The sequence below is a fragment of the Curtobacterium uvaldense genome, from assembly GCF_028307415.1.
In the GTDB taxonomy this organism is placed as follows: Bacteria; Actinomycetota; Actinomycetes; order Actinomycetales; family Microbacteriaceae; genus Curtobacterium.
Genome location: NZ_JAQMHU010000004.1, coordinates 1 through 55,335 on the forward strand (window position 1 = coordinate 1; position 55,335 = coordinate 55,335).

At 71.5% G+C, this 55,335-nt stretch carries 60 protein-coding genes (1 of these 60 only partly in view); 26 read left to right on the forward strand and 34 right to left on the reverse strand.

The features are described 5' to 3' along the window. Positions 1-20: 20 nt before the first annotated feature. Both PIJ49_RS03460 and PIJ49_RS03465 read right to left on the reverse strand, forming a co-directional pair. Positions 21-1,457, reverse strand: a complete 1,437-nt coding sequence (locus PIJ49_RS03460) for a nucleobase:cation symporter-2 family protein (protein ID WP_271825823.1) — start codon at positions 1,455-1,457, stop codon at positions 21-23. A 197-nt stretch (positions 1,458-1,654) separates the two neighbouring features. Beyond that, positions 1,655-2,641 carry an aldo/keto reductase gene (locus PIJ49_RS03465; protein ID WP_209684829.1) on the reverse strand — a complete coding sequence of 329 codons (987 nt, stop codon included), beginning with the start codon at positions 2,639-2,641 and terminating at the stop codon, positions 1,655-1,657. A 95-nt stretch (positions 2,642-2,736) separates the two neighbouring features. Here PIJ49_RS03465 and PIJ49_RS03470 point away from each other — a divergent pair, with 95 nt between their 5' ends. From PIJ49_RS03470 to PIJ49_RS03505, 8 genes are all read left to right on the forward strand, one after another. Beyond that, positions 2,737-2,970 carry a hypothetical protein gene (locus tag PIJ49_RS03470; protein WP_066657355.1) on the forward strand — a complete coding sequence of 78 codons (234 nt, stop codon included), beginning with the start codon at positions 2,737-2,739 and terminating at the stop codon, positions 2,968-2,970. Positions 2,971-3,089: 119 nt separating this feature from the next. After that, a complete protein-coding gene (locus PIJ49_RS03475) occupies positions 3,090-3,638 on the forward strand; it encodes an acyl-CoA thioesterase (RefSeq protein ID WP_271825827.1) in 549 nt (182 codons plus the stop codon). 42 nt (positions 3,639-3,680) lie between these two features. Next, positions 3,681-4,265, forward strand: a complete 585-nt coding sequence (locus tag PIJ49_RS03480) for a YdeI/OmpD-associated family protein (RefSeq protein ID WP_271825829.1) — start codon at positions 3,681-3,683, stop codon at positions 4,263-4,265. Positions 4,266-4,348: 83 nt separating this feature from the next. Then, the gene (locus PIJ49_RS03485) at positions 4,349-5,230 is read left to right on the forward strand and encodes an aldo/keto reductase (protein WP_251155606.1); all 882 of its coding nucleotides are present in this window, start codon (positions 4,349-4,351) and stop codon (positions 5,228-5,230) included. A 155-nt stretch (positions 5,231-5,385) separates the two neighbouring features. Continuing rightward, entirely contained in the window at positions 5,386-5,967 is a 582-nt protein-coding gene (locus PIJ49_RS03490; protein ID WP_271825831.1) for a PadR family transcriptional regulator, read from the forward strand. After that, positions 5,964-6,698 carry an ABC transporter ATP-binding protein gene (locus PIJ49_RS03495; RefSeq protein ID WP_251155608.1) on the forward strand — a complete coding sequence of 245 codons (735 nt, stop codon included), beginning with the start codon at positions 5,964-5,966 and terminating at the stop codon, positions 6,696-6,698. The genes PIJ49_RS03490 and PIJ49_RS03495 overlap by 4 nt, the downstream gene beginning before the upstream one ends. Continuing rightward, positions 6,695-9,475 carry an FtsX-like permease family protein gene (locus PIJ49_RS03500; RefSeq protein WP_271825833.1) on the forward strand — a complete coding sequence of 927 codons (2,781 nt, stop codon included), beginning with the start codon at positions 6,695-6,697 and terminating at the stop codon, positions 9,473-9,475. The genes PIJ49_RS03495 and PIJ49_RS03500 overlap by 4 nt, the downstream gene beginning before the upstream one ends. A gap of 100 nt (positions 9,476-9,575) precedes the next feature. Further along, positions 9,576-10,340, forward strand: a complete 765-nt coding sequence (locus PIJ49_RS03505) for an SGNH/GDSL hydrolase family protein (protein WP_271825835.1) — start codon at positions 9,576-9,578, stop codon at positions 10,338-10,340. A gap of 149 nt (positions 10,341-10,489) precedes the next feature. Here PIJ49_RS03505 and PIJ49_RS03510 read toward each other — a convergent pair whose 3' ends face one another. Beyond that, positions 10,490-11,155 carry an SDR family NAD(P)-dependent oxidoreductase gene (locus PIJ49_RS03510; protein ID WP_271825838.1) on the reverse strand — a complete coding sequence of 222 codons (666 nt, stop codon included), beginning with the start codon at positions 11,153-11,155 and terminating at the stop codon, positions 10,490-10,492. A 131-nt stretch (positions 11,156-11,286) separates the two neighbouring features. Here PIJ49_RS03510 and PIJ49_RS03515 point away from each other — a divergent pair, with 131 nt between their 5' ends. Then, a complete protein-coding gene (locus PIJ49_RS03515) occupies positions 11,287-12,438 on the forward strand; it encodes a PQQ-dependent sugar dehydrogenase (RefSeq protein ID WP_271825839.1) in 1,152 nt (383 codons plus the stop codon). A 38-nt stretch (positions 12,439-12,476) separates the two neighbouring features. Here the strand turns inward: PIJ49_RS03515 and PIJ49_RS03520 are convergent, their stop codons facing one another. Both PIJ49_RS03520 and PIJ49_RS03525 read right to left on the reverse strand, forming a co-directional pair. Beyond that, on the reverse strand, positions 12,477-13,448 hold the full coding sequence (locus PIJ49_RS03520; protein ID WP_271825840.1) for an NAD-dependent epimerase/dehydratase family protein: 972 nt from the start codon (positions 13,446-13,448) through the stop codon (positions 12,477-12,479). Positions 13,449-13,592: 144 nt separating this feature from the next. Then, on the reverse strand, positions 13,593-14,078 hold the full coding sequence (locus tag PIJ49_RS03525) for a DUF4126 family protein (protein WP_251161075.1): 486 nt from the start codon (positions 14,076-14,078) through the stop codon (positions 13,593-13,595). A gap of 97 nt (positions 14,079-14,175) precedes the next feature. Between PIJ49_RS03525 and PIJ49_RS03530 the strand changes: the two genes are divergently transcribed. The 3 genes from PIJ49_RS03530 (at position 14,176) to PIJ49_RS03540 (ending at position 18,097) form a co-directional block, all read left to right on the forward strand. Beyond that, positions 14,176-14,817: an NAD(P)H-binding protein gene (locus PIJ49_RS03530; RefSeq protein WP_271825841.1), complete on the forward strand. Its 642-nt coding sequence runs from the start codon at positions 14,176-14,178 to the stop codon at positions 14,815-14,817. Between the two features lie 154 nt (positions 14,818-14,971). Then, complete coding sequence (locus PIJ49_RS03535; protein WP_066657415.1) at positions 14,972-16,216, forward strand: DUF2254 domain-containing protein; 1,245 nt, start codon at positions 14,972-14,974, stop codon at positions 16,214-16,216. Between the two features lie 33 nt (positions 16,217-16,249). Further along, on the forward strand, positions 16,250-18,097 hold the full coding sequence (locus tag PIJ49_RS03540) for a BCCT family transporter (RefSeq protein ID WP_271825843.1): 1,848 nt from the start codon (positions 16,250-16,252) through the stop codon (positions 18,095-18,097). A gap of 65 nt (positions 18,098-18,162) precedes the next feature. On the opposite strand, the gene PIJ49_RS03545 is transcribed toward PIJ49_RS03540, so the two are convergent. Further along, positions 18,163-18,864 carry an SDR family oxidoreductase gene (locus PIJ49_RS03545; protein WP_271825844.1) on the reverse strand — a complete coding sequence of 234 codons (702 nt, stop codon included), beginning with the start codon at positions 18,862-18,864 and terminating at the stop codon, positions 18,163-18,165. Between the two features lie 93 nt (positions 18,865-18,957). Here PIJ49_RS03545 and PIJ49_RS03550 point away from each other — a divergent pair, with 93 nt between their 5' ends. Beyond that, entirely contained in the window at positions 18,958-19,344 is a 387-nt protein-coding gene (locus PIJ49_RS03550) for a MerR family transcriptional regulator (RefSeq protein ID WP_271825846.1), read from the forward strand. A 41-nt stretch (positions 19,345-19,385) separates the two neighbouring features. After that, entirely contained in the window at positions 19,386-20,210 is an 825-nt protein-coding gene (locus PIJ49_RS03555; protein WP_271825847.1) for a DNA-formamidopyrimidine glycosylase family protein, read from the forward strand. On the opposite strand, the gene PIJ49_RS03560 is transcribed toward PIJ49_RS03555, so the two are convergent. Beyond that, a complete protein-coding gene (locus tag PIJ49_RS03560; RefSeq protein ID WP_271825848.1) occupies positions 20,168-20,719 on the reverse strand; it encodes an ATP-binding protein in 552 nt (183 codons plus the stop codon). The genes PIJ49_RS03555 and PIJ49_RS03560 overlap by 43 nt on opposite strands. A gap of 177 nt (positions 20,720-20,896) precedes the next feature. Between PIJ49_RS03560 and PIJ49_RS03565 the strand changes: the two genes are divergently transcribed. Beyond that, positions 20,897-21,298: an arsenate reductase ArsC gene (locus PIJ49_RS03565; protein ID WP_271825849.1), complete on the forward strand. Its 402-nt coding sequence runs from the start codon at positions 20,897-20,899 to the stop codon at positions 21,296-21,298. Between the two features lie 21 nt (positions 21,299-21,319). Here the strand turns inward: PIJ49_RS03565 and PIJ49_RS03570 are convergent, their stop codons facing one another. The 8 genes from PIJ49_RS03570 to PIJ49_RS03605 all read right to left on the reverse strand — a co-directional run bounded on the left by PIJ49_RS03570 (position 21,320) and on the right by PIJ49_RS03605 (position 26,839). Then, a complete protein-coding gene (locus tag PIJ49_RS03570) occupies positions 21,320-21,706 on the reverse strand; it encodes a DUF1304 domain-containing protein (protein WP_066657431.1) in 387 nt (128 codons plus the stop codon). A gap of 22 nt (positions 21,707-21,728) precedes the next feature. Then, entirely contained in the window at positions 21,729-21,986 is a 258-nt protein-coding gene (locus tag PIJ49_RS03575; protein ID WP_066657433.1) for a VanZ family protein, read from the reverse strand. Positions 21,987-22,013: 27 nt separating this feature from the next. Continuing rightward, positions 22,014-22,730 carry an NUDIX hydrolase gene (locus PIJ49_RS03580; RefSeq protein ID WP_442874595.1) on the reverse strand — a complete coding sequence of 239 codons (717 nt, stop codon included), beginning with the start codon at positions 22,728-22,730 and terminating at the stop codon, positions 22,014-22,016. After that, positions 22,727-23,467, reverse strand: coding sequence for a copper resistance CopC family protein (locus PIJ49_RS03585; protein WP_271825852.1), 741 nt, complete (start codon positions 23,465-23,467; stop codon positions 22,727-22,729). Before PIJ49_RS03585 ends, PIJ49_RS03580 begins: the two co-directional genes overlap by 4 nt. A gap of 79 nt (positions 23,468-23,546) precedes the next feature. Next, a complete protein-coding gene (locus PIJ49_RS03590; protein ID WP_271825854.1) occupies positions 23,547-23,984 on the reverse strand; it encodes an ester cyclase in 438 nt (145 codons plus the stop codon). 176 nt (positions 23,985-24,160) lie between these two features. Beyond that, positions 24,161-25,012, reverse strand: a complete 852-nt coding sequence (locus PIJ49_RS03595; protein WP_271825855.1) for a LamG domain-containing protein — start codon at positions 25,010-25,012, stop codon at positions 24,161-24,163. Further along, positions 25,009-25,890, reverse strand: coding sequence for a S26 family signal peptidase (locus PIJ49_RS03600; protein WP_066657460.1), 882 nt, complete (start codon positions 25,888-25,890; stop codon positions 25,009-25,011). The genes PIJ49_RS03595 and PIJ49_RS03600 overlap by 4 nt, the downstream gene beginning before the upstream one ends. Before the next feature lie 295 nt (positions 25,891-26,185). Then, positions 26,186-26,839 (reverse strand): COG1361 family protein, encoded by a 654-nt coding sequence (locus PIJ49_RS03605; protein WP_209684798.1) that lies wholly within the window; start codon positions 26,837-26,839, stop codon positions 26,186-26,188. Between the two features lie 164 nt (positions 26,840-27,003). Here PIJ49_RS03605 and PIJ49_RS03610 point away from each other — a divergent pair, with 164 nt between their 5' ends. Then, positions 27,004-27,456, forward strand: a complete 453-nt coding sequence (locus PIJ49_RS03610) for a MarR family winged helix-turn-helix transcriptional regulator (protein WP_271825857.1) — start codon at positions 27,004-27,006, stop codon at positions 27,454-27,456. Positions 27,457-27,531: 75 nt separating this feature from the next. Next, on the forward strand, positions 27,532-28,515 hold the full coding sequence (locus PIJ49_RS03615) for a TerC family protein (protein ID WP_058749078.1): 984 nt from the start codon (positions 27,532-27,534) through the stop codon (positions 28,513-28,515). A 45-nt stretch (positions 28,516-28,560) separates the two neighbouring features. Here the strand turns inward: PIJ49_RS03615 and PIJ49_RS03620 are convergent, their stop codons facing one another. From PIJ49_RS03620 to PIJ49_RS03635, 4 genes are read right to left on the reverse strand one after another with little or no spacing between them, the layout of a single operon-like run. Then, positions 28,561-29,661 carry an AI-2E family transporter gene (locus PIJ49_RS03620; protein WP_271825860.1) on the reverse strand — a complete coding sequence of 367 codons (1,101 nt, stop codon included), beginning with the start codon at positions 29,659-29,661 and terminating at the stop codon, positions 28,561-28,563. Beyond that, positions 29,658-30,782: a Brp/Blh family beta-carotene 15,15'-dioxygenase gene (locus tag PIJ49_RS03625; RefSeq protein ID WP_271825861.1), complete on the reverse strand. Its 1,125-nt coding sequence runs from the start codon at positions 30,780-30,782 to the stop codon at positions 29,658-29,660. Before PIJ49_RS03625 ends, PIJ49_RS03620 begins: the two co-directional genes overlap by 4 nt. Further along, a complete protein-coding gene (locus PIJ49_RS03630; protein ID WP_271825863.1) occupies positions 30,779-32,239 on the reverse strand; it encodes a lycopene cyclase family protein in 1,461 nt (486 codons plus the stop codon). Before PIJ49_RS03630 ends, PIJ49_RS03625 begins: the two co-directional genes overlap by 4 nt. Further along, a complete protein-coding gene (locus PIJ49_RS03635) occupies positions 32,226-33,143 on the reverse strand; it encodes a bacteriorhodopsin (RefSeq protein ID WP_271825864.1) in 918 nt (305 codons plus the stop codon). The genes PIJ49_RS03630 and PIJ49_RS03635 overlap by 14 nt, the downstream gene beginning before the upstream one ends. A 191-nt stretch (positions 33,144-33,334) precedes the next feature. Here PIJ49_RS03635 and PIJ49_RS03640 point away from each other — a divergent pair, with 191 nt between their 5' ends. The 3 genes from PIJ49_RS03640 to PIJ49_RS03650 are packed head-to-tail and all read left to right on the forward strand — an operon-like array spanning position 33,335 to position 35,055. Further along, a complete protein-coding gene (locus PIJ49_RS03640; RefSeq protein ID WP_271825866.1) occupies positions 33,335-33,988 on the forward strand; it encodes a response regulator transcription factor in 654 nt (217 codons plus the stop codon). Between the two features lie 9 nt (positions 33,989-33,997). After that, a complete protein-coding gene (locus PIJ49_RS03645; protein ID WP_271825868.1) occupies positions 33,998-34,477 on the forward strand; it encodes a MarR family transcriptional regulator in 480 nt (159 codons plus the stop codon). Positions 34,478-34,500: 23 nt separating this feature from the next. Continuing rightward, entirely contained in the window at positions 34,501-35,055 is a 555-nt protein-coding gene (locus PIJ49_RS03650) for a GNAT family N-acetyltransferase (protein ID WP_251160769.1), read from the forward strand. Between the two features lie 55 nt (positions 35,056-35,110). Here PIJ49_RS03650 and PIJ49_RS03655 read toward each other — a convergent pair whose 3' ends face one another. Next, positions 35,111-35,467 carry a hypothetical protein gene (locus PIJ49_RS03655; protein ID WP_066657492.1) on the reverse strand — a complete coding sequence of 119 codons (357 nt, stop codon included), beginning with the start codon at positions 35,465-35,467 and terminating at the stop codon, positions 35,111-35,113. A gap of 245 nt (positions 35,468-35,712) precedes the next feature. On the opposite strand from PIJ49_RS03655, the gene PIJ49_RS03660 reads away from it, so the two are divergent. Further along, entirely contained in the window at positions 35,713-37,374 is a 1,662-nt protein-coding gene (locus tag PIJ49_RS03660) for a putative Ig domain-containing protein (RefSeq protein WP_271825871.1), read from the forward strand. A gap of 105 nt (positions 37,375-37,479) precedes the next feature. Here the strand turns inward: PIJ49_RS03660 and PIJ49_RS03665 are convergent, their stop codons facing one another. From PIJ49_RS03665 to PIJ49_RS03675, 3 genes are all read right to left on the reverse strand, one after another. Beyond that, positions 37,480-37,863, reverse strand: a complete 384-nt coding sequence (locus PIJ49_RS03665; protein ID WP_271825873.1) for a VOC family protein — start codon at positions 37,861-37,863, stop codon at positions 37,480-37,482. Between the two features lie 131 nt (positions 37,864-37,994). Further along, positions 37,995-38,687, reverse strand: coding sequence for a helix-turn-helix transcriptional regulator (locus PIJ49_RS03670; protein ID WP_271825874.1), 693 nt, complete (start codon positions 38,685-38,687; stop codon positions 37,995-37,997). A 79-nt stretch (positions 38,688-38,766) separates the two neighbouring features. Next, positions 38,767-39,483 (reverse strand): helix-turn-helix transcriptional regulator, encoded by a 717-nt coding sequence (locus PIJ49_RS03675; RefSeq protein WP_271825876.1) that lies wholly within the window; start codon positions 39,481-39,483, stop codon positions 38,767-38,769. Positions 39,484-39,553: 70 nt separating this feature from the next. Here PIJ49_RS03675 and PIJ49_RS03680 point away from each other — a divergent pair, with 70 nt between their 5' ends. Further along, the gene (locus PIJ49_RS03680; protein ID WP_271825878.1) at positions 39,554-40,291 is read left to right on the forward strand and encodes an alpha/beta fold hydrolase; all 738 of its coding nucleotides are present in this window, start codon (positions 39,554-39,556) and stop codon (positions 40,289-40,291) included. 180 nt (positions 40,292-40,471) lie between these two features. Here the strand turns inward: PIJ49_RS03680 and PIJ49_RS03685 are convergent, their stop codons facing one another. Beyond that, positions 40,472-40,645 carry a hypothetical protein gene (locus PIJ49_RS03685; protein ID WP_271825879.1) on the reverse strand — a complete coding sequence of 58 codons (174 nt, stop codon included), beginning with the start codon at positions 40,643-40,645 and terminating at the stop codon, positions 40,472-40,474. A gap of 338 nt (positions 40,646-40,983) precedes the next feature. Beyond that, positions 40,984-41,508, reverse strand: a complete 525-nt coding sequence (locus tag PIJ49_RS03690; protein WP_271825881.1) for an AAA family ATPase — start codon at positions 41,506-41,508, stop codon at positions 40,984-40,986. 134 nt (positions 41,509-41,642) lie between these two features. Here PIJ49_RS03690 and PIJ49_RS03695 point away from each other — a divergent pair, with 134 nt between their 5' ends. Next, positions 41,643-42,227 (forward strand): TlpA family protein disulfide reductase, encoded by a 585-nt coding sequence (locus PIJ49_RS03695; protein ID WP_271825882.1) that lies wholly within the window; start codon positions 41,643-41,645, stop codon positions 42,225-42,227. Positions 42,228-42,317: 90 nt separating this feature from the next. Then, a complete protein-coding gene (locus PIJ49_RS03700; RefSeq protein WP_271825883.1) occupies positions 42,318-42,743 on the forward strand; it encodes a hypothetical protein in 426 nt (141 codons plus the stop codon). A 38-nt stretch (positions 42,744-42,781) separates the two neighbouring features. Here PIJ49_RS03700 and PIJ49_RS03705 read toward each other — a convergent pair whose 3' ends face one another. From PIJ49_RS03705 to PIJ49_RS03745, 9 genes are all read right to left on the reverse strand, one after another. Beyond that, complete coding sequence (locus tag PIJ49_RS03705; RefSeq protein WP_271825884.1) at positions 42,782-43,222, reverse strand: effector binding domain-containing protein; 441 nt, start codon at positions 43,220-43,222, stop codon at positions 42,782-42,784. 562 nt (positions 43,223-43,784) lie between these two features. Continuing rightward, a complete protein-coding gene (locus PIJ49_RS03710; RefSeq protein WP_271825885.1) occupies positions 43,785-44,057 on the reverse strand; it encodes a hypothetical protein in 273 nt (90 codons plus the stop codon). 354 nt (positions 44,058-44,411) lie between these two features. Then, complete coding sequence (locus PIJ49_RS03715) at positions 44,412-45,044, reverse strand: TIGR02391 family protein (RefSeq protein WP_271825886.1); 633 nt, start codon at positions 45,042-45,044, stop codon at positions 44,412-44,414. Between the two features lie 451 nt (positions 45,045-45,495). Then, positions 45,496-46,860 (reverse strand): replicative DNA helicase, encoded by a 1,365-nt coding sequence (dnaB, locus tag PIJ49_RS03720; RefSeq protein ID WP_066657525.1) that lies wholly within the window; start codon positions 46,858-46,860, stop codon positions 45,496-45,498. Between the two features lie 525 nt (positions 46,861-47,385). Beyond that, the gene (gene rplI / locus PIJ49_RS03725) at positions 47,386-47,838 is read right to left on the reverse strand and encodes a 50S ribosomal protein L9 (protein ID WP_058728351.1); all 453 of its coding nucleotides are present in this window, start codon (positions 47,836-47,838) and stop codon (positions 47,386-47,388) included. A gap of 14 nt (positions 47,839-47,852) precedes the next feature. Then, on the reverse strand, positions 47,853-48,110 hold the full coding sequence (gene rpsR / locus PIJ49_RS03730) for a 30S ribosomal protein S18 (RefSeq protein ID WP_017887834.1): 258 nt from the start codon (positions 48,108-48,110) through the stop codon (positions 47,853-47,855). A 50-nt stretch (positions 48,111-48,160) separates the two neighbouring features. After that, complete coding sequence (locus PIJ49_RS03735; RefSeq protein ID WP_066657526.1) at positions 48,161-48,751, reverse strand: single-stranded DNA-binding protein; 591 nt, start codon at positions 48,749-48,751, stop codon at positions 48,161-48,163. Positions 48,752-48,754: 3 nt separating this feature from the next. Next, positions 48,755-49,126 (reverse strand): 30S ribosomal protein S6, encoded by a 372-nt coding sequence (gene rpsF / locus PIJ49_RS03740; protein ID WP_058728349.1) that lies wholly within the window; start codon positions 49,124-49,126, stop codon positions 48,755-48,757. 173 nt (positions 49,127-49,299) lie between these two features. After that, positions 49,300-50,736: a CCA tRNA nucleotidyltransferase gene (locus PIJ49_RS03745; protein WP_271825891.1), complete on the reverse strand. Its 1,437-nt coding sequence runs from the start codon at positions 50,734-50,736 to the stop codon at positions 49,300-49,302. 123 nt (positions 50,737-50,859) lie between these two features. Here PIJ49_RS03745 and PIJ49_RS03750 point away from each other — a divergent pair, with 123 nt between their 5' ends. Both PIJ49_RS03750 and trxB read left to right on the forward strand, forming a co-directional pair. Then, positions 50,860-55,035: a DUF6049 family protein gene (locus PIJ49_RS03750; RefSeq protein ID WP_271825892.1), complete on the forward strand. Its 4,176-nt coding sequence runs from the start codon at positions 50,860-50,862 to the stop codon at positions 55,033-55,035. 149 nt (positions 55,036-55,184) lie between these two features. Beyond that, on the forward strand, positions 55,185-55,335 hold the beginning of the coding sequence (gene trxB, locus PIJ49_RS03755; protein WP_271825893.1) for a thioredoxin-disulfide reductase. The gene runs 848 nt beyond the window's last position; the window shows 151 of its 999 coding nt (coding positions 1-151); the start codon lies at positions 55,185-55,187; the stop codon falls past the right edge of the window.

Consider the following 55,335-nt stretch of genomic DNA (forward strand, 5'->3'; position numbering starts at 1 on the left):
TGTGGGTCTCGGTGATGTGATTAAGTTTCCGCCGGCGATGGGCGGGGGGCGGTTCTGGACCGGCCGTCGCCGACCGTCGCGACCGGCGCCGTCGAGCGCACCGCGTCGTACGACCCCACGGCGGGGTCGGCGCCGTAGCGCTCCCGCAGCCCGCGCGACCCGAGCAGCAGGTTGAGCAGGATCGCGGCGATCGCTCCGGCCGAGATGCCCGAGTCGAACACGAGCGTGAACCACGTCGGGAACGCCCCGTAGATCTCCGGCGCGACGGTCGGCAGCAGCGCGATCGCGAGCGGCAGCGCCACGACGAGCACGTTCCGGTTGTCGAACCGCACCTTGGAGAGCGTCCGGATGCCGCTCGCCGCGACCATGCCGAACAGGGCGACCCCGGCACCGCCGAGCACCGCGTGCGGCACCGCCTCGACGACCGCTGCGACCTTCGGCACGAGCCCGAGCACGACGAGCATGCCGCCGGCGGCCGTCGCCACGTACCGCGAGCGCACCCCGGTCAGGGCCACCAGCCCGACGTTCTGCGCGAACGCCGTGTACGGGAACGTGTTGAAGACGCCGCCGAGCACGGTACCGAGGCCGTCGGCCCGCAGTCCGTCGGCCAGCGTGCGGCGCGACACCGGACGGTCGACGACCTCGCCGACGGCCACCATGTCGCCCGTGGTCTCGGTCATGATGACGAGCCCGACGACGAGCATCGACACGATCGACGCGAGGTCGAACGCCGGCAGCCCGAAGTGGAACGGCGTGACGACGGCGAACCAGGCGGCGTCGCCGATCCCCGACCCGTCGACCATGCCGGGGACGAACAGCGCCGCGACGGTGCCGAGGACGAGCCCGAACAGCACCGAGACCCGAGCCAGCCCGCGCGGCGCGAAGCGCTCGACGAGCACGACGGCCAGCAGCACGCCGGCCGCGAAGGCCACGTCGAGCGGATCGGCAGCGCCGTCCTCCCCACCGTCGGTGATCCACCCGGCGGCGACGCTCGTGAGCGAGACGCCGATGATCAGGATCACGGTGCCGGTGACGATCGGCGGGAACAGCCGCACGAGCTGCGAGAACCACGGCGCCACGAGCACCATGAACACCCCGCAGGCGATCGTCGCCCCGTAGACCGCGGTGATGCCGTGCGCACTGCCGATCGCGATCATCGGACCGACGGCGGCGAAGGTCACGCCCTGCACGAGCGGCAGGCGGACCCCGAAGCGCCAGAAGCCGACGGACTGCACGATCGTCGCCAGCCCGGCGACGAACAGGTCGGCGCTGATCAGGAAGGCCAGGTCGGCCCGGTCGAACCCGAGCGCCCCACCGACGATGAGCGGGACGGCGACCGCCCCGGCGTACATCGCCAGGACGTGCTGCAGGCCCAGCGGCAGGAGCCGACCGAGCGGCGGGACCGTGTCCACCCCGTCCGGTCCGGTGGTCGTGCGTGGTGGTGTCGTGCTGGTCATGGTGCCCCCGTCGCGGTGCCGGTCACGTGTCACCTCGACGCTAGGGAGCCCCTGTTTCCGCCCCGTGACGAGCTCGGGTCGCGCGCGTCACGCACCGCGGCCCCGGAACGCGCGTTCCGGAGTGACCGCCGACACCGTGACGGACGGGAGGCGCGGTGTCGGCCGACACCGCGCCTCCCGTCCGTCTCCTGGTCGCGTCAGCGACCGATGGACGACATGTCGGGGTACCGGTCCCCGGTCGGTACGGGCAGCGCCGACAGGCGCGCGAGCTGGTCGGCGGAGAGCGTCACGTCGGCGGCGCCCACGTTCTCCTCGAGCCGTGAGACCCGCTTGGTGCCGGGGATCGGCACGACGTCGTCGCCCTGCGCGAGCAGCCAGGCGAGCGCCACCTGACCGGGCTTCGCGCCGACCTCGTCGGCGATCGCCGTGACGGCGTCGACGATCCGCATGTTCTCGGCGAACGCCTGCTCTGCGAAGCGGGGGTTCTGGCGGCGGAAGTCGTCCTCGTCCAGGTCGGACGGCTTCGTGATCGCGCCGGTCAGGAAGCCGCGGCCGAGGGGCGAGTACGGCACCAGGCCGATGCCGAGCTCGCGGAGGGTGTCGAGCACGTCGCCCTCCGGGTCGCGCGTCCACAGCGAGTACTCGCTCTGGAGCGCGGTGATCGGGTGCACGGCGTGCGCCCTGCGGATCGTGGCGGCGCTCGCCTCGGAGAGCCCGATGTGGCGGATCTTGCCCTCCTGCACGAAGCCGGCGAGCTGTCCGACCACGTCCTCGATCGGGACGGCCGGGTCGACGCGGTGCTGGTAGTAGAGGTCGATGTGGTCGGTGCCGAGGCGGCGGAGCGAGCCCTCGAGCGCCTCGCGGACGGACTCGGGTGCGCTGGAGATGCCGCGCTGCTGCGTGGGGGTCTGCTCGCCGGCCTCGTGCCGGTAGAGGCCGAACTTGGTGGCGATCACGACCTGGTCGCGGCGGTCGCCGAGGGCACGACGGAGGAGCTCCTCGTTCGTGTACGGGCCGTAGGCCTCGGCGGTGTCGAAGAGCGTGACGCCGAGGTCGATCGCGCGGTGGATCGTGCGGATCGACTCGTCGTCGTCGGTGCCGGCGCCCGTGTAGAAGGCGCTCATGCCCATGGTGCCGAGGCCGACGGAGCCGACCTCGAGGTCTGCGAGCTTGCGTGTCTGCATGGGTGCAGGTCTACTCCTGCCGGCACCTCGTCAGGGAGGTACCGGCACGGCTACGCTGAGGGCACGGACAGTGTCCGCGACGGAAGGGGAACGTCATGACCGTGGTCTGGATCGTCATCGGCCTCGTGGTGGTCGTCGCCGCCCTGCTCGTCGTGCTCGAGGTGCAGAACGCCCGGCGTCGGAAGGCCCTGGCGCACCTGGAGCCCGTCGACCCGCGCGTCGGGGAGCGCGCGATGTCCGAGGCATCGGGGGAGCACGCGATCATCGAAGGCGTGGCGAAGTCGGCGCACCCGGGGATCAGCGGCGCCGGGGGCGGCCCGCTCGGCTGAACCGCCCCGACCAGGCGGTTGCAGGTTCCGCTGCACGGTGTTGCACTCGACACCGGACGCGCTCGTGCGGTTCCTCCAACGGGATCGGACGCACAGCCCGGCACTGGTGTGATCGACCCGTGAACCTGTACCTCCGGCTCTTCCTCCTCGGCCTGCGCCTCCGGCTGGCCGCCCTGCGACCGGGGCGGCGCCCCTCGCTGTGGGACGAGGCCCGCACGCCCTTCCGCGTGCTGCCGACGGACCTGGACACGCTGCGGCACGTGAACAACGGCCGGTACCTGACGCTGATGGACCTCGGCCGCTACGACCTGCTGTACGGGTCCGGCTTCTGGCAGGAGTCCGCCCGCCGCGGCTGGTACGCCGTCGTCGCTGCGCAGACGATCACGTACAAGCGCTCCCTGACGCTCGGGGAACGGTTCACCCTGCACACCCGGGTGCTCGGCGTCGACGAGCGCGCCGTGTACATGGAGCAGACCTTCGTCCGGCAGGGCGCGGTCGTCGCTCGGGCGGTCGTCCAGGCACGGTTCCTGCGGCGCGAGGGCGGCCAGGTGACGCCCGAGGACGTGGTGGCCGCGGCGGGCGGCGCGGCGCGGGACCTCACGCTGCCCGGCTGGGTGCACGAGTGGGCCGACGCCGTGCGGATCAGCAGCGGCGGCGGCGTTCGCTGACCGGTCCGCCCGCGGCCGCGGTGCCCGTCCTACGATGACGGCGTGGACGACGACGACCTGGTGCTCCCCGACGCAGCCGCCTGGCGTGCCTGGCTCGACGAGCACGAGGACGATCCCGACGGCGTCTGGCTGGTGCTCGCCAAGAAGGGCACGACGGAGCCGACGTCGCTGACGTACGACCAGGCGCTCGACGAGGCCCTGTGCTCGGGGTGGATCGACGGGCAGAAGCGCGGCCGGGACACGGCGACCTTCCGGCAGCGCTTCACCCCGCGCCGCCGGGCGTCGCTCTGGTCCCAGCGCAACATCGGGCTCGTCGCGGCACTCGAGGAGGCCGGCCGCATGCGCCCACGCGGTCGCGCCGAGGTCGACCGCGCGAAGGGCGACGGACGGTGGGACCGCGCCTACGCCGGAGCGGCGACCGCCACCGTGCCCGACGACCTGCGGGCCGCGCTCGACGCCGCACCCGCTGCGGCCGCGCTGTTCGCCGAGCTCGACGCGACGAACCGGTACGCCGTGCTGCACCGGGTCGTCACGGCACCGAGCGTCTCCGCACGAGCGAACCGGATCGCGAAGCTCGTCGCCGGGCTCGCGACCGGCGAGACGCCGTACCCACGCCCGGGTCGCTGACCAGGGCGCCCGCGCTGCCCGTCGCACGCGCCAGGCGGACACCGATCCAGCAACGGGTCACTCCACGGGCGTAGACCGGGATCATGACCACTGGTACCGACACCACGAACCGTCCTGCCGCCGCCTCGGGCACGTTCCGCATCGGCGGTGACCTCGAGGTCCACCGCCTGGGCTACGGCACCATGCAGCTCACCGGCCCGGGCGTCTGGGGGCCGCCGAAGGACCACGACGAGGCCGTCCGTGTCCTCAAGCGCGCGGTCGACCTCGGCGTCGACTTCTTCGACACGGCCGACTCCTACGGCCCGTACGTCGCCGAGGAGCTGCTCCGTGAAGCCCTGCACCCCTACGGCGACGACATCGTCATCGCGACCAAGGCCGGCCTGACCCGCACCGGCCCGAACGAGTGGCCGCCGGTCGGCCGCCCGGAGTACCTCCGCCAGGAGGCCGAGATGAGCCTCCGCCGCCTCGGCCTCGAGCGCATCGACCTGTTCCAGCTGCACCGCATCGACCCGAAGGTCCCGCTCGAGGACCAGATCGGCGAGCTGAAGAAGCTGCAGGACGAGGGCAAGATCCGCCACATCGGCCTGTCCGAGGTCTCCGTCGACGACGTGAAGGCCGCGCAGGAGCACGCCGAGATCGTCACCGTCCAGAACCTCTACAACCTGCAGAAGCGCGACGCCGAGGAGCTCCTCGACTGGTCCGAGGAGCAGGGCATCGGCTTCATCCCGTGGTTCCCGCTCGCGACCGGTGGACTGACCGGCGAGGACTCGCCGCTCACCGAGATCGCGCAGCGCAAGGGCGCCACGCCGGCACAGCTCGCGCTCGCGTGGCTGCTGAAGCGCTCGCCCGTGATGCTGCCGATCCCGGGCACCTCGAGCGTCGACCACCTCGAGGACAACATGCAGGGCGCGACGATCGAGCTCACGGACGAGGAGTTCGCGGAGCTGTCGAAGCTGGGGGAGTGACCCCACCAGGCACCGGACGGGAGGCCCGTGGCGACACCGCCACGGGCCTCCCGTCACGTCTCGTGACCACTTCGTGACCCGCCCGGGCTTGTCGGGGGCTACCCGGTATGTGCATACTCGGTATGTCCGAGACGGACCGAGACGGGGGAGTCACGATGAGCGTCAAGATGGGCGTACTCGCGCTGCTGGTGGGAGGACCCGGGTACGGGTACCAGCTCCGGGGGGAGTTCGAGCACCGCACCGGGGGGAGCTGGCCGCTCAACATCGGCCAGGTCTACACGACGCTCGACCGTCTCGAACGGGACGGACTCGTGGCCCGCGGCGACGCCGACGACGACGGACACGTCGTCTACACGGCGACCGACGCGGGCCGCGAGGAGGTCGCACGCTGGTTCAGCGAGCCGGTACCCGCGAAGCGCGGTCGCGACGAGCTCGCGATCAAGTTCGCGCTCGCCGTCACGGTCCCCGGCATCGACGTCCCTCGACTTGTGCAGGTGCAGCGCGCCTCGGCGATGCGTGCACTGCAGGACCTGACGCGGCTGAAGCGCTCCGCCGACCCGGCGGAGGACCTGGCGTGGTCCCTCGTCCTCGAGTCGATGGTCTTCCAGGCCGAGGCCGAGGTCCGGTGGCTCGACCACGTGGAGAGTTCCGTCGCGCGGTACATGCCGTCGGCGGCACATCTACCGAAGGCACCGGTCGAGTCCATCGCCGACACGGCACACGAGGGCGTCCGATGAGCGCCGCCGACACCGAGGCGCTCCTCGCCCTGGATGCCGTCAGCGTCCAGTACGGCTCCGGTGAAAGGTCCGTAACCGCACTGGCGGGTGTCGACCTGACGATCCGACGAGGAGAGATGGTCGCCGTGATGGGGACCTCCGGGTCCGGCAAGTCGACCCTCCTCGCCTGTGCCGGAACGCTGCTGCCGCCCACCAGCGGCGAGGTGCGCATCGGCGGCGAGTGGGTCTCCGACCGCCCGGCGCGGGAGCTCGCGGCGCTGCGTCGACGCCTCGTGGGATTCGTGTTCCAGGACTTCAACCTCATCCCGTCCCTCACGGCGGTCGAGAACGTCGCCCTCCCGCTCGAGCTCGACGGGTGGAAGGCGAGCAAGGCCCGCCGCGCGGCCGAACTCGCGCTCGAGAACGTCGAGCTCGGTGACCGCGCCGACGCCTTCCCCGACGACCTGTCCGGCGGGCAGCAGCAACGCGTCGCCATCGCCCGTGGCGTCGTCGGTGACCGGCGACTGGTGCTGGCGGACGAGCCGACCGGTGCGCTCGACTCGCAGACCGGCGAGGTGGTGCTCCGGATGCTCCGCCGGCACGTCGACAACGGAGCGGGTGCCCTGCTCGTGACGCACGACGCACGGCACGCCGCCTGGGCGGACCGGGTCGTCTTCCTGCGCGACGGTCGGGTCGTCGACGAGACGGTCTACGCCGGCGTCGAGTCGCTCGTCGGCCGAGCAGCCTCGTGAGGCTCTGGCCGGCGCTCCGACTCGGTCGCCGCCTGGCCTTCGCGAAGATCGGCCGCGCGGTGCTGATCGTGTCGCTCATCGGCATCCCCACCGCGGGGTTCGCGGCGGCGGCCGTGGTCATCCAGTCCACACTGCCCACCGTGCAGGAGCAACTCCGGTACGACCTCGGCCACGCAGCCGCCCAGATGCGCCTGTCCGGCCCGGACCTGCCCGGGATGCGGCAGGACCCCCTGCAGTGGCAGCTGACCGACTCGGCGCGGGACAGCCCGGTGACGAGGGCGGACGAGGACTCCCCCTGGGCCGACCTGCTCGACCACGTGCCGGCGGGAGCCGAGGCGATCCCGGTCCGGACCACGCAGGTCGTCGTCGCCGGCCCGGGGGTCCCCGTCGCCGTCGCCGCGGACGAGGGAGCGACGTGGTCGCCCGCCCTCGACGGGCACTGGCACGTGCTGTCCGGCCGTGCACCGACCTCCCCCGACCAGGCGATGCTGACCCCCGCGACGCTCGAGCGCCTCCACCTGTCCGTCGGCGACACCCTGACGGTGACCGATCCGGTCCGCGAGCGGTTCACCGTCACGGGCACCATGGGAGACGCCGCCTCAGGCCCGGGTGCCCAGGGGGTGTTCCTGCCGCCCGGGTCCCTGCCGGCCGAGCTCCCGTACTCCGTGCAGCGGGGTGGGTCGGACACGACCGTGTACCTGCCCGAGGTCGCCCCGACGTGGTCGGAGATCCGCGCGCTCAACGCGCACGGGATCGTCGTCGAGTCCCGTCCGGTCGTGCTCGACCCGCCGGCGGACCGACTCGAGGGCGTCCCGACCGAGATGACCGTGAACGCGTACCTCGGTGCCCTGGCGCTGGTCGGGGTGTTCGCCGCCTTCGAGGTCGCACTGCTCGCCGGTGCCGCGTTCCTGGTCGGCACCCGGGCGGACACCCGCACGTACGCGATCGTCACGAGCCTCGGCGGTGAGCGCGGCTTCGTGCGGGCGGTCGTCGCCGGCTCCGGGCTGGTGCTCGGTCTCGTCGGCGCCGTGCTCGGGACGGCCCTGGGCACCGGGATCGGTGTGCTGGCGTTCCACCTGCTCGACGACGGCAACGTCGGGACCTGGCCGGGGCTGCACGTGCCGGCACTCGCCCTCGTCACGATCGCGGCGGTCGCCGTCGTCGCCGGGCTCGTGGCGGCCCTGGTCGCGGCACGTGCAGCGACCAGGATCGACGTCCTCGCGGCCCTCCGCGGGTCCCTGCGCCCCGCTGCACCCCGTCCCCGGGCGGAACGGCGGCGGCGGACCTGGGTCCCCGTGCTGGTCGTCAGCGGGACGGCGATGACACTGGCGTGCGGCGTCGGCGTGCTCCTGCTCAACGACCGACCCGTGCAGCAGGACCGGTGGGCCGTGCTCGCCGGCGTCGGGGTCGCGCTCGGGCCGTGCCTGGTGCAGCTCGGTGTGGCCCTCGCGTCGCCGTGGGTCCTGGCCGGCGTCGCACGGCTCTCGGCGCGCCTCGGTCTGTCCGCCCGGATCGCCGCGCGGGACGCTCGACGCAACCCGGTCCGCACGGTCCCGGTGCTCGCGAGCGTGATGAGCGTCGTGTTCGTCGCCTCGGTCGTGATCACGTGGAGCGCCTCGGAGCACGCCCGCTTCGTCCGGGGGTACGAGTACACGACCGCCGTCGGGGTCGCGACCGCGAACGTCTCGCTGACCGACCGCGACGGGTACAGCGACGGGTACGACGCCGCGGTCACCGACCGGGCCGCGCACGTGCTCTCCGGAGCGTTGGACGGCGTCCGGCTGCACGTGCTCGCCGTGAACCGCGAGGATCCGGGGAAGGAGCCGACCACGATCACCACGCCGCACGACTTCGTGCAGCGGGACTGCCAGACGTACGACACGACCGGTTGCGCGGGCTTCCTGCAGAGCGTCGGGAGCGGCGAGCCGCACATCGCGGCGGGGACGGTCGACGACTACGCCCTGCTCACCGGGCACCGTCCGTCCGCCGAGGTCCGACGGGCGCTCGAGGACGGCGAGGCCGTGTCGCTCTGGCCCGAGTACGTCCGCGACGGAGCGGTCCGCATCGACACCTTCCGGAACCGCACGATCGACGACACCGCGCAGCTCGAGGACACCCGCCCCGATGCCTCGACGACGATCCCGGCCGTCGTCGACGTGCAGACGCCACGGATCAAGGTCGGGGTCTTCATGACCCGGGACACGGCAGCGGCCCACGGGGTCCCGCTGGTCGACGGCCTGCTCGCGATGCACCTGCCGCAGGACCTGACCCCGGCGCAGTACGACGCGCTGTCGTCCGCGTGGCAGAGCGGTGGCGGCGCTGACCGGGAACGGTGGGGTGGTCCGGGCTTCGCCTACGAGCGCGGTCCGGTCGACGACCAGGCCGCCGTGCAGGCCCTCGTCCTCGCACTGGCCGCCGCCGTCACGATCGGCGCCACCGCCGTCGCGGTCGGGCTCGCCCGCTCCGACGGACGCCGGGACGACGAGGTGCTCGACGCGATCGGGGCGGAACCGGTCCTGCGGCGCCGCGTGTCGGCGTGGCAGGCGGCGATCCTCACCACGGTCGGCGCGGTCGTCGGCACGCTGCTCGGGTTGCTGCCGATCCGGGCGCTCACCCTGCGGTTCGACGGCGGCCCGACGGGGACCACGCACCTGCCGTTCGTGGCGGACTGGCCGGTGCTGGCGCTGCTCGCCCTCGGCCTCCCGCTCGTCGTGACGGCGGGCACCTGGGCGACCGCCGGACGCAGCTCCCGCCCGGTGGTGCGCCGTGCCCCGTGAGCCCGAACCTGAGAACGGCCGCGAGGACCCTCAGCGACGCTGCGCGTTCCCCAGGTCTGGGGCCTGGTCCCGGCGGGCGATCCGGAGGATACCTGTACCCGTGACCCGCACCACCCGTCTCGCCGTCGTCGCGAGCATCGTCTCCGCAGCCTGCCTCGTCGGGGCCGGCGTCTTCGTCGTCGCCGCCCCCCACACGGCGAGCGCCGAGGACCGCCCCGTCGCCGCAGCAGCCGACACCCGCGTCGAACGCGGCACCACGGACCTCGCTCGTCCGAGCACGCCGGACCAGGTGGTCTCCGGAGCGCTCAGCACCCCGGCGCTGCCGGACGCCGTGCCGTTCGCGTACGCCGGCGACTCGATCACCGCCCGACCCGACTCGTGGCTGCACCAGCTGGAGTCCGACGACCGGCTGCGCGCCGTCGGTGGCTACGCGCACAGCGGGTACCGTGCCGACCAGGTCCTCGCGGAGATCGGTCCGGTCCCGCAGGCGCGCGTGCTCGTGGTCGAGGTCGGCACGAACGACGTCAACCAGGCCGTCCCGCTCGACCGGACGATCGCCGGTGTGGACGCGATCGTCCGCAAGGTCGGTGCGGCGCGGGTCCTCGTCGTCGCCGGTCCGCCCTCCGACTGGACGTGGAGCCGGTGGGGTGCCGACCGTCGCTCGGGTCAGATCGTCCTGACCGGTGCGCTGCACGCGGATGCCGACGTCCACGGGTGGGCGTTCGTCGACCCGTTCCGCTCGCTCCGGGCGGCCGACGGAGCCTACGTGGCGGGGACGACGCCGGACGGCATCCACCCGACGGCCGAGGCGAACCGTTCGGTCGCCGCGGCGATGGCCGACGCGATCGAGCGCACCGCGCGCTGACGCTGCCGGCTCGGGCGCAGCGACGCACCGTGCGACGGACGGGAGGCCCGTGGCGATCCCGCCACGGGCCTCCCTCGCAGGCTCGGTCGGCGCGGCCCGCGTGACGCTGGCGCGTCACCGCTCAGCGGGCCGCGCCCGTCCGTCGTCGCTCACTCCGGCAGCGGCTCGGCGTAGGTCCGGAAGTCCCCGCGCTCGGTGTGGATGCTCCAGAGCCGCTCGGCGACCGCGGCCGACGAGTGGTCGTCCTGTCCGTCGTCGATGCCGAACGGGATGATCAGCTGACCGACGTGCACGTGCTCGTCGGCCACCGCGTCGTGGAGGAGCTGCGCGTAGGCGCTCTCGCCCGCGAACGCGACCGACGTGCCCGTCACCCGGGCGCCGGGTCGGACCGCGCTGCCGCCGCTGACGAAGAGGATCGTGCCCGTCCCGATCGCCCGCATGCCCGGGAGCACCTGGCGCACGGCGTTCACGGAGCCGTAGACCGAGAACTCGACCGGGCCGACCAGGTCCTCGGCGGTGGTCTCGAGCACCGGGCGCATGTACTCCTTCGCGGGCAGCGGGCTGTACTGCAGCACCTCGATCGGGCCGAGCTGTTCGGTGGCGGCCTCGAGCGCGGCGCGGAGCGAGTCCCCGTCGCGGACGTTCGCGGCGAAGCCCTGCGCGCGGTACCCCGACGACCGGAGCTCGGCGGCGAGCGCGTCGAGCCGGTCCTGGTTGCGGGAGATCAGGGCGACGTCGAAGCCCTCGCGGCCGAAGCGGTCCGCGACGGCGAGCCCGAGGCCCTTGCCGGCGCCGACGATGGCGATGGTGGTCATGCGGTGGTCCTTCCGTGGGTGTGGCGCCGACGGTAGGCCGCCCCGCGCAGCGGTGAGGGGTTCCGCCGGGAACCCCCAGCCGTTTCCCGACGGGGCCGTGTGGACTCGGGGCACGACCCGGGAGGATCACCGTGGACACCACCCGCACACGCCGCAGCCGCCGCACCTGGTCCGCCCTCGGGCTGGCCGCCGTGGCAGCCCTCGGCCTGACCGCCTGTTCCGACGACCGCGCGACGACCGGTCCGGGCGACCCCGCCGGGCAGGGCAGCACCGCCAGCCCGCCTGCCGACCTCGCTGCCGGCCAGCTGGCGCCGGACGGCCGGACCACGGACGTCGTCTCGGGCCTCGAGGCGCCGTGGTCGGTGGTCCCCGTCGGCGACGACGGCGACGCGTTCGTCAGCGAGCGGGACTCGGCGCGCGTGCTCGAACTCCGGGCGGACGGGTCGACGCGGGAGGTCGGGACCGTCGACGGGGTCCGGCACGGCGGCGAGGGCGGACTCCTCGGCCTCGCCCTGCACGACGGAGACCTGTTCGTCTACTCGACCGCCGACGACGGCAACCGGATCCAGCGGTACGACCTGACCGGGGACACCGGCTCGTACCGGCTCGGTGTGGCGACGACGGTGATCGACGGGCTGCCCGCGAACACCTTCCACGACGGCGGGCGCATCGCGTTCGGCCCCGACGACATGCTGTACGCGAGCGTCGGCGACGCGGGGCAGCGGTCCGAGGCGCAGGACCGCGATTCCCTGGCGGGCAAGATCCTGCGGCTGACCCCGGACGGCCAGGTACCCGACGACAACCCGTTCGACGGTTCGCCCGTGTGGTCGCTCGGGCACCGGAACGTGCAGGGCATGGGTTGGGCCGAGGACGGCACGATGTTCGCCGCGGAGTTCGGGGAGGACCGCTGGGACGAGCTCAACGTCATCGAGCCGGGGGCGAACCACGGGTGGCCCGAGGTCGAGGGCACCGGCGGCGAGGACCGCGGGTTCGTCGACCCGGTGCAGCAGTGGTCGACGGACGAGGCCTCGCCGAGCGGGCTGACCGTGATCGGCGACACCGTGTTCGTCGCGAACCTCAAGGGGGAGTCCGTCCGCGCCGTCCCGGTCTCCGACCCGTCGAGCTCGACGGTGTACTTCCCGGGCGAGCACGGGCGCATCCGCACGGTGCTGCCCGGCCCCGGCGACACCCTCTGGTTCGTGACGAACAACACCGACGGCCGCGGCGACCCACGCGACGGCGACGACCGGATCCTGTCCGTGCCGCTCACCGAGGCGGACTGAGGACCGAGCGCCCGGGCTGACGTCGGCGCGCCGCGGGATCAGGGGCGGAACGACTCCGGCACGTCGAGGTCGCCGTGCTCCGCCTGCCACCGCAGCGCATCGCGCACCGTCGCCGACGCCGTGTACGCCGGTGCGTACCCGAGGACCCGCCGCGGCTTCTCGATGCTGAACACCTGGCTGCGGGACAGGTGCTCCCAGCTCGCGTCGGCGTGCTCCGGAGCCGTGGTCTGCCGGAACCGGTCCCAGTCGACGGACTCGAGCCGTGCCTCCCGGCCGGCCCACGACGCGACCAGGTGGGCGTACCCGCGCACCGTGAGCGCCGTCGGGGCGGTCGCGAAGAAGTCCTGCCCGGCGGCGGCGTCCCGCTGCTCGACCGCGAGCTGGAACAGCTGCGCGACGTCGTCGGCGTGCACGTGGGCCATCGACTCCGCGCCGAGGCCCGGCACCTCGACGACCTCGCCCGCGACGAGCCGTTCGACCACCGTGGGGTCGAGGTTGCCGAGCGGACCGATCGGCATCCAGCCCGGACCGCTGATGTGCCCGGGGTGGATCGACGTCGTGACGACACCACCGTCGGCGGTCTCCTGCAGGAGCATCCGGGCGATGGCGTCCTTCTGCGTGCCGTACTCGCCGAAGGGCGGCGTGGCGGTCTCCTCGGTGATCGGCAGGACGTGCGAGACGCCGGCGCGCCAGATCGACCCGCAGTGGACCAGGTGGGTCCGGCTGCCGCGGAGCGCCCGGACGAGCTGCTCGGCCGACCCGAGCGTGAAGCAGACGAGGTCGACCACGGCGTCGGCGCCGAGAGCGGCGATCCGGTCGCCGAACGTGCCGTCCCGGTCCTCCTGCTCGCGGTCGGCGGTGATCCGCTCGACCTGCTCCCACTCGGGAGCCTCCGCGTACGGGCTGCTGGTGCCGCGCGTCACGACCCTGACGCGGTGCCCGGCGCGCACGAGGCGGGGGACCAGGAAGGTGCCGATGTGGCCGGTGGCTCCGATGACGACGATGTCCATGCGGGCCACGCTAGGCGCGCGTCCCCGTGTGCGGCAGGCCCTGCCGGTGCTCCCCGGCGGACGGGACGGCGACGGACCGGACGCCGGACGGACGGGAGGCACGTGGCGGGTCCGCCACGTGCCTCCCGTCCGGCGTCGGTCCGGTCAGGACCCGCTGACCACCTTGACGGAGCCGGCGATGACCGCCGCGTCCTCGGCGAGCGCGCCGACCGGGTCGGGCAGGCCGGAGCTGCTGAGGAGCTTGCGGGCGGCCCACCCGGCGAAGCTGCCGACGATCGCGCCGACGCCACCGAGGATCGCGCCCTCGAGTCGGAGGTCGCGCCGACCGGTCGTCCCGAGGGCCGCACCCGCGAACGCACCGGCACCGATGCGGCCGACCAGGCCGAGCGGCGAGATGCGGGCGGGGGCCTTCGGGGACTTGTCGCCGACGAGCTCGCCGATGGCGGACGCGACGAGCAGGCCGCGGCCGAGCGGCGAGCTGAAGGCCTTCCACTGCTGCCAGTCGCCCCGGACGGCCTTGTTGTCGTGGTTCAGCGCGAGGACGGCCAGCGGGGTGCTGCTCCGTCCACCGCTGAGGAACCCGAGTGCCAGGGTGCGGACCAGGGTGTGCTGCTCGTCGTGCTTGCTCATCGGTTCTCCCGTCGTGTCGCACCGGACGGTACTCGCCGGGCGCTGGGGGACGGACCCGCTCCCGCCCTTCCGAGCCGCACCGCGTACCGTCCGGGCCATGAGCAACGTCATCCTGTTCGGCGGCCACGGCAAGGTCGCGCTCCTCGCCACCCGGATCCTCACCGAGCGCGGACACCGCGTGACCTCCGTGATCCGCGACCCCGACCAGCAGGACGAGGTGCGCGCCCACGGCGGCGAGCCCCGGGTCGCCGACGTGCAGGAGCAGTCGCTCACCGACTTCGCCGACCTCGTCCGCGGGCACGACGCCGTCGGCTGGTCGGCCGGCGCCGGCGGCGGTTCGGCGGACCGCACCTGGGCGATCGACCGCGACGCCGCCGTCCTGTCCGTGCAGGGCACCGCGCAGGCCGGGGTCGACCGCTACGTGATGGTCTCGTGGTCCGGGTCGAAGCTCGACCACGGGATCCCCCAGGACCAGGACTTCTTCGCGTACGCGCAGTCCAAGATGATCGCCGATGCCGTGCTCCGGGACTCCGGGCTGCAGTGGACGGTCGTCGCGCCGAGCACCCTGACCGACGACGAGCCGACCGGCTCGGTCGACTGGGACGGCTCGGCGTCGCAGGTCCCGCGCGGTGACGTGGCCCACGTGGTCGCGGACGTGCTCGAGGACCCGTCGACGGCCGGTCGGACCATCCGCTTCAACGGCGGCGACACGGCGATCGCCGACTTCCTCCGGGGCTGACCGCGTGGCGGACGCCCCCCGGTCGCTCACGCTGGAGATCGGGGACCACGAGCTGGTCATCGGGCTCGTGCGGCGCGTCCACCTCCGACGGATCGGGGGCCCCGTCACCGAAACGTCGCGAGACTTCTGACCACCGGGACGAACGGACCAGTCCATGCACGCTCTCCTCGTCCGCATCCGGGAGTCCTTCTGGTTCCTGCCGGCCGTGCTCGGTGTGGTGGCGATCGTCGCCGCGCAGCTGCTCGTCACCCTCGACCGCGAGGTCCTCGACGGGCGGGTCCCCGCGGTGCCGTTCCTCGACGCGCTGAGCGCCGGGGGCGGTCGGTCGATCCTGACGACGATCGGCACGGCGATGCTCACGGTCGCCGGGACGTCGTTCTCGATCACGATCTCGGTCCTCGCCACCACGTCCTCGACGTACGGCCCGCGGCTCGTGCGGAACTTCACGGCCGACCGGGCGAACCAGCTCGTGCTCGCGGCGTTCACGTCGACGTTCCTCTACGCGATGGTCGTGCTGCGGACGGTGCACACCGACGTCGACGACGGCGACCCGTTCGTCCCCGTCGTCGCGATCCACGTCGCGGTCCTGCTCGCCGTGCTCGACGTGGGCGTGCTCGTCTTCTTCATCCACCACATCGCGTCGAGCACGCAGATCACGTCGCTGCAGCGGCAGGTGCAGACCGACCTGCGTGCAGCGGTCGACGAGGCCTACCGGGACGGCGACGACGATCGACGGACGATCGCCCCCGTCGTCGTGCCCGAGGACGGGTGGTCCGCGGTCCGGGCTGCGGCCGACGGCTACGTGCAGTCGGTGGAGTGGCGGGCCCTGACGGCCTGGGCGGGCCGCAACGACCGTCTGGTCGACGTCGTCGCGACCCCGGGCCGGTACGTGATCCAGGGCGACGTCGTCGTCCGCGTCCGCGCGGACGGGGGCAGCAGGCCGACGGTCGACACCGCCACCGCTCGGACGCTGCGCGCCGCGGTGGTCCTCGGCACCGCCAGGACGCCCGTGCAGGACGTCGAGTTCGCCCTGCAGCAGCTGGTCGAGATCGCCGTCCGCGGGCTCGCTTCCGGATCGAACGACCCGTACACCGCGGTCAGCGCCCTGGACATGGCGACGCCCGTCCTGGTGCCGCTCTGGCGGGACCGGGCGGCCGTCACGGCACTGCTCGGACCGGACGGAGCGCCGCGGGTCCTGCAGCACTGGCCGGCACCGGAGGACCTCGTGGCGGGCCTCTTCGCGACCGTCGGCCACTACGGCGCCGGGCAGCCGCTCGTCGAGCGTGCCGCCGACCGGCTGGCCGGTCGGCTCGAGCAGCAGGCGTCCCAGCGGCGGCGCGGACTCGTCGCGACGATGCGTGCGCGGACCGTCGACCCCGGCCAGGACAGCCCCGCCTGAACGGTTCCACAGCACATCAGGCACCATGGACGGATGGCCACCACCAGACCACCCGCAACCGCATCCGATCAACTCCGGCCCGGTGAGCCGGTCCGCACCACCCCCCAGCTCGCTCGTTGGGTCTTCTGGCCGGCCGCCGTGATCGTGCTCGGCTTCGTCGCCTGGACCCTCATCGCGCCGTCGTCCGCCGAGGCCGTGTTCACCGCACTGCAGAGCGGGATCGTCCGCAACTTCAGCTGGTACTACGTGCTCATCGCGGCGTTCTTCGTCGGGTTCTCCCTGTTCGTCGGCTTCTCGAGGTACGGCGACATCAAGCTCGGCAAGGACCAGGACGAACCCGAGTTCTCCACCGGCTCGTGGTTCGCCCTGCTCTTCGCTGCGGGCATGGGCATCGGCCTCGTCTTCTACGGTGTCTCCGAGCCGCTCAGTCACTTCGCCTCGCCCCGGCCCGGTGTCACGGGCACCGAGAACCAGCTCGCCCAGCAGGCGATGACCCAGACCTTCCTGCACTGGGGCCTGCACGCCTGGGCCATCTACGTCGTCCTCGGCCTCGCCCTGGCGTACGCGATCCACCGCAGGGGCCGCCCGGTCTCGATCCGCTGGGCCCTCGAACCACTGCTCGGCAACCGCGTGCGCGGCGGGTGGGGCAACCTCATCGACGTGATCGCCCTGATCGGCACGCTGTTCGGTGTCGCGACCTCGCTCGGCCTCGGTGTCATCCAGATCGGTGCCGGCCTCGAGAGCGCGGGCCTCGCCGAGAGCAGCACCGTCAGCCAGATCGCCATCATCGCGGTCATCACCGCCGTGACGATCGTCTCCCTGGTCACCGGTGTGACCAAGGGCATGAAGATCCTCTCGAACTTCAACCTCATCCTCGCGGCGGCACTGCTGCTCTTCATCCTGATCGTCGGCCCCACGCAGTTCCTGCTCCGCGACTTCGTCCAGTCGATCGGTGCCTACCTGCAGAACGTGGTGGGCCTGTCCTTCAACGTCACCGCGCAGCAGGGCGCCGCGGGCGAGGAGTGGCAGGGCGCCTGGACCACGTTCTACTGGGGCTGGTGGATGTCGTGGGCCCCCTTCGTGGGCATCTTCATCGCCCGGATCTCGCGCGGTCGCACCGTCCGTGAGTTCGTCTTCGGCGTGCTGCTCGTGCCGACCGCCCTCACCTTCCTCTGGTTCGCCGTCCTCGGCGGTGCCGCGATCCACCAGGAGACCGACGGCGCCGGCGGCCTCGTCGGCGCGGACGGCTCCGTCGATGTCGAGGGGTCGCTCTTCACGCTGCTCGCCGACCTGCCCGCGGGCGTCGTGCTGACGTTCGGCGCGATCCTGCTCATCGGTGTGTTCTTCGTGACGTCCTCGGACTCGGGGTCGCTCGTCATGGCGATGATCGCCTCGGGCGGTGACATCGAGCCGAAGAACTGGCTCCGCGTCTTCTTCGCGGTCGTCGCCGCCCTGCTCGCCGTCGCGCTGCTGCTGACCGGCGGGCTGAACGCGTTGAAGACCGCGGCGATCACCACGGCACTCCCGTTCAGCGTCGTGCTGCTCATGGTCTGCTGGTCCACCGTGATCGCCTTCAACCGGGAACGCCGGGCGTACGACAAGGCGGAGCGCGAGGTCCTGCTCGAGCACGTCGGCGCGTACTACGGTCTCGAGGTCGACGCACCGGAGCAGCGGCAGTCCGGTCGCCCCTGGGACCTGGTGCGCCGGATCCGCGGCGGCCGTGGGCGTTCCGCGTCGGCCGTCGGCGAGGTCAGCACCTCGCCGGATGCCTTCCCGGTGCACACGCAGACCGTCTCGCCGGACCCCGGCATCGACGCGACCCTCGATCCGGCGCCGGTGGACACGTCCGCCGACCGCCCGGAGGAGCGCCCCGGCTCCTGACGCGACCCGGTGACGGACGGGAGGCGCGGTGCCGGCTGGCACCGCGCCTCCCGTCCGTCCTGCCGTCAGCCCAGCTGCGCCGCGAGCACGTCCGGCGTCTGCTGGAGCGACGCCTTGACCATCGCGCTCCACTCGTCGACGACGACCTCCGCGAGCCCCTGCTCGACCCCGTCGAGCGACGCGCGTGCGACGTCGGCCGGGTCGGTCATGTGGCCGTCGTACCCGGCCATCATGTCGGTGTCGGCCGCGCCGAGGTGCAGCCCCTGGACCGTGATCCCCGCGTCGCGCAGCTCGAGCCGGACCGCGTTCGTCATGTTCCACTCCGCGGCCTTCGCCACCCCGTAGGCACCCGACCCCGGGTACGCGAACCAGGAGAGCGCGGAGAGCACGTTGACCACCGCGCCACCACCGTTGCGTTCGATGACGGGTGCGAAGGCCCGCAGCATCGACAGGGTGCCCCAGAGGTGGGTGTCGAGCAGCCGGTGCCCGTCGGCGAGGTCGTCGCGCAGGAGCGAGCCGGTGCCGGCGATCCCGGCGTTGTTGACGAGCAGCGTGACGTCCTGCGCGGCAGCAGCCGCAGCGGCGACCGACGCCTCGTCGGTGATGTCGAGCGGCAGCACCTCGACGCCGTCGATGTCGACGAGCTCGGGGCGGCGAGCGGTCGCGTAGACCTTGGTCGCGCCGCGCTCGAGCAGCTGGGCGACGAAGCGGCGGCCGATGCCCCGGTTCGACCCGGTGACGAGTGCGACGGATCCGGCGATGTCCATGGTGTCCTCCTGCCTGGCGGGTCCTTCCCGCTGCGGCTCGGCTACGGTAGGACCTCACATCGGTGTCAGGTGCAAGTGCGGATCGGAGACGACGTGCGGATCGGTGACCTCGCTGCGGCGACGGGTGCGAGCGTGCGCTCGCTGCGGTACTACGAGGAGCAGGGGTTGCTCAGCGCGGAGCGGACCGCGGGTGGCCAGCGGTCCTACGCGGCGGCGTCCGTCGAACGGGTGCAGCTCGTGCAGCAGCTCTTCTCCGCCGGACTCCCGAGCCGGACCATCGTGCAGCTGCTGCCGTGCGTCGACGCGGGGGCGGCGACGCCGGAGTCCTTCGCGCTGCTGGTCGCCGAGCGCGACCGGATCACCGCACAGCTCGCGGAGCTCGAGGCCGCCCGCGACCGGCTCGACGAGGTCATCGCGATCACCGAGCACCCGACGCCCGAGCACTGCCCGGCACTGCGGGAGCACGCCGCCGCGGCCTGAGGAGCGCCGACGCTGTCGGTGGCCCCGCCTACCGTGAGGGCATGCCCGAGGGTGACTCCGTCCACCGCCTGGCAGCTCGACTCCGTGCCGTCGACGGGGCCCTGGTCACCCGCGGCGAGCTCCGCGGCGGCGCCGACGCCGGCACCCCGCTCGGCGGTCGACGCATCGTCGAGCACGCCACGCACGGCAAGCACCTGCTGACCCGGTTCGACGACGGCAGCACGCTGCACACGCACATGCGGATGACCGGTTCGTGGACCACGACGGGTGCGGGGAAGCGGCTGCCGGTCCGCGCCGCGCAGGACGCCCGGGTGCGCATGGCCCTCGACGACGGACGGACGGTGTGGGGGATCGCGCTGCCCGTGGTCGAGCTGCTCCCCACCCGCGACGAGCACCTGGCGGTCGGACACCTCGGACCGGACCTGCTCCACGAGGACTTCGACCGCGACGAGGCCGTCCGACGCTGCACGGCGGACCCGGACCTGCCCGTGCGCACGGTCCTGCTCGACCAGCGGCGTGTGGCCGGGCTCGGCAACCTCTGGGCGAACGAGCTCGGCTTCGTCCGCGGGCTGCACCCGGACCGGCCGATCGGCACGGTCGACGTCGGGACCCTGCTCGACACCGCGCAGCGGATGCTCCGCCACTCGGCGACGACACCCGACGCCTACCAGGTGACGACGGGGGTGCTCCGTCGTGGGGAGCGCCACTGGGTCGTCGGGCGGGCCGGGCGACCGTGCCTGCGCTGCGGCACGCGGGTGCGCGCCCGCGACGACGTCGAGGTGGTCGGCTCCGCGCCCCGACGCGTCTGGTGGTGTCCCCGCTGTCAGCCCGCGGCGGTCGGGCTCGCCGGGACCGCCGTGGGCTGACCGTCCGCGATGGCGCGGGCGACCTGCTCGGGCGTGCGTCCGACGGTCGACACGACCTCGGCGGCCTCGTGCAGCCAGCCGTCCGCCGCCTCGGCGTACGGGGCGAGGCGGCTCATCCGGAAGGTCGAGTAGCCGACGACGGCGTCGTCCTCGATCCGTCGGCGCAGGGTGTCCTGGTCGGCGTGCAGGACGACGTGCCGCACCGGGATCCCGTGCTGCGCGAACCCGTCGGCGATCTCCTGCCAGTAGGCCTCGACCAGCACGGTCTGCGGCATGACGAGGGTGCCGCCGACCTGGCCGAGCACCCGTCGCGCGGTCTCGACGACGAGGGGGCGCCACGGGGCCCAGTGCTGGAAGTCCCCGTGGTCGGGCAGCGCCGGTCGGACGTCCATCAGGACCTCGCCGATCTTCTCCGGGTCGAGCACGTGGGCGTCGGGCAGCATCGGCTGCAGCAGGCGGGCCGTCGTCGTCTTGCCGGCTCCGTGGGTGCCGTTGATCCACACGATCACCCCGCGGACGCTACCGCACCGACCCGCTCGGGTGGGTCACGATCTGGACGCGCCACGGGACGGACGGGAGGCACGGTGCGGGCCCGCCACGGGCCTCCCGTCCGCAGCCGGGCCCGTTCGTTCACCTCGGTGCGGCAGGATGACCCCACCCCGTCCCGACCGACCCCCGGAGTCACCGTGCCCGACCAGAAGCCCGCCGTCCTGTTCGTCTGCGTCCACAACGCCGGCCGCTCGCAGATGGCAGCCGGGTGGCTCCGACACCTCGGCGGCGACCGTGTCGACGTCTTCTCCGCCGGGTCGGATCCCGCCGACCGCATCAACGCCGTCGCGGTGCAGGCGATGGCCGAGGAGGGCATCGACATCGCGGGGGAGCAGCCCGCCGTCCTGACCACAGACGCGGTGCGCCAGGCGGACGTCGTCGTGACGATGGGCTGTGGGGACGCGTGCCCGGTCTTCCCGGGCAAGCGCTACGAGGACTGGGCGCTCACCGACCCGGCCGGCCTGCCGATCGACCAGGTGCGCCCGGTGCGCGACGAGGTCCGCCGCCGGGTCGAGGCCCTGCTCGCCGAGCTGCTCTAGACCAGCGCCGCGACCGCTCGGTCAGACCAGCGCGGCGATCCCGAGCAGGAGCAGCGCGAGGAGCGGCAGCGCGCCCTGCGTGGTGGCGGCACGGCGCTTCGTCGCGTCGCTCGTGAACAGCACCAGCGCGGCGGCGAGCATGCTCCCGGTGCCGGCGACGACGAGCGTCAGACCGACGGCGGTGCCGCCGGAGGCGACGACGACGATGCCGACCAGGACGAGCACGGCGAGGAACAGGTTGTAGAAGCCCTGGTTGAACGCGAGCGAGCGTGTGGCGGCGGCCTCCTGCTCCGAGGTGCCGAAGGTGTTCCGCGCACGCGGGGTGGTCCAGAGGACGGACTCGAGCACGAAGATGTAGACGTGCAGGAGCGCGGCGAGGGCGGCGAGCACCAGGGCGACGACGGTCATGCTCAGACCCTACGACGTCCGGTCAGCGACGTCGCGCGGCCCGGCGTCGCACGAGCCCGAGCGCCGCTGCCGCGAGCAGGCCGCCGATCACCGCACCGATGCCGTTCGTGACCAGGTCGCTCGTGTCGCAGGCCCGGCCGATGCCGAGCACGAACGCCTGCACCGCCTCGATGCCGGCGGACAGGCCGATGCCGGCAGCCGCCATCAGCAGCGGCCGGCCGGTGCGCAGCCCGGCCAGGAACACGACCGGGACGAGGACGCCGGAGGCGAGCCACGGCACCTCGACGAGCAGGGTGGAGAACAGGGGTCAGGTCCTTCGGTGCGCAGGGAGCGGGAGCTCGTGCCCCGCGTCCCAGGGCTCCGTCCAGCCGAGCCGGTCGAAGAGCGCGTCGAGCAGCATCGCCGTGAACCCCCAGAGCGTGTGCACGCCCTGGTCCGACCGTACCGTGAAGGCCGGCCCCCGCCACTCCCGGCCGCCGCGACGGAGGACGGTCACCCCGCGGTTCGCCGGGTCGAGCAGGTCGGCCACGGGCGTCCGGAAGACGGCGGCGGACTCCCGCTCGTCGACGACCCGCACGGGAGTGGGTTCGCGCCACCACCCGAGCACGGGCCGCACCAGGTGGTTCGAGTGCGCGAGCGGTACGGCGGGCAGGGTGCCGAGGACCTCGACACCGGACGGGTCGAGCCCGGTCTCCTCGCGGGCCTCCCGCAGGGCCGCAGCGGGCGCGTCGACGTCGTCCGGGTCGATGCGCCCGCCGGGGAACGCGATCTCGCCCGGGTGCGAGCGGAGGGTCGAGGCGCGGGCGAGCAGCAGGACGTCGAGGTCACGGTGCACGGCATCGGCGACGGCTGGGCGCGTGCTCGGGGTGCGGTCGAGCACTCCGAAGAGCATGAGCACGGCCGCCGCCCGGGGGTCCGGCGTGCTCGGCATCGCGGGCACGAGCGGGGCGGCTCCGGGGCCGGCGGCGGCGGCGAGCGCCGCGCGGGCAGCGTCGGCCGGCGGGACCTGCGCCGCCCGGGTCACCGCCGTGTGCCGTCCTCGTCCGTGCCGTGCCCGACCGTGCCGTGCTCGCCCGAGTCGTGCCCGGCGGTGTCGTCCTCGACGTCCGGTCCCGCGGCGGGGACACCGTTCCGACGGGCCAGCAGGGCGCGGACGCCGACGACGCCCGCGAACACGACGACGACCAGCGCGACGATCAGCAGCAGGATCGTGTGGTGTCGGTGGTCGACCGGGGCGGCGGCCGCCTGGGTGGCCGACACCTCGTCGGAGGTGCCGGACGCGGCGTCCGCCGTCGCGGTCGCGGTCGGCGCTGCGGAGGACGCAGCAGCGGTCGGGGTCGGCGTCTCCGCGATGCCCGAGGTCGTCGAGGAGTCGAGCGCTGCCGGGCCGCTCGACGCGAACCGGTACTCGCCGGAGATCGGGTGCCCGTCGACGGAGACGCTCCGCCACCGCACCGAGTACGACCCCGCTGCGGAGATGTCGAGGTCCTTGCCGATGGTGTTGCCCTCGACCGTGACCTCGCCGGACGTGTGCTCGGCGTCCTGGGCGTCGGTGACGCTGATCACGATGCCGGTCTGCAGGCCGCTGAGCGGCGGTTCGGAGAGGGTCAGGGTGATGCGGTCCAGGTCACCCGCGACCGTCGCGTCGGCCACCGGGTCGGACGCGACCAGCACGTCGTGGGCCGATGCCGGCCCGGCGACGAACAGGACGGGCGCGAGCGCTGCGACGAGGACAGTGGCGAGGAGGGCTCGGAGACGCACGGGTGCCTTTCGACGAGGGCGGACCCGGCTGGTACCGGACGCCCCGAGCGTACCCGGGGCGTCCGGCAGAGCGGCCCGGTCAGCCCTTGCTGACGAACTGCACGTCGGACGAGCCGAGCTGCAGCTGCTCCTCGATGCCCTGCTGGTCCGTCGAGCCCCAGCGCTCCGCGATCTTGCCGTCGACGAACTTCGACACCTGGATGCCACGGACGGTGAACGAGCGTCCGGTCGGCTCGTGCCCCTGGAACGGACCCGTGTGCGTGCCGTGGATCGTGAACACCGCGGTGACGAAGTCGTCGGTGACGATCAGCGGGTCGGCCTCGAGCGTCACGTCGGGGAACGCCGTCGTGAACTCCGTCCAGAAGTCGACGATGCCGGCGAGGCCGGGCGCCTGCCCGGGTGCGGGGTCGTGGTCGACGACGTCCTCGTGCCAGGCCTCGTGCATGCGACCCCAGTCGCGGGCCTCGAGGATCCCGCCGAGCTTCTCCTGCGTGGCGGCGTTCGCGTCCTTGGTCATGTGGGTTCCTCCCGTGGTCGGACGGTGAGGGTCCTGGCTACGCCGGAGACCCCGGAACGACCCGGGTGTCCGAGGGACACGCTGTCCGATCGGCGAACGCAGCCGGTCGGTCGAGGAGGCGGACGGGGGGCGCGCGGCGGCCTCGCCACGCGCCTCCCGTCCGTCGTCCTGGAGCGTCAGCGACCGGCCGCGTAGTGGTTCGCGACCTGCGTCGCGGACAGTTCGGTCGAGTAGACGGCGGCGTACCGCATCGACCCGGTGAAGTACTCCCTGGACGGCGCACCCGGCCACCCGCTGATGGTGTCGTACCCGATGCGGAAGTACCCGGTGTAGTTCTCCGGGGCCTTGAACGCGGTGTTCGACGCGACGAGCGTGCCGTCCAGGTACAGGCGCATGCCGTTCGTCGGCGACATCGTCGACACGACGTGGTGCCACGCACCGTCGGTGACGGCCTTCGGCGAGGTGATCACCTGGGTCGTCCCGTTGTACGACCCGAACACGAGCTGCCCGGCGGTGTTCACGTAGATCTGCCGGTCGTGCTGCCCCGAGGTGGCGACCTGGTTGCTGCCGAAGCCGATGAGCAGTCCACCGGCCACCGTGGTGCGGAACCAGACCTCCTCGCTGAAGGTCGTCGGGTTCGCGTAGGCCCGCGGCGTCGAGACGAAGCTGTTCGTGCCGTTCAGCGTGTAGGCCGAGCCGCCGTCGCGGGTGCAGGCCCCGGGGTTCGCGGTCGCGGTCATGGTGCCCTGGTAGGTGCCCGCGTTGCCCTTGCCCGACGAGTCCGCCGCGGTCCGCGACCCGGAGGTCTCGTCGAGGTCGTACGCGAACAGGGCGCCCGCCGCGTCGGCGCGGGCGGCAGCGGCGCAGGTGAAGTAGGGCGCGGTGGCCGCGGTGTTGCCGGTGTTCGCGACGGTCGCGCTGTAGGCGGAACGGGTGGGCGCGAACTGGTTGAGCAGCACGACCACGGCGAGGGCGACGACGAGCAGGGCGGCGACGACCCGACCGTCGCGGAGGCGACCGGCCCTCACGAGGCACGCACCGGTTCGACACGGCCGACGGCCAGGCAGAGCACGAGCGGCACGAGGCACACCAGGACGAGCGCGGCCCAGCCGACCGGGTCGAGGTGGATGTTCGAGGTCAGCTGGTAGTGCCCGTTCTCCGTGAGCTCGTGGATGACGACGCGTCCGACCTGGCCGTCGACCAGGTGCACGGTGGTGCCGCCGTGGGCCTCGACGCGGACGGGGAACATCCCGGAGGAGACGATGGTCGCCTCGACCCCCTCGGGGCTCGAGGTGTTCGTGATCGTGGTCACGTTCACGAACGGCTTGAGGACGAAGGCTGCGTACGAGGTCGTGAGGGCACCACCGGCGATGCGCAGGCAGGTGCGGGTCACGCGGTCGGTGAAGGCGCTGGTGAGCGTCCAGATCAGCAGGGTGCCGACGAGCAGGATCGGTGCGGCGCGGAACAGCCAGCCGAGGTGGGGCACGAGGAGCACCGGTGCGCCGATGACGTCGTGCTGCGTGAGCGTCCACGGGTCGGTGGCACCGTTGATGTCCCCGCGGGTGTGCAGGCCCTGCGCGTCGATGCCGATGATGCGGTGCGTGTAGACGACGCCGGGGTTCGCATCGGTCGCGAACGAGACGACGTCGCCGACCGCGAGCGTGTCCACGTCGACCGGCATGTCGAGCACGAGGGTGCCGACCGGGGCGGCCACGCCCATCGAGGGCGTCTCGACGACGAACCAGCGACCACCGGCGGACAGGAACAGCACCGCGGCGGTCAGCAGCACGGCGGCGACCGCGGCGACCGTCCAGGCGAGGACGGTCTCGGAGCGGCTGACGGCACGGCCGCGCAGGACCGGACGGTCGAGCGTGCCGCTGAGCGGGATCGCTGCGGTCTGGCTCATCTGCTGCTCCGGTGGGGTCGGCCGCCCCGGAGGGACGGCGGGTGGTGCGGGTGCGGGGAGTGCGTGGGGAAGGGGGGCGGCGCTCGGGCGTGGGGGGACGTCCGAGCGCCGCCGGGGTGGACGCGTCCGACCGGACGGGGGGATGACGGTCGGACTGCGCCGGGGGTGACGTCACCCGGCCGGAAGGGGGGAGGCCGGTCGGGGGGCGTCGGTCTGTGGAGTTCGGTCTGGGAGCGGGGGGGTACCGTGCCGGCGGGACGGGATCAGGGCGTCACGCCGGCTCGCTCCCTGCGGGTCAGGCGGTGAAGGTCCAGGTCATCGGGACGGACGCTGCGAGGCCCTGGTACGTGTTGCCGGCCGACGGGTCGAGGGTTACCGCGAAGTTGAACGGCACGGTGGCGCCGGCGGCGGGGGCCTGGGGCATCGTGAAGGACGAGGCCGGCGCACCCTTGAAGCTGGCGAGGGTGCCGCTGAAGACGGTGGTCGAGCCCGAGGTGATGACGAGGTTCATCTTCGCGCAGAGGTCGGTCGCGGTGCCGTTCTGCGTGCCGTTGGCCGACTGCGTGCAGGTCGCACCCGGGGTCAGCGTGAAGGTCGCGGCGTTCGCGGTACCGGTGTTCTTGATCGAGATCGCGGTGTTGACGGTGTTGCCGGGCGTCATCGTCGTGCTGCCACCGAACTTGTTGATGGTGGAGCAGGTCGCCGCGTTCGTGGAGACCGAACCACCGTCGGTGCTGAGGCAGGTGACGGTCGCGCCGGCGTTCTGCTCCTGCATGACCAGCGTGCCGGTCGCGGCGGTGTTGCTCGAGTTGGTGATGCTCGCGGCGAACCCGGAGAGGGTGCCGGTGAGCGAGAGCGACAGCAGGACGGCGGCGAAGATGCCGGCGAGGAGTGCCACGGGGGCGAAACGGATCCGCTTCATCGCGGAGGTGCGGAGCTTGGTGGACACGGTGTACCTCATCGTTCGGTGGTGGTGCGGGCAGTCGGAGCAAGTGGTTCGGGCTCACTTGCTTCAATGATCAAGATAGTCAGTTGTTCACCAATTTGACCACTCGTATACTTACCCCAGAGCGGGGGACGCCCCGTGTCCCCCCTTCGACGGAAGCAGGTCCCGTGGCCCCCTCCACCGACGACGCCGACCTGATGGCGGCGTTCGCCGCGGTCGTCCGCGCGAACACGAGCCTGGTCGGCCAGCTCAGCACGCGAGCCGGCATCCACGAGAACGCCCTGCGCGCGCTCGTGCTCGTCAGCGACACCGGGTACTCGACCCCCACCGAGGTCGCCGGCTACCTCGGGCTGACCTCGGGTGCGGTGACGAACATGATCGACCGCATGACGGCCGCCGGGCTGATCGAGCGCGCACCCAACCCCGCGGACCGACGGGGGTCCCTGCTGCGCCTGCTCCCGGCTGGCGACGCCGTCGTCGACGACTACCGCGCGCGCTACGGCGCGATGCTGCGCGCCGTCGACGGCGCGCACGGCGGCGAGCTCCACGAGGTGCTGAACTCCCTGGCAACCAGCCTGTACGAGCAGGCGGCCGACGCGATCGGCGTCCGCGGGGACTGAACCGGGACGCGACGGACGGGAGGCACGGCGCGGGCCCGCCGCGCGCCTCCCGTCCGCATGCCCCAGACTGGAACGATGCCCCAGCTCCCCGTCGTCTTCGAGGTCGGCTCCATCATCGCGCTCGTCGCGATCCTGCTCGTCGACCTGCTCATCGTCGCCCGCCGACCGCACGTCCCGAGCCTGCGCGAATCGGGCGCGTGGGTCGGTGTCTACGTGGGGCTCGCGCTCGTCTTCGCGGTGCTCATGCTCGTCTTCGCCGGCGGGGACGCCGCGGGGCAGTTCGTCGCCGGCTGGCTGACCGAGTACAGCCTGAGCATCGACAACCTGTTCGTCTTCGTCATCATCATGGCGCGGTTCAGCGTGCCGAAGGCGATCCAGCAGGAGGTGCTGATGCTCGGCATCATCATCGCCCTGGTCCTGCGCGGGGTGTTCATCCTGGTCGGCGCGCAACTCATCGAGGACTTCACCTGGATCTTCTACCTGTTCGGCGCGTGGCTCATCTGGACCGCGATCCAGCAGCTCCGTGAGGACGACGACGAGGAGCAGCAGGACAGCGCCCTCGTCCGCCTGCTGCGCCGTCGGGTGCGCATCACGGACGAGTTCGACGGCATGAAGTTCCGCGTCTCCCAGGACGGGGCGAAGCACTTCACACCGCTGCTCATCGTGCTCATCGCGATCGGCACGACGGACCTGCTGTTCGCGCTCGACTCGATCCCGGCGATCTTCGGCATCACCGAGAGCGCCTTCATCGTCTTCACCGCGAACGTGTTCGCCCTGATGGGTCTGCGGCAGCTGTACTTCCTGCTCGGCGGGCTGCTCGAGCGCCTGGTCTACCTGAAGTACGGGATCGCGCTCATCCTGGCGTTCATCGGCGTGAAGCTCGTGCTGCACGCCCTGCACGAGAACGAGCTGCCGTTCCTCAACGGGGGCGAGGGGTTCTCGTGGGCGCCGGAGATCCCGACCTGGGTGTCCCTCGTGGTGATCCTCGTCGCGATGGCGGGCGCGACGGGGGCGAGCCTCGTCCGGATGCGACGGGACGCGGTGGTCAGCGGGCGCTGACCGTCCGGGCCGCGGTGGTCGGCCGGCGCTGACCCTGCGGCTGCGTCAGGCGGTGGGCTCGGCGCTCTGCGGGATCGGCAGGGCGATCTCGACGTCGGGGTCGTCCTGCCGGGCCGCCCGGATCATCGAGTTCGCGGTCGCGGCGAGCGGTACGGCGAAGAACCCGCCGGCGATCCCGCCGATCGTCGTGCCGGCGATCACCGCCAGCAGCACCGCGAGCGGGTGCACGGCGACGACGGACCCGGTCAGGAACGGGTGCAGCACCTGGCCCTCGAGCTGCTGCACGAGCACGACGACCCCGAGCATGACCAGGGCGACCACCCAGCCCTTGAACAGCAGTGCGAGGAGCACCGCGACGGCCCCGGCGGCGAAGGCCCCGACGACCGGGATGAACGCCCCGACGAACACCACGACACCGATCGGCCCGGCGAGCGGCACCCCGAGCAGGAACGCGCCGAGTGCGATGCCGATCGCGTCCGTCGCCGCGATGACGACCTGCACGCGGATGAAGTGCGTCAGGGTCGTCCACCCGGCCTCGCCGGCGACGCCGATCCGGTGCTGCGCGGCCCGGGGGAAGAGCGAGACGACCCACTCCCACATCCTCCGTCCGCCGGTGAGCGCGAAGATCGTCACGAAGGTCACGATGAAGAGCCCTTCGCCGAGGTGCACGAGGGTGGCGCCCGCGACGACGACGCCCTGCTGCAGTTCGGCGGCGTGCTGCTCGACGAAGGTCCTGGCGTCCGTCGAGAGCGTGTCGAGGTCGACCGACGGCAGGCCGAACGGCGGGTGCCGCAGCAGGTCCTGCACGGTACCGATGAGCGCCACCGTGCGGTCCTCGAGGCTCGGGAGCTGCTCGCTGACGCGCCAGACGACCAGGAAGACGAGCAGGGCGATCCCGACGACGAGCGACAGCAGCGCGAGGACGATCGCGAGCCACCCCGGGACACCGTGACGCTGCAGCAGGGCACTGAAGGGCACGAGCAGCGCGGCGACGACCAGCCCGATGAGCAGGGGCACCACGACGTTCGACAGGGTGAAGGCGATCCACCCGACCAGGCCGACGGCCGCCGCGATGACGAGGATGCGACCGGCGAACACCGCGCCCGTGCGCAGGCCGGACGGGCGGGGAGCGGGTGTGGTGGTCACGGGGTGTCCTTCGTTCGGGGTGCTGGTGCCGGGCGATCGGTCGAGCGCTCGGCACGGGGGTGCGCCACGTGGTCCGGTGTGCGTCGGGACCAGGTGCGCTGCACGTGGTCCATCCACGTGACGACGACGGTGTGCGGGGTGGTGAGCGCCGCGATGAGGACCAGGTAGACGCCGAGGTCGGCTCGGCGGACCACGGCGGCGAGTGCCACGAGCATCGCCACCGCGATCGCGGTGATCGGCCACGCCTGGCGGGCGAAGCGGAGGAACGGCGCGAGCAGCCGGCCGCGGTGCAGCTGTCCCGCGCTCGTCGGCTCGGTCAGCTCGAGTCGCAGGATGTGCCGGACCGCGTGCCACAGCGTGAAGTAGAGGCCGACCGCGAGCACCGGCGGCACGACGGCGAAGAACGCGACGAGCACGAGGTCCTCGGAGACCTGCCGCCAGCGCGGTCCGCCGGCACGGGCGACGACCACGACGTGCAGCACGACGAGCGCGGCGACCAGGACGGCGCCGGCGAGCCGGACCGCGCCGGGCACCACGAGCACGGCGCCGTCGAGCCCGCCGTCGACCACCGCCGCCGACTCGACGACCACGTGCGCGGCGGCACCCGGCTGCGCGACGAACGGCACGGTCATCGGCAGGGCTCCGCGCACCGCCACGGTCAGGCTGGACCCGAGCGCGCCCGGCACGCCGTCGCCGAGGAGCCGGTCGACGAACAGGTCGCCCTGCCCCCAGTGGAACCAGGTGATCCCGACGAACACCGCGAAGCCGAGCAGCGGTGCGGTGGTCCAGAGCGCGACCGTCGCCGCGCCGACGACGAGGTAGAGCGCCACGACCGTGACGACCGACCGCGCGGTGCTCGTCCCCGGACGCAGGCGCGCGGGGACCAGGTGGTCGAGGGCGCCGTGGGGGAGCCCGAAGACCAGCACGCTCACCGCGAAGGGCACGAGCTGCACCGCCACGGGGACGGCAGCGCCGCTGAGCGTCGTGACGGCGCAGGCGAGTGCGACGAGCGCGAGCACCGCGGTCACCGGCGCGAGCACGCGGTCGGCGACCCAGGTGCGGAGGGCGGGCGGCGCCGCGAGCCCGCGGTCGGGCAGGACGCCCGCCGGCACCGCGGTCACGGTCGGCCCCCGGACCGGACGGCCGTGTCCCGGTCCGTCCGAGTCCGGGTCCGGGTCCGGGTCCGGGTCTGGGTCTGGGTCTGGGTCTGGGTCTGGGTCTGGGCGACCGTGTCCCGGTCCGTCCGGCTGCGGACGACCGCGTCACGGACGGTCCGCGCCAGTGCCGCCAGGAACGGGCGCTTCTGCAGCGCCAGGACGATGCGCAGCTCGTCGATCGGGCCCGACCGCTCCGACAGGAACCGGACGACGAGGGGACCGGGCAGCGCGAAGAGCCGCCGGAACGCCTCCGCTGCCTGCTCCGGCCGGTCCCGCAGGAACCGCAGGAACACCGCGTCGAGGAAGCGCGTCCGCCACCCGTCGACGAACGGCGGCACCGCGGTCCCGGCGGCGAGGTGCTGCGCGACGAGGGCGCTGTGCCGGTTGCTCCGGGCGAACCCGTAGCCGCTGCTCGGACGGGTCGTCCCCACGACGGCGGTCGCTGCCGACCACCGGGCGTCGGGCCGTGCCGGTGCGTCGGTCATGGGGATGCACCCGCGTTCCTCGTCGACCACGCGCCACTCGTCCGGACGGAGCCCCCACCGTCGCCCGACGTAGCCGGCGACGTGGCCCTCGTGGTCGAACGGGTCGGCGGCGTCCGGGGTGAAGACCGTGCTCTCGACGAGCGCCTCGGTGGGGGAGACCGGCAGGACGTAGACGAACCGGACGGGTCCGGCGGCGTCCTGTCCGGTGAAGTCCATGAGCGTCGCGGTCGACGTGTCGAACACGGGTCGGTCGGCGGTGACCCAGTGTCCGACGAACCGCTGGTGCAGGAGCACGCGGCCTGCTCCGACGTGGTCCGGGCACCGGGGTCCACGGGCGTCGAGCACCTGCCGTGCGCGCACCGTCCCGAGTCGGGAGGTCACGACGCACCCGTCGTCGGTGCGCACGACCGTCGAGACGGGGGCACCGCCGACGACGCGGACGGTCCCGGCGGTGTCGTCGCCACCCGCGGCGATCCGTCGCTCGGCTGCCTCCCGACGATCGGCGGCCCGGACGAGCACGTAGGGGTGTGCGGGGTCGGTCCCGGTGCTCGTTCCGTGGTCCGTGCGGACCTCCCACCGGTCCCAGCTCGCCGACCGCGCCTCCGGCAGGGGATCGCTGCCGTCGTCCCACGAGCACCACGAGCGCGGGTCGGGCGTCGAGCGCCCCTCGAGCACGAGGACGGTCGGTGCGCCCGCGGAACCGGCCTCGGCACCAGCACCAGCACCGACACCGGCACCGGCACCGGCACCGGCACCGGTCGCGGCCTCGGCCTCGGCCTCGGCGAGCCGGATCGCGGTGGCCAGGCCGGAGCAGCCGGCTCCGACGATCGCGACGTCGACGGTGCCGGGCAGGGCCGGACGGACGAGGCCGGGGGCCGGAACGCCGTGCGCTCCGACCCCCTGGCTGGTCGCGACCGTCGGGTCAGCGACGAGCACGCTGCGCACCGGGGGCGGCGGCGTGCTGCGAGTGGTGCGCCGTGGCGGTGTTCGGGAGCGTGCCGTCGGAGAGCTTCTCGGACGAGATCCAGAGCGCCTCGGGGAGGGTGTCGACGCCGGTGCGGACGTCCTCGGCGGAGCGGAGCTTGGCGATCTTGTGGATCATCGAGCCGAAGCCGACCTTCGCGACGATGTCGGCCGCGGACAGGATGATCTGCATCCAGGTGATGACCGCGCCCCCGTGCCCCCAGCCCTGCAGGCCGAAGATGATCGGGTACGCCATCCACGTGATGATCAGCAGGATGCCGGCATTCCGCAGCGTCGCGGCGGCGGGGGTGCCCTTGAGGTCACGGCCCCCCTTGACGACGACGTAGACGACGAGGACGTACAGGATCACCATGAAGACGCCGGAGATGACGCCCCAGGTCCAGAGCGCGCCCGTGTTCGTGCCGGAGTCGATGACGACGCCGCCGATGAACCCGGTGCTGATCATCAGGAACGCGGCAGCGATGCCCACCGCACGCAGTCGACGGGCGGCGGCACCGGCGAGGGTGGCGACGGCGATGAGCTCGATCACCAGCAGCGGGACGGTGACGGTCCAGTCGAAGTAGCGCGGCGCCCAGGACAGGATCGCGTTCGCGTTCGGGACCCACGAGTCACCCTTGCGGTCGTAGCCGAGCGCAAACTCGATGACCAGCAGCACGTAGGACAGGAACGCGATGCCGGTGATGCACATCCCCGCGTACACGCCGGTGCGGTAGCGGCCGGTGATCTCGTTGACCGAGACCCAGGACTTCACGAAGAACGCGAAGAGCGCGAGTCCCGCGACCGAGAGTGCGTAGACGATGAGCGTGTGCTCCGCGAGCGTCAGCGTCGCGTTCCACGGAGCGAGTGCATCCGACATGGGGGTCCTTCCAGGGGTTCGAAGGCCGGCGGAACACCACCGACCAGGAAAACTTGCTCCTGGGCAACCGTCGCGGTTCCCAGGCCCGGCTGCGGATGGGGTACAGCGCCGTCCGTAGCGTGGTGATCTCGACCGAACCAGGGCACGATCGCGCCCGTCTCACCCCCAGGGGTGGTCCTGAGAGGATCCAGATGTCCGAGCGCATCCGCGTCGCACTCGTCAACGACTACGAACTCGTCCTGCGTGGTCTCGCCGACCTGCTCGCCCCGTTCTCGGACCGGCTCGAGGTCGTGCAGCTCGACGCCCGTCACCGGGTGACCGTGGACGTCGACGTGGCGCTCTACGACACGTTCGCCCAGCCGCAGCGCGACGACGAGGACGTGACCCGGTTGGCCTCGAACCCCCGCATCCGGACCGTCGCCGTCTTCACGTGGAAGATGGACCAGGACCTCATCGACGCCGCCGTGTCCCGGGGCGCGACGGGCTACTTCGCGAAGAGCTCGACCGCCGAGCAGCTCGCCGACGGGCTCCTCCGCGTCGCGGCGGGCGAGCGGGTTCTGGACGAGCCGCGCCGTCGGGTGGCGAGCGGGCCGGGTGTCGACTGGCCCGGCCGCGACCTCGGGATCTCGGACCGGCAGTCCGAGATCCTCGCCCTGATCACCCAGGGCAAGCGCAACGACGAGATCGCCGAACTGACGCACCTCAGTCCGAACACGGTGAAGACCCACATCCGCACGCTCTACAGCAAGATCGGCGCCCGGACCCGGGTCGACGCGGTGCTGTGGGGGACCGACCACGGGTTCCGGCCCGACCACCGCAGCGTCGACCGGGCCACGTCGCCGTAGGCTGGCCCGGTGGGCGACGACGATGAGCAGCAGTCACGAACGGAGTCGTCCGTCGTGGACGCGTCGATCGTCGGGCTCGGCATCGTGCTCCGCTCCCTCGCTCCCGCGCTCGAGCAGGTGACGCTGCAGCAGTACCGGATCCTCGTCCTCCTGGCCACCCGTGGGCCGCTGCGGGCCGGGGACCTGGCCGTCGAGCTCGGGCTGCTCCCGTCCGGCATCACCCGGATGGTCGACCGTCTGGTCCGCGACGGGTGGGTGACCCGGAGGACCTCCGGTCGCGAGGTCCTGGTCACCGCCGGTGAGGACGCCCTCGCGCTCGTCGAGCACGTGCTCGCGCGTCGGGCCGTCGAGTTCCGGGCGGCGCTCCGCCGGATGACCCCCGAGGAGCGGTCAGCCGTGCGCACGGCGGCGGACGCGCTGGCACGCACCGCGGTCGCGGACCCGGTGCTGGACGCACAGCTCCTGCTCGCGACCCCACCCGAACGGTGACCCCCGGGTCGTACCGTGGGGGCGTGACGATCACGCTGACCAGGACCGACCCGCAGGGCGCCGACCGGGAGGCCCTGGTCACCTTCCACACGTCGGCCCGCTTCCCCTTCCACGTCCGTCCGCAGCCCACCCGCGTCGACCTGGAGCGCGCGATCGACCGCGGTGCGTTCCGCGACGACGAGCACGACTCGTGGTGGCTCGACGACGAGCGGCTCGGACGCGTCGGGCTGGTCGTCCTCGAGGACCTGCAGGACCCGGCACCACTGCTCGACCTGCGGCTCGCCCCGGCGTTCCGTGGGCAGGGACTCGGGGTACCGGCGCTCCGATCGGTGACCGGTCACGTGTTCCGCACCATGCCCGACGTGACGCGCTTCGAGGGGCAGACGCGCGAGGACAACACCGCGATGCGTCGCGTGTTCCTGCGCGCCGGGTGGGTGCAGGAGGCGCACTACCGGGAGTCGTGGCCGGTCGAGGGCGGAGCACCGCTGGCGTCGGTGGCGTACGGCGTGCTCCGGCGGGACTGGGAGACGGGTCGGGTGACGACGTTCGCGTGGGACGCCGTCACGCTCGACGACTGACCGAGGAGTCGTCGCGATCAGCCCGACTCGTCACGGTCAGCCCGACTCGTCACGATCAGGACGGCTCGTCGACCAGGGCGGTGAATCGACTGCCGACGCCGTACACGAGGTGCCGCGTCGTCCCGGCCGCGGGCGGCGGCACCTCGTCGTGGTCGTCGCACACGAGCAGCGTCCAGTCCGGCCACCACTTCTTCGGCCGCTCCTGCTCGGAGAACCCGCAGACGGCGCACTCCAGGTGCGTCCAGACCTTCTTCGTCCCCGTGCGGTTGCCCCGGGACTGCACCAGCCAGGCGGGCGGGTCCTGCTCGATGCGCTCGAGCTCGGCCTCGCCGATGTGCGACGGGATGCCGTGGCGAGCGGCCATCTCGAGGGGGATGTCGAGCCGGATCGCGGCGTCACGGCGGGAGAGCATCCGTCCAGGGTAGGTCGTCCCGAGGTGTGCGGATGCGCCGGTTCCCGCGTCGCCACCCGGCCACCCGGGTCATCCGCGCGGCGGATCTTGCCTGAGCCCCCGTTCAGCCCACGGTGGAACGACCGGTGCTGACCGGGACTTTCCCGTCTGCCCCTCGGGCGGGGGACCAGCCGCGCGCCCAGGATCCTCCTACTCTGCGCGAACCGACAGATTCCCGTTCTGTCACCTGACCCCTGGGGGAACCCGTGCGCCGTAGCACCTCCACCGCCCGACGCGCCTGCGCCGTCGGCACGACCATCGCCCTCGTCGGCCTCACGACCGGCCTCGGCATCATGACCGCGACGTCGGCCTCCGCCGTCGAGCCGACGACGAGCACCGCCGTCGCGGACGGCGGGACCACGTCGACGGTCGCCCCGAGCACCGACAGCCCGAGTACCGACACGCCGGGCACGGAGGCACCCGCGACGGGGACCCCGACCTCGGACGCCCCCGCCACCGAAGCACCGTCGACGGCTGCTCCGACGACCGACGCCCCCGCCACCGAAACCCCCGCCACCGTCGCGCCGACCCCGTCCGAGGGCGACGAGCCGACCGGCTCCTCGACGACCGCCGACCGCCCCGCGGCCGCCGGCACCGTGACGATCGACGGCGTCGCCGCGGTCGGGTCGAAGCTCACGGCCGAGCCCTCGGGCTTCACCGCCCCGACGAACCTCAGCTACTCGTGGACCGTCGACGGCACGTCCGTCAGCCAGGGCCAGAGCTACGTGGTGAAGCCCACCGACGCCGGCAAGGTCGTCATGGTCACCGTCACGAACACGCAGGGCGGGATCGCCGTCGAGTCCGAGTCGGCCCAGACCGACCCGATCACGCAGGCCCCGGTCTTCGTCGACGAGGACGGCGAGCCGGTCACCGACGGCATCACGACCGAGGGCGACCTGACCCTCACCGCGACCGCGGGCGAGGCGTTCTCGTACACCTTCCGCGCGATCGGTTCGCCGAAGCCCGTGCTGGCCCTCGACTACTACAACTCCGAGGACGGCGAGGACGCGGACGGCTGGACCCCGGCCGACCAGCTGCCCGAGGGGATCTCGTTCGACCCGGCGACCGGCGTGCTCAGCGGGACGACCGTCGATGCCTCGTACTGGGACTTCGCCGTCACCGCGACGAGCGGGACCGAGACCGTGACGCAGACCGTCGAGCTCGACGTGCAGGCCGCCGCACCGGTCGGGCTCGAGGCGACCGCGGTCGACCGCGCCGACTTCATCGACTACGCGAAGGCCGGCTTCCCGGTCGGCTGGTTCGACGACGAGGCGACGAAGAAGTCCGGCTCGCTCCGGTCCTGGATCATCAAGGCCGACGGGTCGGTCGTCACCGAGCACACCGACTGGGAGCAGACGCCCTTCGGCGGGTCGGAGTTCATCGACGAGGTCCCCGGCGGCACCCCGACCGTCCCGCAGGGCGGCACGCTGCTGCTGTCCGGCACCCTGGTCGACGAGTTCGGCAACGCGGTCGAGGACGAGGAGGACGACCTCGGCGTGACCACCATCGACGTCCGCTCGAACGTCGCGTCCGACGTCGTGGAACAGGACTCCCTGCTCGGTGACTCGGGCTTCGTCGGGGTCACCTTCCCGCACGCCTCGGTGCACCGCCTGACGGTCAGCGCGTCCGACTTCAGCACCGCGTTCGACGTGCAGGTGACGCCGACGCCGGTCGCGGCCGTCCCGGGCGGCACCACCACCCCCGCTGCGGTGCAGCACGGCATCGCGTCGGCGCCGAAGGGCCACGGCCGGCTCGCCTACACCGGCGCCGACGAGACCTCGCCGATCGCGTGGGCACTCGGTCTGCTCGTCGCGGGTGCCGGCCTGATCGGCGCACGCACGCTGCGTCGTCGACGCGCCCGTTCCTGACCCGGTCCCTCCCGTCCGTCAGGTGCCCACCTGACGGACGGGAGGCTCCTCCCGCGGCCCCGCCACGTCCCTCCCGGACGCAGCGGGGCCGTCTCGCGTCCGTGGTCACCGGGCTTGGTCGGATACCGGTCTGCTGAACAGGTTGACGACGTTGCCGTCGGGATCACGGACCAACGCCGAGCGGTTGCCCCAGGGCATCGTGGTCGGCTCGAGGACGACGTCCTCCGGTCCGAGCCGGAGCCCCGCGAAGGCGACGTCGACGTCGGCGACCGCGAACTCGATGAACACCGACCGGTTCGTGGCTGGCGTCAGGGCCCCGCCGAGCATCGCGACGGTGGCGGTACCGGCGATCGCGAGGGTCGCGCCGGGTCCGGTGAACTGCGCGAAGACGGGCGCGGGGCGTTCGGCGCGCTGGCCGGTGACCCGCTCGTAGAAGGCGACGAGGCCGTCGAGGTCGTCGGTGACGATGCGGATGGATGCGAACGACAAGGGGTCCTCCGGTGGTGCTGGTGCTGGTGTGGTCGGCGGCCAGCTTCACCGGAGGTCGCGACACCGTCCTGTCGGTGTTCGCGGGATCCCGTCCGTGTCCGCGGGATCCCGTCGTGAGGGCGCGGATGCGGTCAGTCGACGACCGGGCGCAGTCGCCCGTACTCGATGCCCAGGTCCTCGGTCCGGAGCACGCGCCTCGGTGGTCGTTCGTCGGTGACCTCGATCGCCACCATCCGGTCGGCGCGGAACGCGCGAACACCGTCACGCAGTCGGCACCACGCGACCAGGTACCACTGCCCGTCCTTCTCGATCGATCCCAGCGGTTCGACGTCCCGGATCGAGACCGCGCCGTCCGCAGCCCGGTACCGCAGGCGCACCACCCGGTCCGCACCCAGCGCCTCCGCGAAGGCGACCGGCGTGACGGGGTCCTCGTCGGCCTCCAGGAAGAGCACCCGGGACGCAGCGGCACCGGCGCGAGCCGCGTCGCGGTCCGGCATGACCGCGAGCACCTTGCGTGCCGCGGTCCGGGCAGCCTGCCGGAACGGGCTGTTGCCGAGGGCGCCGAGGCCGATCAGCACCGCGAGGGCCTCGTCCGGCGTGAAGCCGGCGGGGCCGAGCGTGGCAGATGCGTCGATGACGTACCCGCCGGTGCGGCCGGGCTCGGCCCAGATCGGCAGACCCGACTGCTGCAACGCCGCCAGGTCCCGCTCGACGGTCCGCACGGACACCTCGAACCGTTCCGCGAGACGGCGTGCGCTCCGCGGCCGGGGTGCGGCGGCCCGGAGCTCCTCCACGATGCCGTAGAGGCGGTCGGTGCGGTTCACGGACCCATCATCCGGCAGGGCGGACCGGCTCGACGACCGCCGCCTCGACGCGTGGGGGCGGCGGACAGCGCCGAGCGGGTCAGTTCCTGCTGCCCACCCCCCACTCGCGTCCGTGCGCGGGTCGAGCCTGCTGTGGAGGCACACCGATCTCCTCCAGCGAGTGGGCAGTGCACGGCTGAGCTGTGACGCTCGCGCGGTCCACGCGCGTGATCGCGAACCAGCGGATCGCGCCCCTGAGCCGGCACCAGGCGATGAGGTACCACTGTCCGTTGGTGGAGGCGAACAGCATGGGTTCGACGTCCCGGTCGGTGATCTCGTCGGCTGCGGACCTGTACCGGAGTCGGACCACCCGCTGCGCCGTCATGGCCTCGTCGAGTGCCGATCGCACAGCACGAGAGGGTGCTCGGACAGTGTTGACCCAGACGCGGCCTGCCAGTTCGACCGCTCGGCCACGGGTGACCGGGTCGAGGACGTCGAGGATCTTCTGGACGCCCGCCGCTGCTTGATCCGCGTACGGAGCATCCGGTGCAGCGGCAACGGCTGCCAGCAGGGCTGATGCCTGCGTCGACGACAACGTCACCGGCGGCAGGGTCGATCCCGCGGCCAGCCCGTACCCCCCGCCGGGTCCGGGTCGGGACCAGACCGCTGCGCCGCTGCTCGACAGCGCGGCGAGGTCGCGTTTGATCGTCCGGGTCGACACGGCGAACTCGCGGGCCAGTCGATCCGCGCTGTACCCACGGGCACCGCCACGCTGCAGCATCTCCGACAACGCGTGCAGACGCTCGACGCGCTTCACTGGAGCAGTCGCAAGATCATGACGGAGATGGTGACACACAGCTGTCCATGCACACGCCCACAGTGGTCCCATGACGACGAACTCCCCTCGCAGGACACCGATCATCCTCATCGCCGGGCACTGGCTCGGCGCTTGGGCGTGGGATGCGGTCGTCGAGGCCTTGGACGCTGCGCAGTGGCAGCCCGTGCCGCTGACCCTGCCCGGACTGGATCGTGGGGACCACGACCGCTTGACGAGGACCCTCGCCGATCAGGTCGCGGCCGTCGAACGCCTCAGCGAGCGTCTCGGGATCTCCAGGGACGAGCAAGCAGTGATCGTCGCGCACAGCGGCGCGAACGCTCCGGTGAGCGTCTTCCTCGACCGACACCCGGACCTCGTCCTCCGCGTCATCTGGGTCGACTCGGGCCCGATGGCATCCGGGGTCGCGTCCGCGCCCGATCTCCCGGAGGACGTCGTCGAGCTGCCGCTGCCGCCCTTCGACCAACTCTCCGACCAGGCCAGCATCGACGGTCTGAGCGACACGGACCTCGAGCAGTTCCGCATGCAGGCCGTGTCGCAGCCCGCCTCCGTCCTGCGCGATCCGGTCGTGTTGCACGATCAGGGAAGTACGCGTGTGCCGACCACGCTGGTGTGTTGTTCCTTCCCGAGCGCGCAGGTCCTCGAGCTTGCCCGCGCCGGGCATCCGATGTTCGCGCCGATCGCGAAGCTCGAGCGAGTCGACGTCGTCGATCTCCCGACCGGGCACTGGCCGATGTGGAGTCGTCCAGAAGCGCTGGGACGGCTGATCGCCCAGGAGTCCGCGCGGTAGTGGCGCCTCCGACGACGACGTCCGGAAGCCCAGCGGCTACCGGACGCTCGGCGATGGAACCGATGCTTCGCTCTCGTCTCCGCCCTGAGCGCGTGATCCAGATCGCGACTCCCGCGTGAGTCGACACCTCGACGAGCGACGACCGCCCCAGCATCGAAGGCTGCTGGGGCGGTCGTCGCCTCACCGCGGTCCTGACCTCTGACGCTTCCATCGGGCGATCACGGCATCTCCAGCGATGAGGCCGAGTGCTGAGGCGGCTCCGATGATGGCGAGCAACCACCAGCTGATGTCGGTGAGGAAGCCGATCAAGCCGAGGACGACGATGGGAATCGGAATGAATTTCAGCAGGTTCATTGCACCTCAACTGCAGTTGCTTCGAGCGGTCTTCACGAAGGGTCGAGACTCGCCGCCGATCTTCGTCTAGTAGCAGGAGTTGCCCGCGTACTTCTTGTTCGAGTAGATCTTCGCGATGCTGGATCTGAGGCTTCCAGCTGACCGTGATGGCGGGTCGGCTGGTCGGGGGTGTGGGGGCGAGTAGCACTGGAGTGTGGGGACATGCCCTTCCCCTCCGCAGAGTCCCGATAGCCGATCGTTCGCTGAGACAGCATCAGGACCGTCACTCGCGGCCGGCCGCCGATCGCGCGACCCGCTCACAGCCGATGCGACGCCGTTGAGCGGTTGGCCGAGCAGGGTCACTCCCAGTTCAGGGCGGTGATGACGCGCCGGGCGACGCTGTCCAATGGTTCGGCGGACACGTCGATCGTGATGCTCGCCGCGTTCTCCTCGTCGAGAATTCCATCCAACTGCCCGCTCCGGGACAGGTGCCAATCTCGCTCTTCGCCGGGCTCGTGCCGTTCCAGAAGGCGCTCTCGAACGCGATGCAGGTCAACTCGGAGACGAACGAGAACGACCGGACAGCCGAGCGCCTCGCTGTAACGCTGAAGCGCTCCCGCACCCTCGACCACCCCGGCTACGACGAAGCGAGTCACGCCAGCGCGACGGTAGTTGTCCGCCACCGACCGAAGGTTGGCGGCTTCAAGAGCGGTGTTGAACGGGTCATCGGGCGGGGCTGGCCAGCATCGCCGGAGCTCGTCAAGGTCAATGACGGCGTGCGGCACCTGTGAAGCGCGCAGGCGCTGACCGACCGCGTAGGCCGTGGAGGTCTTCCCGGACCCGACGGTGCCAGTGATGAGCACGCACGTCGCCAGCTTCGACATGATCGCCACCCTAAAGTACGGACCGGGCAACGAGGCGGCTGCTGGCAGGGGGCCACTACGAACGTGGGTGACCAGAATGTTCCGGTAGCCGATCGTCTATCGGACGCTGGAACCAGCGCGCGTAGGCTTCTCGTGTGAGAGTTCGGGGGGCGGCGACCGTCGCGGTAGCGCTGGTGACGATGCTGTCTGTGGCGGGATGCACGAACAATGACGCGTTGTCCCGCCAGTACCGCGACGGCGACACGAAGAACTACATCTCCGGCGACGGCGCGGTCGCCGAGTTCGACGCGAAGAACACCGATCCGGTCGACTTCACGGCCACCACGACCGACGGCAAGACGGTGACGGCCCAGGACTACCGGGGCAAAGTGCTCGTGCTCAACTTCTGGTTCGCGCTGTGTGGTCCATGCCGGGTCGAAGCATCAGACCTCAACAGCATCAGCGCTTCCAAGAGCGACGAGGCCACCTTCGTCGGGGTGAACGTTCGCGACGAGGCAGCCACCGCCGAATCGTTCATCCGCAGCTTCAAAGTTCCGTACGCGAACGTCCTCGACGCGAAGGACTCAACGGTGCAGCTTGCGCTCTCCGGCTCCGCCGCACCGAACGCAACACCATCGACGGTCGTGCTGGACAAGACCGGACGAGTGAGCGCCCGCATCTTGGGTGTCGCGAACAAGAGCGTCCTCTCGACGCTCATCGATGACGCCAGTCGGCGCTGACCGCGCCATATCGTGATTGCGGAGAGTCGACTGAGCGTCCGGCGATCAGCACCGCTGGGGCTCACGTTGGGCTTGGTGTGGCTGACGGGCGTGTTCACCAGCAGTGTTCTGGTCGCCCGGCTCAGCACCGAGGATCACGCATCCTGGCGTGACGCGCTGACACGATCAGCGTTCGCGTTCTTCGGGTGGGGCTGGTTCCTGACCTTCGCGATCGTCGTTGGGGTGAGTATCGCGGGTTGTGGGCTCTTGCAGTGGTCGCGGCCGCGATCGCACTGGCTACCGTGGGTGCTCCCACTCATCGCGGTCGTGCTGACTGTCCTGCTCGACGCAGCGACGCGTCTGCTCGACAACACCCAGTGGGTCACCGCGGAAGGGGCCGCGGAAGCCGCCCGAACAGCCAACGTCGCTTCACTGGCTTCCCTCGTCATCATCGCGGCCACCGCCTGGTTCATCGGCTCCACACTCAGGCGGCGGGATCGCCATTCCCAAGACCCCGAGCCTCGCCTCGTTCGGTGAACGATCGGCTATCGCACGCCCGTTGCGGTGGTCGCGGGCTATCTCACGGAGGCGATCGGCACGAGGCAGTCGACTTCTCCTTCTCGCCGGTAGTACTCGATGTGCGGCCGGCTTGGGTCGTGGTCGGCTCGCGCGAACAGCGTCTCGAACGCTGCGGCGATCTGGTCGTACACCTCGGGCGCGGAACCGCGGAGTCTGAGCCGCAGATAAGCGCCTCCGGGGATTACGGTTTCGGCGTGGCCCAGCGAGTTGTCACTGTCTCGATCGAGGCGCACGGTCGCGAGGCGGTAGACGTTGGCGTCACCGTAGACGAGCCCCATCATCTTCCGTCCCTGTAGCGAGTCGAACGACGTCTCGAAGATCGGCCACCCAGCCTGGATGGCGTCGGTGTCGAGGTGCACGTCGCGGCTCAGGGCGGGTGTGTCCGCCAGCGTGACTTGATCGATTCGGCCGAGCTCGTGTGGCGCGGAGGAGGTCATGGCTCTTGACTAGCCGATTTTGCGCCTATCTCTCAACGGGCAGAGGAGTGCCGGTAGCCGATCGGCTACCGGGACCGGTCCTCAAGCGACTACCGGCCCGAACCAGAGCAACACGGGTCCCAGGGCGAGCAGGACCGCACTCGCGGCCGTGACCGCCGCACTGCGCTTGGCCCCTGCTTCCTTCCGGAACCGTGCCGCTAGTGCAAGGGCGGTCCACGCGCCGCCCCACGAGCCGGGTCAGGTGGCGTCGATTGAGGCCGGCGTCGCCCGGTGCCAGACGGCGGCCCGCCATATCCATGCTTGGAAGGTGTGGCCGTCGTCGAGCCATCGGACGCACACGGCGTCCGGTGTCGAGGACACCGCTACGGCGTCGACGCGAGACTGGGTGCCGTCGAGCGCCGGCACCCATGCGCGAACGGGGCGGAGGCCGCTCCCCTCGACAGGGGCTCCGATCGCTTCGGGCGAGAGCGAGTACCGCGCCTCCTCGGGCGCGGTGTACCGATCCCGTCGACGACCACCCACGCTCGGATCGTAGAAGCGAGCTCCGACATAGGCCGGCGTCTCAGCGACCGAACCTGCCGGTGGTCCGCTTCGACTCCCACCGGTCGAGCTGATGCAGCTCGTCCCGGCTGTGCCCTACAGCCGACATGGCCTCCTTGACGCGCGCAAGCGACAGGCCCTCGGCCGCCGCGCGGTCGAGAAGGCGCGGCATCATCTCGTCGGTCTGCCCGTTGCGGTCCCACCCGTTGTTGCCGATGAAGTGCAGCGATTCGAGGAGGTCGCGCTGCTCGTCAGTGAAACCAATCCAGGACAAGTTGCCGGGCGGGGGCGTCATGTTCCGATTCTGCTGCTCATCGTCGGTGTCCGGTAGCCGATCGGCTATCGAGACGATGCTTGTTCGGACCTGGTTCTGTCCGGCCGCGCATAGTTCACGCGTCGGTGTCGGTCAGCCCGGCAACGCGCACTCGTTGCGGCAGGCCTCGTACTGCTTCGCGCCAGGCCCATGCGGCGGTCAGGCAGCGGTGAGCTGGAACCCTCACCTCGGTGCATTAGCGCACGAGCATGCCGGCAGACGGCTGTAGCCGTCGTTGGCTTACTACTCGTTGGCGTCCAGTCCTGCTGGAGAGCTGCTCATCTGGGCACGCGCGATCAAACCCCTTCGACGGCCGGGTTTGGCCTGGCTGATGTGTCACACCGAGACAACGGTTGATCTGTCAATCCACCGAGCGAGCACACTGAGCGCTGCCAGTAGCTCCAAGGCTTCCTGCTCGGGTAGGTCTCCCTCATCATGGCTAAGCGGATTGCGGATTGCTGCGAAGCAGCCTTCTGCGTAGGCGGCGATGCCGCGTCGCAGGCTCAGGGCAGTTCTCCCACCGTCATCTCCTGTCGGGCGCAGCCGAGCCTTGCCTGGTGACGGCGCGTCGTTGCTGAACGCGAACTGAATCAGTGCTGCTTCTGAAAGGTCGCGTCGGTCGAGCTTGTTCTGGGTTTCGGCGTTGATCTTCACGGCAGCGGCGCGCACTGCTTCTCGGAAGTGGCCGCTCTGCCACAGTGACTTGGCGGACTCCCACACCCACGGATGGAGGCCCCCGGCGTTCAGATTCGGCGCGTTGTCGCCGAGCTTCTCCGCCAATAGGGCGCGCGACTCGATCTCTACGACAGCGCGCTGTGCAGCTTCCCGATGCTGCTGCCAACGTCCTTTATTGTCTACCTCAACGTCCGAGCGCCATCTAGGTAGTACACGGTCGAGGATCTTTTCAACGATCTGCGCAGCCGCAACAATCTCTGATTTCGACCCCACCGGGGAGGCGAAGTCGCCCATGTAAACGACTCCACCTCCGCTTCGGGGTTGAACCAAACGGGTGAGATCTATGAAGCTTCGTAGCTGCGTAAGTGCCCACTCTTCATCCATGTGGCCAGTCTCGCTCAATGAGCACCACCCAGGCGGAAGGTCAGCTTCGAGCGAGCCACGTTGTTCGTCTGCTGAGACGGCCCTCGCCGTCGCAGTAGCCGGTCCGCCAGTGAGCAACGCGGTACTTGCGGGGGCTTCGGACTCTTAGGGCCCTGCTCTGGAGAGAAGCCTGTCTCACATAGGTGGTCCGCGGACTATCTCAGTTCACGCACGCTATACGGACGCCTCCCGGCGCACGAGGGCTGAGCCGGGCACTGGTCGACGTGGCTGTCCGCGCTGCCAAACAACCTGTCCAACTCCGTATTTCAGGACACGTTGAGTGGCAGTAGGACAAGTTAGCTGGCGGACGACAACGAACGCCCTACTGCGGCATGTCGACGAACCGCGAGAACATCCCGTGGAACGCCACCGTGATGGTGTCCGTCGGGCCGTTGCGGTGCTTGGCCACGATGAGGTCCGCCTCACCCTGACGCGGGTTGTCCTTCTCGTACGCCGACTCACGGTGCAGCAGGATGACCATGTCGGCGTCCTGCTCGATGGAGCCCGACTCACGCAGGTCCGAGATCATGGGCTTCTTGTCGGCACGCTGCTCCGGACCACGGTTCAGCTGCGACAGCGCGATGACCGGCACGCCGAGTTCCTTCGCCATGAGCTTCAGCGCACGCGAGAACTCCGAGACCTCCTGCTGACGGCTCTCGACCTTCTTGCCCGAGGTCATCAGCTGCAGGTAGTCGATGACCACGAGCTTGAGGTTGTGCTGCTGCTTCAGCCGGCGGCACTTCGCCCGGATCTCCACCAGGGTCATGTTGGGGGAGTCGTCGATGAAGAACGGGGCGTCGTTGATGCGCCCGCGGGTCTGCGCGATGGTCGTCCAGTCGCGGGAGTCGACGGTGCCCTTGCGCATGTTCTGCAGCGGCACGCTCGACTCGGCGGAGAGCAGGCGCATCGCGATCTCGGCGCGACCCATCTCGAGCGAGAAGAACGCGGCGGTCTGGTCGTGCTTGAGCGCTGCGGCGCGGCACAGGTCGAGGGCCAGGGTCGACTTGCCGAGCGCGGGTCGGGCGGCGACGATGATGAGCTGCCCGGGGTGGAAGCCGTTCGTCAGGGCGTCGAGGCCGCTGAACCCCGTCGGGACGCCGGTCATCTGCCCGTCGCGCCCCTTGGCGGCCTCGATCTCGTCGATCGCGGCGCCGATGGCGTCGGTCAGGGGCACGTAGTCCTCGGTCTGCACGCCGCCGGCGACGTTGTAGACCTCCGCCTGCGCGCTGTTCACGAGGTCGGTGACCTCACCCTCGGACGCGTAGCCCATCTGCACGATGCGGGTGCCCGCGTCGACCAGACGGCGGAGGACGGCCTTCTCGGCGACGATCGCTGCGTAGTACCCGGCGTTCGCCGCGGTCGGCACCATGCTCGTGACGCTGTGCAGGTACTCGGCGCCGCCGGCGCGGGAGAGCAGTCCGGTCTTGGTCAGCTCGTCGGTGACGGCGATCACGTCGGTGGGCTCACCGTGCGAGTACAGCGACAGGATCGCGTCGAAGATGACCTCGTGCTTCGGGATGTAGAAGTCCACCCCGCGCGCGGTCTCGATGACGTCGGCGACGGCGTCCTTCGACAGCAGCATGCCGCCGATGGTGGACTGCTCCGCGAGCAGGTCGTGCGGCGGCGTCCGCTCCGAACCCCGCTCGGACAGGTCCTGCGGGGACGGATCGAGATGCGCGATCGACACACGGACTCCCTCTTGTCGTGACGGTGCGGGCCTCGGCCCACACCGGCTTTCCTACCCCGGACGACCGACATCCCCTGCCCTCCGCCGAGTCGCTGGGCCAAGCTACGGGGACAGAGTTATCCCCAGCAAACGGCCCTGTGGATAACTCTGTGGAGAGGATGCGGAACACGCCGGACACGCATGTGCACAACTGTGGATGGACGTGTGGACAAGTCGGCGTTCGAACACGTGTTCCTACCCCGGACCTGGGCTTTTCCGTTCCACACCGTGTGTGGAGAACCGCGGTTCAAGTACACCTTGAAGGTTCCGACTCGGGGCGTTTCGACTGTGTAAAACGACTTGACAACAGGCCCTCCTGTGGGGAGCGTTCTCGGTTCGTTCCCAGCAAGCCCGGACGGGCGCGAGGGGTAACCGGCCAATGCAGCAACACCTGTCCCACAGCAACACCCGCGCGCGGCGAGCCGCGCGCACGACGAAGGGCGGGCCTCCCGGAGGAGACCCGCCCTTCGACGGTGGTGACGCTGCTTACTTGGCGGCGACGACCTGCAGGGAGATCACCGCGGTGATGTCCTCGCGCAGACGCACGGTGGCCTCGTGGTCACCGACGGTCTTGATGGTCGCGGGGACCTCGACCTTGCGCTTGTCCAGCGAACCGACGCCCTGCGCCTGGACCGCGTCGGCGACGTCCGCCGGGCGGACCGAGCCGAACAGGCGGCCGTCCTTGCCGGCCTTGACGGTCAGCTTGATGGTCGCGTTCTCGAGCTTCATCTTGAGGTCCTGGGCCTCTTCGATGGTGGCGAGCTCGCGAGCGGCACGGGCCGCACGGATCGACTCGACCTGCTTCTCGCCGCCCTTGGACCACGCGACGGCGAAGCCCTGGGGGATGAGGTAGTTGCGGGCGTAGCCGTTCTTGACGTCGACGACGTCACCGGCGGAACCGAGGCCGGAGACCTCGTGGGTGAGGATGAGCTTCGACATGGTGATCCTCCTGATCAGCGGCCGGAGCCGGCGTAGGGGAGGAGCGCCATCTCACGGGCGTTCTTCACGGCACGGGCGATGAGGCGCTGCTCCTGGACGGAGACGCCGGTGATGCGACGGGCGCGGATCTTGCCACGCTCCGAGATGAACTTGCGCAGGGTCGCGACGTCCTTGTAGTCGATGACGCCGACCTTGATCGACTTCGCGGGAGCGGCGTTCTTGCCGCCCTTGCCGCGAGGCTTCCGGCGGTCGCCGGTGCTCTTTCCAGCCATTGTTTGTCCTTAGAGAAGAAGAAGTTGTGTGTCCGTCAGACCGCTGAGGATCAGAACGGGGTCTCGTCGTCGTACGAGCCGCCGGGCTGGCTCCACACGTCGTTCGACTGTGCGTTGCCGCCCTGCTGGCCGCCCTGGGGCGACCACGGTGCGTCCGACTGACCGCCGCCGCTGTTGTTGTTCCAGCCGCCGCCGTTCCCGCCCTGGCCACCGCCGGAGCCAGCGCCGTTGTTCACAGCGCCGCCGCCGACCTGGCCACGACCGCCACCGGAGCCACCCGCAGCGCGCGTGATCTGGGCGGTCGCGTAGCGGAGCGACGGGCCGATCTCGTCGACCTCGAGCTCGATGCTCGTGCGCTGCTGGCCCTCACGGTCCTGGTAGGAGCGCTGACGGAGACGACCCTGCGCGATGACGCGCGAGCCCTTCGTCAGCGAGCCCGCCACGTGCTCGGCGAACTCGCGCCACACGCTCGCACGGAGGAACAGCGCGTCGCCGTCCTTCCACTCGTTCGCCTGACGGTCGAACGTGCGAGGGGTGGAGGCGATGGTGAAGTTCGCCACCGCGAGCCCGTTCTGCGTGTACCGCAGCTCCGGGTCTGCGGTGAGGTTGCCCACCACCGTGATGACGGTTTCGCCGGCCATGAGCTACTCGGCGCTCGCGGTCGCGTTCGCGGCCTTGCGGGCCGCGCGGGCCTCGTCGCGCTGCTTCTGCGCGGCGACCTGGGCGATCGCCTCTTCGGCGCGGAGGACCTTCGTGCGGAGCACGGCCTCGGAGAGACCGAGCTGACGGTCGAGCTCCTTGGCGGCCTCGGGCGTCGAGGTGAAGTCGACGACGGCGTAGATGCCCTCGGACTTCTTCGCGATCTCGTAGGCCAGGCGACGACGGCCCCAGACGTCCACGTTGTCGACGGTGCCACCGTCGTTGCGGATGACCGCGAGGAACTTGTCCAGGCTGGGAGCGACGGTGCGCTCGTCGATCTCGGGGTCGAGGATCGCCATCAGTTCGTACTGGTGCATGCGGAACCCACCTCCTTTGGTCTCGGCGGCTCCGGGCGGTTCCCGGAGCAGGAGGGTTGATGCATGTGTCCGGACGCGCAGGAGCGCGTGGACAACTCGGGTAGCTTAGCCCACGGCCTGGAGGCGCGCCACCGGTCGTGCAGAGCGGCCGGCGTCGTCAGGCGGTCGCGCCGTCAGGCGGTCGCGTCGCGCTCGGCCCACCAGGCGCGCAGGCGCTGCTCGGCCTCGTCGGCGCCGAGGGGACCCTCGTCCATGCGGACCTCGAGCAGGTGGCGGTACGCCTCGCCCACGGCACGCCCCGGCGGGATGCCGAGGATCCGCATGATGTCGTCGCCCGTCAGGTCCGGACGGATCGAGTCGAGTTCCTCCTGGTCGGCCAGCGCCGTGATGCGGTCCTCGAGGTCGTCGTACGCGAAGCCGAGCCGGTCGGCCTTCCGACGGTTCCGCGTCGTGACGTCCGAGCGGGTGAGCTCGTGCAGGCGCTCGAGCAGCGGGCCGGCGTCCCGGACGTAGCGGCGGACGGCGGAGTCGGTCCAGGCACCCTCGGTGTAGCCGAAGAACCGCAGGTGCAGCTCGATCAGTCGGGAGACGGCGGCGATGGTGTCGTTGTCGAACCGCAGTGCCCGCAGTCGCTTCTTCGCGAGCTTCGCGCCGACCAGGTCGTGGTGGTGGAAGCTGACGGCACCGCCGGGCTCGAGCTTGCGGGTGGCCGGCTTGCCGATGTCGTGCAGCAGGGCCGCGAGCCGGAGCACGGTGTCGGGGGCCTCGCCCGGGTGCCGCTCGGCCTCGTACCCGATGGCCTGGGACAGCACCGTCAGCGAGTGCTCGTACACGTCCTTGTGGTGGTGGTGCTCGTCGATCTCCAGCCGCATCGCGGGGAGCTCGGGCAGGAAGCGCTCGGCGAGCCCGGTGTCCACGAGCAGGCGGATGCCGGGGACCGGCTCGGACGTGTTCAGCAGCTTCACGAGCTCGTCACGCACCCGCTCGGCCGACACGATGTCGATCGAGTCGGCGAGGTCCGTCATCGCGGCACGCACCTCGTCGGACACCGTGAAGCCCAGCTGCGCGGTGAATCGTGCGGCGCGCATCATGCGCAGGGGGTCGTCGCGGAACGAGACGGGCGCCGCCTGCGGGGTGTGCAGGCGCCCGACGAGCAGGTCCTCGACCCCGCCGTGCACGTCGACGAGCTCACGCTGGGGGAGGCGGAGCGCCATGGCGTTCACCGTGAAGTCACGGCGGAGCAGGTCGTCCTCGATGGTGTCGCCGAACGCCACCTCGGGCTTGCGGGTCTCGCCGTCGTACACGTCGCTGCGGTATGTCGTGATCTCGACCTGCTCGCCGGCGACCCGGGCGGCGATGGTGCCGAACTGCCGACCGACGTCCCACGTCGCGCTCGCGATCGGCTCGACGATGCGCAGGACGTCGTCGGGGCGGGCGTCGGTCGTGAAGTCGAGGTCGGTGACGGCACGGCCGAGGAAGGCGTCGCGGACGGGGCCGCCGACCAGCGCCAGCTCGTGTCCGGCGTCGGCGAACGCCCGAGCGAGGACGGCGACGGGCTCGGTGGCTGCGAGTGCGTCGAGTCGTTCGACGGCCTGGGCAACGGACTGCATGACGGACCTCATCCTCCCAGATCGGTGCGCCGAGTTCTCCACACGGCCCGCGCGCACGGGATCGTCCCCGTCCGCCCCTCGTACACTCGTGCTCGGCCGGAACCGACCCTCGGGCCCTCCTGTATGCACATCCTCCGCTCCACGCTCGCCGCCGCTGCCACGGCCCTCGTCGCCGTCGGCCTCGTCGTCACGCCCGCAGGTCCGGACCCGGCGCACGCCGCCTCGGTCGACCGCACCACGACGCGCACCGCTGCTCCGGCCGCAGCCGACCAGGGGAAGACCACCGTGTCGATCGCCCCGGCCGACCGCGGGATCGTCCGACGGGACGAGGACCTCCAGGTCACGGTCACGGTGACGAACGACACCGACACGGACGTCCCCGCCGGGTCGGTCGAGCTCGACATCTTCCGCTCCGAGAGCACGCGCGACGTCCTCTCCGACTGGCTCTCCGACACCACCACGACCGGTTACCTCGGCGCCCCGATGGACTCGGCGGACGTCCCGGTCGTCCCGGCGCACCGCTCGGTGACCCAGACGGTGACCATCGTGCCGGGCAACGTCGCACTCGGCGGCTACTCGTCCTTCGGCGCCCGACGCATCGCGGCCGAGTACACCGCGGGCGACACCTTCGCCGTCGCCCGGTCCGCCATCACCTGGTACCCGGACTTCCAGCAGACCCCCGTCGGTGTCTCGGTCGCGATGCCGATCACCCTGCCGAGCACGGCCGACGGCGTGATCGGTGCCAACGACCTCGCGGCGGCGACCGCGGTGGACGGCACCCTCACCCAGCAGCTCGACGCCGCCGTGGACCACAACGTGGCCGTCGGCGTCGACCCGAGGATCATCGCCTCGATCCGGCTGCGCGGCGAGAACGCCCCGTCGAGTGCGCGCAACTGGCTCGACCGGCTCGAGGGGCTCCGGAACGAGACCTTCGCGCTGTCGTACGCCGACGCCGACGTCACGGGGCTGCGCCAGGCCGGCGCGGACGGGATCCCGGGCGTGATCTCGCTCGACCAGGAGGTCGAGGAGCGGAACTTCCCCGGTGCCAGCACGCCGACCCCGACCCCGACGGCCACCGGGACGCCGACGGCCTCGGCCAGCGCGGGTGCCCCCGTCGACGAGACCCCGGACGCGACACCGACCCCCTCGGACGACGTGACCGCCGGCACCCAGGACGGCACAGGTCAGGACGGCTCGGGGCAGGACGACACCGACGGCACGACCACGACGCTGCCGACCACCGCCAGCCTGCTGGACTTCCCGTACGCACTCGACGACGTCGCGTGGCCGGTCGAGAACACCGTGGCCACCGACGACCTGCCCGCACTCGCGAAGGCCGGCACCGAGACGACGATCATCGCGAGCGGCAACACCTCCGCCGGCCCGGACACCACCGTCTCCGCCGCCGAGCGCATCGGCGACCAGAAGGTCCTCGTCGCCGACCAGGGCATGTCGGCCCTGCTGCGGGACGCCGCCGACGCCACCGACCAGCGCGCCTACGACGCGGCCGTGGCGGAGCTCACCGCGACCCTGGCGACGGCGGCGCGTGCCGGTACCGCCCAGAGCCCCGTGCTCCTGACCCTCGGCCGCAGCTGGCCGACCGAGACCGGTCGGCTGAGCGCTGTGCTCGACTCGCTCGAGGACACCCCGTGGGTGTCTCCCTCGGACCTGTCGACCGCGGCGAAGGCGACCGCCGGATCGCTCACCCTGGCGCCGGCCGACGACGGCGACGCCCGCCTCGACCGCCTGCGGACCCTGGTGGACAGCGAGCGCGAGCTCGTCGCCTTCGCATCGGCCGTCGACGACCCCGCGACCGTCACCGCCCCCGCGCGGCTCCGGCTGCTCGCCCTGGCGTCGAACGCCTGGCGGGACGAATCCGACGCCCTCACCACCGCCGTCGACCGGCAGGCCCGGTCCTGGACGCAGACCACCGACCAGGTGAGCATCCCCGACTCCAGCTCGCTGACGCTGCTCGGGGACCGATCGTCGCTGCCCGTGTCGGTCCGCAACCGGACGGACTACCCGGTCACCGTGCGCCTCAAGGTCCAGCCGTCGAGCTCGGCGCTGCAGGTCGTGCGGAACGACATCGAGGTGAAGCTCCAGCCGCAGTCCTCCGCCCGCACGACCATCCCGGTCCGGTCGGTCGCGAACGGCACGGTCAACCTGACGATGTCCCTGACCACGCCGACCGGGGTCACCGTGTCGCAGCCCACCACGGTCGAGCTCAACGTGCAGGCGCAGTGGGAGACCGTGATCACCGCGGTGGCCGCGATCGGCCTCGTCGCGATCTTCGGCTTCGGGATCTTCCGCAGCATCCGGAAGCGCATCCGCCGCCGCAACGGCGAGCTCGACGACGAGGACGACGACGACCCGAACCGTCCGCTCGCGGTCCAGCCCGACGCCCCCGGCGCCCCTGCCCGATCGGGAGGCTCGTCCCACGTCGCACAGGCAGCACCCGCCGCCGCCGTGGTCGGCACCACTGCCGCGTCCGGTCCCGCGCGCGTCGCACCGCAGCAGGCCGGTGCGCGCCCTGCGGACGCGACGGTGCGCGACGGCGGCGAGCCGCGCCTCCAGGCCGGCCGTCCGGACCAGGACGACACCACGCCAGATCCCGAGGAGCCGACCATCAGCACGCAGCAGCAACCCGCCGTCGACGCGGAGCCCGCGGCCGAACGGAACCTCGGTCGGGCGAGCGCGATGCTCGCGGCGGGCACGATGCTCTCGCGGGTCCTCGGCTTCGGCAAGACGTTCGTGCTCGCCTACGCGATCGGTCAGGCGAAGTCGCCCGGCGCCGACGCGTTCGCGCTCGCGAACCAGCTGCCGAACAACATCTACGCGCTCATCGCCGGTGGTCTGCTCTCCGCGGTGCTCATCCCGCAGATCGTCCGGTCGATGCGAGAGAGCAGCGACGGCGGTACGGCCTACGTCAACAAGATCGTCACGCTCGGCGCGACGGTGTTCGTGGTGATCACCATCGTCGCGACGGTCCTCGCGCCGTTCCTCGTGTTCGTCTACAGCCAGCAGGCGACCGGGGACGGCAAGGGCTTCACGCCGGCACAGACCGACCTGGCCGTGGCGTTCGCCTTCTGGTGCCTCCCGCAGATCCTCTTCTACGCGCTGTACTCGCTCCTCGGTGAGGTCCTCAACGCCAAGCAGGTCTTCGGCCCCTTCACGTGGGCACCGCTCATCAACAACGTCATCGCCATCGCCGGTCTCGTCGTCTTCATCGCGATGTTCGGCGGTCAGGACGTCAACTCCTCGGTCGACGGCTGGACACCGCTGAAGATCGCGGTGCTCGCGGGGAGTGCCTCGCTCGGCGTCTTCGCGCAGGCCGCGTTCCTGCCGTTCTTCTGGCGGCGCGCCGGCCTGTCGTTCCGCCCGGACTTCCGCTGGCGCGGTGTGGGCCTGAAGGCGACGGGCACGGCGGCCGGCTGGCTGTTCGCGATGATCCTCGTGACGCAGCTGGCGGGCATCGTGCAGTCGCGCGTCGCGTCGCTCGGTACGGGCGCCGCAGGCAACGCGGTGCTGCAGAACGCGTGGCTGCTGTTCATGCTGCCGCACTCGATCTTCGCGGTGTCGATCGCGACGGCGTACTTCACGCGGATGAGCCACGACGCCGGCCGCGGCGACCTCGACGCCGTCCGGCGCAACCTGTCGCTGTCCCTGCGGATCGTCGGACTGTTCACGGTGTTCGCGTCGGTGGCGCTGATCGTCGTCTCCGTGCCGTTCGGTCGCATGTTCGCCGGCACCTTCGAGCAGGCGCTCTCCATCGGCGCGGTGCTCCTCGCCTACATGCCCGGCCTGGTGCTGTTCAGCATGCTGTTCATCATCCAGCGCGTCTTCTGGGCGATGCACGACCACCGCACGCCGTTCCTCATGCAGTGCGTGCAGTCGGTGCTGTTCGTCATCGGAGCCCTGGCCGTCGCGACGTTCCCGCAGAGCATCGTCGGCGTCTCCATCGCGGCGTGCACGACGCTCGCCGGCACGGCGCAGACGATCATCGCGCTCGTGCTCGTCCGTCGTCGCCTGAACGGCATCGAGGGCCCCGTGGTCACCCGCTCCCACGTGCAGTTCGTCATCGCGGCACTCATCGCCGGCGTCGCCGGGGCGGCCGTCGTCACCGCCCTCGGGACCTTCTCGCCCGACGGCTTCGCCATGTCCGACCGGACGGGCGCGCTCGTCACCATCGCGCTGACCGGAGCCGTCATGGCGCTCGTGTACTTCGGCGCCCTGGTCGTGTCGAAGAACGGCGAGATCGCGAACGCGGTCGCGCTGCTCCGCAAGCGGCTCGGACGCTGACCGCCGATCGTCCGCACATCGGCTGTCCGCACACCGGCTGTCCGCACACCGGCTGTCCGCTCATCGGTTGTCCGCTCACCGGTGGGCCGGAATGTCCCGCCGCTACCATGTGTTGACCCGGTCAGCACTCAACGGAAGGGCAGCGAGGCATGCGCCAGCTCATCATCATCGGTTCCGGTCCCGCCGGGTTCACCGCCGGCATCTACGCCGCGCGCGCGGAGCTCAAGCCCCTGATCGTCGCGTCCAGCGTCGAGACCGGCGGCGAGCTCACCAAGACCACCGAGGTCGAGAACTTCCCGG

What these genes read in the sequence shown, in the direction of transcription:
- PIJ49_RS03735 (WP_066657526.1), bottom strand. Translation starts at nt 48,751, where the DNA reads ATGGCCGGCGAAACCGTCATCACGGTGGTGGGCAACCTCACCGCAGAC.
- PIJ49_RS03590 (WP_271825854.1), bottom strand. Translation starts at nt 23,984, where the DNA reads ATGACCAAGGACGCGAACGCCGCCACGCAGGAGAAGCTCGGCGGGATC.
- PIJ49_RS03485 (WP_251155606.1), top strand. Translation starts at nt 4,349, where the DNA reads ATGACCACTGGTACCGACACCACGAACCGTCCTGCCGCCGCCTCGGGC.
- PIJ49_RS03460 (WP_271825823.1), bottom strand. Translation starts at nt 1,457, where the DNA reads ATGACCAGCACGACACCACCACGCACGACCACCGGACCGGACGGGGTG.
- PIJ49_RS03750 (WP_271825892.1), top strand. Translation starts at nt 50,860, where the DNA reads ATGCACATCCTCCGCTCCACGCTCGCCGCCGCTGCCACGGCCCTCGTC.
- PIJ49_RS03540 (WP_271825843.1), top strand. Translation starts at nt 16,250, where the DNA reads ATGGCCACCACCAGACCACCCGCAACCGCATCCGATCAACTCCGGCCC.
- PIJ49_RS03545 (WP_271825844.1), bottom strand. Translation starts at nt 18,864, where the DNA reads ATGGACATCGCCGGATCCGTCGCACTCGTCACCGGGTCGAACCGGGGC.
- PIJ49_RS03710 (WP_271825885.1), bottom strand. Translation starts at nt 44,057, where the DNA reads ATGACGCCCCCGCCCGGCAACTTGTCCTGGATTGGTTTCACTGACGAG.
- PIJ49_RS03640 (WP_271825866.1), top strand. Translation starts at nt 33,335, where the DNA reads ATGTCCGAGCGCATCCGCGTCGCACTCGTCAACGACTACGAACTCGTC.
- PIJ49_RS03525 (WP_251161075.1), bottom strand. Translation starts at nt 14,078, where the DNA reads ATGAGCAAGCACGACGAGCAGCACACCCTGGTCCGCACCCTGGCACTC.
- PIJ49_RS03600 (WP_066657460.1), bottom strand. Translation starts at nt 25,890, where the DNA reads ATGAGCCAGACCGCAGCGATCCCGCTCAGCGGCACGCTCGACCGTCCG.
- PIJ49_RS03555 (WP_271825847.1), top strand. Translation starts at nt 19,386, where the DNA reads ATGCCCGAGGGTGACTCCGTCCACCGCCTGGCAGCTCGACTCCGTGCC.
- PIJ49_RS03680 (WP_271825878.1), top strand. Translation starts at nt 39,554, where the DNA reads ATGACGACGAACTCCCCTCGCAGGACACCGATCATCCTCATCGCCGGG.
- PIJ49_RS03530 (WP_271825841.1), top strand. Translation starts at nt 14,176, where the DNA reads ATGAGCAACGTCATCCTGTTCGGCGGCCACGGCAAGGTCGCGCTCCTC.
- PIJ49_RS03685 (WP_271825879.1), bottom strand. Translation starts at nt 40,645, where the DNA reads ATGAACCTGCTGAAATTCATTCCGATTCCCATCGTCGTCCTCGGCTTG.
- PIJ49_RS03465 (WP_209684829.1), bottom strand. Translation starts at nt 2,641, where the DNA reads ATGCAGACACGCAAGCTCGCAGACCTCGAGGTCGGCTCCGTCGGCCTC.
- rpsR (WP_017887834.1), bottom strand. Translation starts at nt 48,110, where the DNA reads ATGGCTGGAAAGAGCACCGGCGACCGCCGGAAGCCTCGCGGCAAGGGC.
- PIJ49_RS03570 (WP_066657431.1), bottom strand. Translation starts at nt 21,706, where the DNA reads ATGACCGTCGTCGCCCTGGTGCTCGCCGCCCTCGCCGCGCTCCTGCAC.
- PIJ49_RS03655 (WP_066657492.1), bottom strand. Translation starts at nt 35,467, where the DNA reads ATGCTCTCCCGCCGTGACGCCGCGATCCGGCTCGACATCCCCCTCGAG.
- PIJ49_RS03520 (WP_271825840.1), bottom strand. Translation starts at nt 13,448, where the DNA reads ATGGACATCGTCGTCATCGGAGCCACCGGCCACATCGGCACCTTCCTG.
- PIJ49_RS03715 (WP_271825886.1), bottom strand. Translation starts at nt 45,044, where the DNA reads ATGGGCGACTTCGCCTCCCCGGTGGGGTCGAAATCAGAGATTGTTGCG.
- PIJ49_RS03495 (WP_251155608.1), top strand. Translation starts at nt 5,964, where the DNA reads ATGAGCGCCGCCGACACCGAGGCGCTCCTCGCCCTGGATGCCGTCAGC.
- PIJ49_RS03535 (WP_066657415.1), top strand. Translation starts at nt 14,972, where the DNA reads ATGCACGCTCTCCTCGTCCGCATCCGGGAGTCCTTCTGGTTCCTGCCG.
- PIJ49_RS03745 (WP_271825891.1), bottom strand. Translation starts at nt 50,736, where the DNA reads ATGCAGTCCGTTGCCCAGGCCGTCGAACGACTCGACGCACTCGCAGCC.
- PIJ49_RS03470 (WP_066657355.1), top strand. Translation starts at nt 2,737, where the DNA reads ATGACCGTGGTCTGGATCGTCATCGGCCTCGTGGTGGTCGTCGCCGCC.
- PIJ49_RS03490 (WP_271825831.1), top strand. Translation starts at nt 5,386, where the DNA reads ATGAGCGTCAAGATGGGCGTACTCGCGCTGCTGGTGGGAGGACCCGGG.
- PIJ49_RS03635 (WP_271825864.1), bottom strand. Translation starts at nt 33,143, where the DNA reads ATGTCGGATGCACTCGCTCCGTGGAACGCGACGCTGACGCTCGCGGAG.
- PIJ49_RS03705 (WP_271825884.1), bottom strand. Translation starts at nt 43,222, where the DNA reads ATGACCTCCTCCGCGCCACACGAGCTCGGCCGAATCGATCAAGTCACG.
- PIJ49_RS03615 (WP_058749078.1), top strand. Translation starts at nt 27,532, where the DNA reads ATGCCCCAGCTCCCCGTCGTCTTCGAGGTCGGCTCCATCATCGCGCTC.
- PIJ49_RS03690 (WP_271825881.1), bottom strand. Translation starts at nt 41,508, where the DNA reads ATGTCGAAGCTGGCGACGTGCGTGCTCATCACTGGCACCGTCGGGTCC.
- PIJ49_RS03510 (WP_271825838.1), bottom strand. Translation starts at nt 11,155, where the DNA reads ATGACCACCATCGCCATCGTCGGCGCCGGCAAGGGCCTCGGGCTCGCC.
- rpsF (WP_058728349.1), bottom strand. Translation starts at nt 49,126, where the DNA reads ATGCACCAGTACGAACTGATGGCGATCCTCGACCCCGAGATCGACGAG.
- rplI (WP_058728351.1), bottom strand. Translation starts at nt 47,838, where the DNA reads ATGTCGAAGCTCATCCTCACCCACGAGGTCTCCGGCCTCGGTTCCGCC.